The 57,671-nt window shown below is 48.7% G+C and carries 52 protein-coding genes (2 of these 52 only partly in view); 27 read left to right on the forward strand and 25 right to left on the reverse strand.

Features of this window, described 5'->3' with window-relative positions; translation table 11 throughout:
- A protein-coding gene (gene recD, locus CWO84_RS08055) for an exodeoxyribonuclease V subunit alpha (RefSeq protein ID WP_033156325.1) crosses the window boundary here: on the forward strand, positions 1-363 show its end. The gene continues 1,611 nt to the left of window position 1, outside the view; 363 of the gene's 1,974 nt are visible here — the last part of the coding sequence; its start codon lies beyond the left edge, outside the window; it ends in the stop codon at positions 361-363.
- A 181-nt stretch (positions 364-544) separates the two neighbouring features.
- Here recD and CWO84_RS08060 read toward each other — a convergent pair whose 3' ends face one another.
- A complete protein-coding gene (locus CWO84_RS08060; protein WP_033156324.1) occupies positions 545-1,918 on the reverse strand; it encodes an AAA family ATPase in 1,374 nt (457 codons plus the stop codon).
- A gap of 2 nt (positions 1,919-1,920) precedes the next feature.
- Positions 1,921-2,868, reverse strand: coding sequence for a reverse transcriptase domain-containing protein (locus CWO84_RS08065; protein WP_033156455.1), 948 nt, complete (start codon positions 2,866-2,868; stop codon positions 1,921-1,923).
- A 458-nt stretch (positions 2,869-3,326) separates the two neighbouring features.
- On the opposite strand from CWO84_RS08065, the gene CWO84_RS24340 reads away from it, so the two are divergent.
- Positions 3,327-3,494, forward strand: a complete 168-nt coding sequence (locus tag CWO84_RS24340) for a hypothetical protein (protein ID WP_205800357.1) — start codon at positions 3,327-3,329, stop codon at positions 3,492-3,494.
- 473 nt (positions 3,495-3,967) lie between these two features.
- Here CWO84_RS24340 and CWO84_RS08075 read toward each other — a convergent pair whose 3' ends face one another.
- Together CWO84_RS08075 and CWO84_RS08080 are read right to left on the reverse strand one after the other, a co-directional pair.
- Complete coding sequence (locus tag CWO84_RS08075) at positions 3,968-5,287, reverse strand: TolC family outer membrane protein (protein WP_033156323.1); 1,320 nt, start codon at positions 5,285-5,287, stop codon at positions 3,968-3,970.
- A 333-nt stretch (positions 5,288-5,620) separates the two neighbouring features.
- Positions 5,621-7,144, reverse strand: a complete 1,524-nt coding sequence (locus CWO84_RS08080; RefSeq protein WP_101052280.1) for a DUF4301 family protein — start codon at positions 7,142-7,144, stop codon at positions 5,621-5,623.
- A gap of 358 nt (positions 7,145-7,502) precedes the next feature.
- Between CWO84_RS08080 and CWO84_RS24890 the strand changes: the two genes are divergently transcribed.
- A complete protein-coding gene (locus CWO84_RS24890; protein WP_033156322.1) occupies positions 7,503-7,790 on the forward strand; it encodes a hypothetical protein in 288 nt (95 codons plus the stop codon).
- Positions 7,791-7,815: 25 nt separating this feature from the next.
- Here the strand turns inward: CWO84_RS24890 and CWO84_RS08090 are convergent, their stop codons facing one another.
- The 4 genes from CWO84_RS08090 to dksA are packed head-to-tail and all read right to left on the reverse strand — an operon-like array spanning position 7,816 to position 12,002.
- Complete coding sequence (locus CWO84_RS08090) at positions 7,816-8,706, reverse strand: DMT family transporter (protein ID WP_201799034.1); 891 nt, start codon at positions 8,704-8,706, stop codon at positions 7,816-7,818.
- Position 8,707: 1 nt separating this feature from the next.
- Complete coding sequence (acs, locus tag CWO84_RS08095; protein ID WP_033156321.1) at positions 8,708-10,648, reverse strand: acetate--CoA ligase; 1,941 nt, start codon at positions 10,646-10,648, stop codon at positions 8,708-8,710.
- A 26-nt stretch (positions 10,649-10,674) separates the two neighbouring features.
- Complete coding sequence (gluQRS, locus tag CWO84_RS08100) at positions 10,675-11,580, reverse strand: tRNA glutamyl-Q(34) synthetase GluQRS (protein ID WP_174843471.1); 906 nt, start codon at positions 11,578-11,580, stop codon at positions 10,675-10,677.
- Complete coding sequence (gene dksA / locus CWO84_RS08105) at positions 11,571-12,002, reverse strand: RNA polymerase-binding protein DksA (RefSeq protein ID WP_033156319.1); 432 nt, start codon at positions 12,000-12,002, stop codon at positions 11,571-11,573. The genes gluQRS and dksA overlap by 10 nt, the downstream gene beginning before the upstream one ends.
- A 110-nt stretch (positions 12,003-12,112) precedes the next feature.
- On the opposite strand from dksA, the gene CWO84_RS08110 reads away from it, so the two are divergent.
- The 3 genes from CWO84_RS08110 to CWO84_RS08120 are packed head-to-tail and all read left to right on the forward strand — an operon-like array spanning position 12,113 to position 14,334.
- Positions 12,113-13,276, forward strand: a complete 1,164-nt coding sequence (locus tag CWO84_RS08110) for a pyridoxal phosphate-dependent aminotransferase (protein WP_033156318.1) — start codon at positions 12,113-12,115, stop codon at positions 13,274-13,276.
- Positions 13,267-13,590: a rhodanese-like domain-containing protein gene (locus tag CWO84_RS08115; protein ID WP_033156317.1), complete on the forward strand. Its 324-nt coding sequence runs from the start codon at positions 13,267-13,269 to the stop codon at positions 13,588-13,590. Before CWO84_RS08110 ends, CWO84_RS08115 begins: the two co-directional genes overlap by 10 nt.
- A 15-nt stretch (positions 13,591-13,605) precedes the next feature.
- Positions 13,606-14,334, forward strand: coding sequence for a DUF3581 domain-containing protein (locus tag CWO84_RS08120; protein WP_033156316.1), 729 nt, complete (start codon positions 13,606-13,608; stop codon positions 14,332-14,334).
- 113 nt (positions 14,335-14,447) lie between these two features.
- Here the strand turns inward: CWO84_RS08120 and glp are convergent, their stop codons facing one another.
- Positions 14,448-15,692 (reverse strand): gephyrin-like molybdotransferase Glp, encoded by a 1,245-nt coding sequence (gene glp / locus CWO84_RS08125; protein ID WP_033156315.1) that lies wholly within the window; start codon positions 15,690-15,692, stop codon positions 14,448-14,450.
- Positions 15,685-16,209, reverse strand: coding sequence for a molybdopterin-guanine dinucleotide biosynthesis protein B (mobB, locus tag CWO84_RS08130; RefSeq protein ID WP_033156314.1), 525 nt, complete (start codon positions 16,207-16,209; stop codon positions 15,685-15,687). The genes glp and mobB overlap by 8 nt, the downstream gene beginning before the upstream one ends.
- An 89-nt stretch (positions 16,210-16,298) precedes the next feature.
- Between mobB and CWO84_RS08135 the strand changes: the two genes are divergently transcribed.
- Positions 16,299-16,778 carry a DnaJ domain-containing protein gene (locus CWO84_RS08135; RefSeq protein ID WP_225893096.1) on the forward strand — a complete coding sequence of 160 codons (480 nt, stop codon included), beginning with the start codon at positions 16,299-16,301 and terminating at the stop codon, positions 16,776-16,778.
- 486 nt (positions 16,779-17,264) lie between these two features.
- On the forward strand, positions 17,265-18,245 hold the full coding sequence (gene rpoS / locus CWO84_RS08140) for an RNA polymerase sigma factor RpoS (protein WP_033156312.1): 981 nt from the start codon (positions 17,265-17,267) through the stop codon (positions 18,243-18,245).
- A gap of 75 nt (positions 18,246-18,320) precedes the next feature.
- On the opposite strand, the gene CWO84_RS08145 is transcribed toward rpoS, so the two are convergent.
- Both CWO84_RS08145 and ppx read right to left on the reverse strand, forming a co-directional pair.
- Entirely contained in the window at positions 18,321-19,556 is a 1,236-nt protein-coding gene (locus CWO84_RS08145) for a hypothetical protein (RefSeq protein ID WP_033156311.1), read from the reverse strand.
- A 135-nt stretch (positions 19,557-19,691) separates the two neighbouring features.
- A complete protein-coding gene (gene ppx, locus CWO84_RS08150; protein WP_346426965.1) occupies positions 19,692-21,053 on the reverse strand; it encodes an exopolyphosphatase in 1,362 nt (453 codons plus the stop codon).
- A 118-nt stretch (positions 21,054-21,171) separates the two neighbouring features.
- Between ppx and CWO84_RS08155 the strand changes: the two genes are divergently transcribed.
- Both CWO84_RS08155 and CWO84_RS08160 read left to right on the forward strand, forming a co-directional pair.
- On the forward strand, positions 21,172-22,077 hold the full coding sequence (locus CWO84_RS08155) for an ABC transporter ATP-binding protein (protein WP_033156309.1): 906 nt from the start codon (positions 21,172-21,174) through the stop codon (positions 22,075-22,077).
- The gene (locus CWO84_RS08160; RefSeq protein ID WP_101052281.1) at positions 22,074-22,838 is read left to right on the forward strand and encodes an ABC transporter permease; all 765 of its coding nucleotides are present in this window, start codon (positions 22,074-22,076) and stop codon (positions 22,836-22,838) included. The genes CWO84_RS08155 and CWO84_RS08160 overlap by 4 nt, the downstream gene beginning before the upstream one ends.
- A gap of 4 nt (positions 22,839-22,842) precedes the next feature.
- Here CWO84_RS08160 and CWO84_RS08165 read toward each other — a convergent pair whose 3' ends face one another.
- The 3 genes from CWO84_RS08165 to CWO84_RS08175 all read right to left on the reverse strand — a co-directional run bounded on the left by CWO84_RS08165 (position 22,843) and on the right by CWO84_RS08175 (position 26,289).
- Positions 22,843-23,577, reverse strand: coding sequence for a helix-turn-helix domain-containing protein (locus CWO84_RS08165; RefSeq protein WP_051669878.1), 735 nt, complete (start codon positions 23,575-23,577; stop codon positions 22,843-22,845).
- A 62-nt stretch (positions 23,578-23,639) separates the two neighbouring features.
- Positions 23,640-24,644 carry a class 1 fructose-bisphosphatase gene (locus CWO84_RS08170; protein ID WP_101052282.1) on the reverse strand — a complete coding sequence of 335 codons (1,005 nt, stop codon included), beginning with the start codon at positions 24,642-24,644 and terminating at the stop codon, positions 23,640-23,642.
- Between the two features lie 139 nt (positions 24,645-24,783).
- Complete coding sequence (locus CWO84_RS08175) at positions 24,784-26,289, reverse strand: flagellar hook-length control protein FliK (RefSeq protein ID WP_033156306.1); 1,506 nt, start codon at positions 26,287-26,289, stop codon at positions 24,784-24,786.
- A 293-nt stretch (positions 26,290-26,582) separates the two neighbouring features.
- Here CWO84_RS08175 and CWO84_RS08180 point away from each other — a divergent pair, with 293 nt between their 5' ends.
- Positions 26,583-28,517: a hypothetical protein gene (locus CWO84_RS08180; RefSeq protein WP_033156305.1), complete on the forward strand. Its 1,935-nt coding sequence runs from the start codon at positions 26,583-26,585 to the stop codon at positions 28,515-28,517.
- A gap of 279 nt (positions 28,518-28,796) precedes the next feature.
- On the opposite strand, the gene CWO84_RS08185 is transcribed toward CWO84_RS08180, so the two are convergent.
- Positions 28,797-29,378, reverse strand: a complete 582-nt coding sequence (locus tag CWO84_RS08185) for an ANTAR domain-containing protein (protein WP_033156304.1) — start codon at positions 29,376-29,378, stop codon at positions 28,797-28,799.
- 2 nt (positions 29,379-29,380) lie between these two features.
- The gene (locus CWO84_RS08190; protein ID WP_033156303.1) at positions 29,381-30,859 is read right to left on the reverse strand and encodes an MFS transporter; all 1,479 of its coding nucleotides are present in this window, start codon (positions 30,857-30,859) and stop codon (positions 29,381-29,383) included.
- A gap of 431 nt (positions 30,860-31,290) precedes the next feature.
- Between CWO84_RS08190 and nirB the strand changes: the two genes are divergently transcribed.
- From nirB to CWO84_RS08205, 3 genes are read left to right on the forward strand one after another with little or no spacing between them, the layout of a single operon-like run.
- Positions 31,291-33,831 (forward strand): nitrite reductase large subunit NirB, encoded by a 2,541-nt coding sequence (nirB, locus tag CWO84_RS08195; RefSeq protein WP_101052283.1) that lies wholly within the window; start codon positions 31,291-31,293, stop codon positions 33,829-33,831.
- Positions 33,831-34,211 carry a nitrite reductase small subunit NirD gene (nirD, locus tag CWO84_RS08200; protein ID WP_101052284.1) on the forward strand — a complete coding sequence of 127 codons (381 nt, stop codon included), beginning with the start codon at positions 33,831-33,833 and terminating at the stop codon, positions 34,209-34,211. Before nirB ends, nirD begins: the two co-directional genes overlap by 1 nt.
- Positions 34,212-34,214: 3 nt before the next feature.
- Entirely contained in the window at positions 34,215-35,132 is a 918-nt protein-coding gene (locus tag CWO84_RS08205) for a PhzF family phenazine biosynthesis protein (RefSeq protein ID WP_101052285.1), read from the forward strand.
- Between the two features lie 3 nt (positions 35,133-35,135).
- On the opposite strand, the gene CWO84_RS08210 is transcribed toward CWO84_RS08205, so the two are convergent.
- The 5 genes from CWO84_RS08210 to CWO84_RS08230 all read right to left on the reverse strand — a co-directional run bounded on the left by CWO84_RS08210 (position 35,136) and on the right by CWO84_RS08230 (position 40,038).
- Positions 35,136-35,651, reverse strand: a complete 516-nt coding sequence (locus CWO84_RS08210) for a metal-dependent hydrolase (protein WP_033156299.1) — start codon at positions 35,649-35,651, stop codon at positions 35,136-35,138.
- A 61-nt stretch (positions 35,652-35,712) separates the two neighbouring features.
- Positions 35,713-37,077: a cell envelope integrity protein CreD gene (gene creD / locus CWO84_RS08215; RefSeq protein WP_033156298.1), complete on the reverse strand. Its 1,365-nt coding sequence runs from the start codon at positions 37,075-37,077 to the stop codon at positions 35,713-35,715.
- A 161-nt stretch (positions 37,078-37,238) separates the two neighbouring features.
- Positions 37,239-38,486, reverse strand: a complete 1,248-nt coding sequence (locus CWO84_RS08220; protein ID WP_033156297.1) for a hypothetical protein — start codon at positions 38,484-38,486, stop codon at positions 37,239-37,241.
- A 198-nt stretch (positions 38,487-38,684) separates the two neighbouring features.
- Positions 38,685-39,032, reverse strand: a complete 348-nt coding sequence (locus CWO84_RS08225; protein WP_033156296.1) for a hypothetical protein — start codon at positions 39,030-39,032, stop codon at positions 38,685-38,687.
- 127 nt (positions 39,033-39,159) lie between these two features.
- Positions 39,160-40,038: an HDOD domain-containing protein gene (locus CWO84_RS08230; protein ID WP_033156295.1), complete on the reverse strand. Its 879-nt coding sequence runs from the start codon at positions 40,036-40,038 to the stop codon at positions 39,160-39,162.
- A gap of 88 nt (positions 40,039-40,126) precedes the next feature.
- Between CWO84_RS08230 and prmB the strand changes: the two genes are divergently transcribed.
- From prmB to CWO84_RS08290, 10 genes are all read left to right on the forward strand, one after another.
- Positions 40,127-41,056, forward strand: coding sequence for a 50S ribosomal protein L3 N(5)-glutamine methyltransferase (gene prmB, locus CWO84_RS08235; RefSeq protein WP_101052286.1), 930 nt, complete (start codon positions 40,127-40,129; stop codon positions 41,054-41,056).
- A gap of 2 nt (positions 41,057-41,058) precedes the next feature.
- Complete coding sequence (aroC, locus tag CWO84_RS08240) at positions 41,059-42,147, forward strand: chorismate synthase (RefSeq protein WP_033156293.1); 1,089 nt, start codon at positions 41,059-41,061, stop codon at positions 42,145-42,147.
- Positions 42,148-43,302 (forward strand): MFS transporter, encoded by a 1,155-nt coding sequence (locus CWO84_RS08245; protein WP_101052287.1) that lies wholly within the window; start codon positions 42,148-42,150, stop codon positions 43,300-43,302.
- A gap of 34 nt (positions 43,303-43,336) precedes the next feature.
- Positions 43,337-43,951, forward strand: coding sequence for a MotA/TolQ/ExbB proton channel family protein (locus CWO84_RS08250; RefSeq protein WP_020481246.1), 615 nt, complete (start codon positions 43,337-43,339; stop codon positions 43,949-43,951).
- Entirely contained in the window at positions 43,951-44,382 is a 432-nt protein-coding gene (locus CWO84_RS08255) for a biopolymer transporter ExbD (protein ID WP_033156291.1), read from the forward strand. The genes CWO84_RS08250 and CWO84_RS08255 overlap by 1 nt, the downstream gene beginning before the upstream one ends.
- A complete protein-coding gene (lpxK, locus tag CWO84_RS08260) occupies positions 44,382-45,383 on the forward strand; it encodes a tetraacyldisaccharide 4'-kinase (protein ID WP_033156290.1) in 1,002 nt (333 codons plus the stop codon). The genes CWO84_RS08255 and lpxK overlap by 1 nt, the downstream gene beginning before the upstream one ends.
- Positions 45,376-45,567, forward strand: a complete 192-nt coding sequence (locus CWO84_RS08265; protein ID WP_033156289.1) for a Trm112 family protein — start codon at positions 45,376-45,378, stop codon at positions 45,565-45,567. The genes lpxK and CWO84_RS08265 overlap by 8 nt, the downstream gene beginning before the upstream one ends.
- On the forward strand, positions 45,564-46,346 hold the full coding sequence (gene kdsB / locus CWO84_RS08270) for a 3-deoxy-manno-octulosonate cytidylyltransferase (RefSeq protein ID WP_033156288.1): 783 nt from the start codon (positions 45,564-45,566) through the stop codon (positions 46,344-46,346). Before CWO84_RS08265 ends, kdsB begins: the two co-directional genes overlap by 4 nt.
- An 8-nt stretch (positions 46,347-46,354) precedes the next feature.
- Positions 46,355-47,155, forward strand: a complete 801-nt coding sequence (locus CWO84_RS08275; protein ID WP_101052288.1) for an NERD domain-containing protein — start codon at positions 46,355-46,357, stop codon at positions 47,153-47,155.
- A 761-nt stretch (positions 47,156-47,916) separates the two neighbouring features.
- Positions 47,917-48,390 (forward strand): GNAT family N-acetyltransferase, encoded by a 474-nt coding sequence (locus CWO84_RS08290; RefSeq protein ID WP_101052290.1) that lies wholly within the window; start codon positions 47,917-47,919, stop codon positions 48,388-48,390.
- A 2-nt stretch (positions 48,391-48,392) separates the two neighbouring features.
- Here CWO84_RS08290 and CWO84_RS08295 read toward each other — a convergent pair whose 3' ends face one another.
- Positions 48,393-48,851, reverse strand: coding sequence for an EVE domain-containing protein (locus CWO84_RS08295; protein ID WP_033156283.1), 459 nt, complete (start codon positions 48,849-48,851; stop codon positions 48,393-48,395).
- Positions 48,852-49,267: 416 nt separating this feature from the next.
- On the opposite strand from CWO84_RS08295, the gene CWO84_RS08300 reads away from it, so the two are divergent.
- Complete coding sequence (locus tag CWO84_RS08300) at positions 49,268-53,083, forward strand: DUF1631 family protein (RefSeq protein ID WP_101052291.1); 3,816 nt, start codon at positions 49,268-49,270, stop codon at positions 53,081-53,083.
- Positions 53,084-53,110: 27 nt separating this feature from the next.
- Here the strand turns inward: CWO84_RS08300 and dnaQ are convergent, their stop codons facing one another.
- Entirely contained in the window at positions 53,111-53,830 is a 720-nt protein-coding gene (gene dnaQ, locus CWO84_RS08305) for a DNA polymerase III subunit epsilon (protein WP_174843454.1), read from the reverse strand.
- 8 nt (positions 53,831-53,838) lie between these two features.
- Positions 53,839-55,908 (reverse strand): polyphosphate kinase 1, encoded by a 2,070-nt coding sequence (gene ppk1 / locus CWO84_RS08310; protein WP_033156281.1) that lies wholly within the window; start codon positions 55,906-55,908, stop codon positions 53,839-53,841.
- A 126-nt stretch (positions 55,909-56,034) separates the two neighbouring features.
- Between ppk1 and cysM the strand changes: the two genes are divergently transcribed.
- Both cysM and rlmD read left to right on the forward strand, forming a co-directional pair.
- Positions 56,035-56,925: a cysteine synthase CysM gene (gene cysM, locus CWO84_RS08315; RefSeq protein ID WP_033156280.1), complete on the forward strand. Its 891-nt coding sequence runs from the start codon at positions 56,035-56,037 to the stop codon at positions 56,923-56,925.
- Between the two features lie 58 nt (positions 56,926-56,983).
- A protein-coding gene (gene rlmD / locus CWO84_RS08320; protein ID WP_033156279.1) for a 23S rRNA (uracil(1939)-C(5))-methyltransferase RlmD crosses the window boundary here: on the forward strand, positions 56,984-57,671 show its 5' portion. 635 nt of this gene lie beyond the right edge of the window; 688 of the gene's 1,323 nt are visible here — the first part of the coding sequence; its start codon is at positions 56,984-56,986; the stop codon falls past the right edge of the window.

Consider the following 57,671-nt stretch of genomic DNA (forward strand, 5'->3'; position numbering starts at 1 on the left):
CGCAATGACTACAACCTGGGCTTAATGAACGGCGATATTGGCATTGCGCTGCGAGACAGTAACGGCAAACTTAAAGTGGCATTTCCCAGTGCCGACAACAGTAACGAGCCGTCGGCCAATCTGAAAATACGCTGGATCTCGCCAATGCGCCTGCCGGACGTGGAAACCGCTTTCGCCATCACCGTGCATAAGTCGCAAGGCTCTGAGTTTAATCACGTGGCCTTGGTCATGCCGGAAAACATCAGTCCGGTGCTCACCCGCGAATTAATTTACACCGGCATCACCCGCGCCAAGGAGCATTTTAGCTTGCTGGAAAGCAGTGACGGGGTGTTTGCTAAAGCTATATTGACTTGCCGTAAATAGCGGTAAAGCAACAACCTATGTTGGTGGTTTTTTTGGGGTAATAGTTTGGGCCATGGATTCAGAGAGACTTATGCCACTGCCGAATGATGGTTTTTGGAAATGGGGAATTGTTGAAACCGACCCAAAACAGACCTTAAATGTGTTCGATTCTACGACCGCTTTACTGATAGCAATACGGTGTCTAAGTGGGATTTCGTTGTAAAAAACCAATCAATTCTTTTTTAAATTGTTCAAACTCATTTTGTTTTCTTTCATTTATAAAATCAAAAATTTGAGTATTTGTCATAATTGCCGAACGTTGATAACTTTGATGTGTAAAATCTTCGTATAGCCTTTTTATTCTTTCTTTCTCTTTTGTGCCTTGATATGTTTCGGTAATTTTTGGCAAGCCATCTCTTTCAGTTTGTCTATAATGCTTTGAGAATTGTTTTTCAACACTATCAAATGGAATAAAAAAAACATTTTTATTGTTTTTACATTCTTCCTTTTTATCACCATCAAGGATGGTAATTACATTTTCTGGGGATGAAAAAAAGCTAGCCGTTTCATTGCGCTTCATTAAATCAATAACATTGCTAGCGCCGCCAATATAAATTATTTTATAGGTAAAAAATGGTGCTACTTCTAGCTGGCTAATTAAGTGAGAAAGATACTGCTCTAACACCTTATCCTCCACTAGAATATATTTATCCCATCGTCCATGGAAACAAAAAAGCTCACTTCTTATATAATTGTAAGGCACTTCTTTTAGGGAAACCTCGGCATTATTGTTTTCCATATAAAAAAGCTCAGAGTCTTTCAATGTTTTCATCAATGCTAGCGAGTGCGTAGTAAAAACAATATTAACTTTATCTTGCTCACAAAAGCATCTTAATTCAGAAATTAGATTAACTTGTGCCGAAGCATCTAATGATATATCAATTTCATCAATGACAATCAACTTGCAATTTCGCTTGATAATTCTATACAAGTTGATAATGAAGTGCTCACCAGAGCTTAGATAATCCTCTCTAATGTAAAAGCCGTCTGCCTTTAGAAAAAAATAGTATAATCTTCCCTTTATTTTTATCTCTTTTAAGTTTTTGAATCTATCAGAGTTATATATTTTTGAAAGAAATTCAATTAATTCACCAGGTGTGGAGTATTCTTTTAATGATATGCCTTTTCTCAGTTCTCCATCTATTTCAGATAATTTTTGAAAATGATTAAACCTTTCTCCGTGAGGAATAGGTAGTTCTGCGTAAATATTCCGTTTTATTTTTTCGCTTATAATTGCCTTAGTATCAATAACCTGAAGCTTTGGGTTGTACTGAAAATCATATGATTCGCCATCAATTACATAACGAATGCTGCTGGTATCTTTAAAGATATAGGGAGATGCTGTCTTTGCAAACGTATTTGTAGAAGTTAGATTTTTTATGGCACGAATTAATGTTGTTTTTCCTGTGCTATTTTTTCCAACAATGCACATTAATTTGTTTGATAATTCAATGCGAAAAAACAATTCCTTTATGTGTTGAACATCAAACAGTATACAAATGAACTCATTTCCCATTGTTAATCAATAGATTGATGATGAAAACTATCAACAATGAAATTACCGTATTTCTTTCTCAGTTTATCTAAATACGACTTGTCAATTGTATTGATATGATTTAGTTGGCCAGAAATCTTGCTAAAGTCGCCTTGGTAATGATTTTTTAAATAATCGGCAAACTTGTTTTTATCGTTGATATAAAAATGAAATAATATCTCAAGATGCTGCTTAAACTTAATATCAACTGAAATTTTTCCGGATGGCAAAACAACCATCCCGAGTATTTTAATTTTACTTCCTTTGTGAGTGTGCTTGGTTTTATATGTGTTTATTTCTATTCTTCCATCATAAATTTCTTTAAGATAATTAGAGATTACATCTTGAATATTAATTAAAGAATTCTTGTATTCTGATGATAAAATAACATCATCGGAATATCTGGTATAAATTATATTGTTTTTTATGCAATACCCTTCAAGAGTATCATCAAAAGATGATAAAAAACTATTGCTAATATTTGGAGAGGTTGGAAAGCCAACAGGCAAAACATCGTCGATCGTTGTTATATTTAATAACTCGGACTTATATCGATTAATGTCGTATATTGGAGCTTTATCTAAAGCAGTGTCTACTATTTTTTCGACATCTTGCTTTGAAATTTTATGAAAAAAATCTTTTATATCTGTTTGAAAAAAAAACTTGCTATGGCAGTGCGGAACTACAGCCGTGTAAGTGCTTTTTTCGTGTCTGTAAGAATGAACGACGTTTTCATTTATTTTGGCATAGTCAAAGACAAAACTATTCAAAAAACGCAGATATTTTTTTAATTTTAGAGACGGATTGACTTTTTCGTTTGAAAGTTGCTTGTATTCTTGAGAAATATTCAAACTTAAGAAGTCATCAAAATTAAATTTCTGATGAAAGGTAGAATCGAAAGCTTCTCGGAGGGAAATAGATGTTTTTTTCATTTGAACTATACCAAAAGGCATTGTTCCTCAAATTTCAACTTGCCCGTCTCTGAAAGAGTTCGGGCAAGATAAATTAGGCTAAACGCAGGTAGAGGCTAGTATTTATGACTGGAGATACTCCTAGTCACTAGCATGGTTCTGAGTATATCGTTTTTAAATTTAAAAGACAAAACAATTTAAATTTTTGCTTTCAGTGCCTTAGGGTGTGCTTCACGGTGTGAAGCGCATCGTTCGCGATTGGTGCGGTTCGTAAACTCACCACACCCTACGGCTGCTTTGGGCTGGACATTTGTCATTGGCACTTCTATTCCGTCAGACGGCTTTTGGCCGATGGCCGTCAAACCCCACCACAAATAATGTGATCGACTGTATCCAATTCCCGAACGGATGCCATAGTTTCCGCAGGGCGGTTAGCTGTTCCCCGTTAGTAAGCCTTGGAGCCAAACGAGAATCGCATTTTGCTAGTCGCGAAAGCCAAATTCTCTTGCATGCAAACCAAACTGCCTTGCGCGCAAGGCATTTTGCCGGGCGAGCAAATCAATTTGCTTTGCCTGCAAGGCTTGGTGGGTTGCGGGCAAACCCAAAAGCGTTGCGAGGATAGCAAAATAGCTTGTGCGCAAGCTTAATAGCCTTGCACGCTAGGCGTTGTGCCCGGCGAACAAATGATTTTGTGTTGCCCGCAAAGCTTTTAAGTGAGTCCGCAAGGCTTTTAGAATTGCGCGCAACCCAAAAAGCCTTGCGACGATAGCGAAAAGTCTCGTGCGAGAGCTTAAAAGGCTTGCGCGCAAGGCTAAAAGCGATGACGGGATGATTCCGAGGCTTGCATGAATCGATTAAGGCTCCGGCGGGCTGCTTGCCGCCGGATCTTGGCTGCATGCGGCCTTAGCCGTTGAGGATGCGCTAAACGTTAAAGCCGATTTATTTCCCGCAATAGCAAAGGTTTGGAAACTCAATAATCCTAAGCCTGCTTTCGGCTGGACATTTACCGCTTATAGCCGAAACCTGCATGGTAAGCACATGGTTGTGCCAATAACGGCCAGCATTGGGGGGGGCGAAACCGGTAATGTTAATGAGCGGCCTTGAGCACTCAACTGGTAGGCTAGTTCTTACTCAGCGTTCCCTGCAAAAATTGATTGATTTGCTCCAGGTCCTGTTCATTCAGGCTGCCGGCCGCTTCCTTGAGTTTGATGCCGTTAATCAGATAGTCGTAGCGGCTTCTGGCGTAATCGCTCTTGGCTTTGTATAAATTGCGCTGTTCGGTGAGCACGTCCACCATGGTGCGGGTGCCCACTTCAAAACCGGCTTCGGCAGCTTCCATGGCCATTTCGGCGGATTTGCTGGTCGCATCGAGTGCTTTGACTCTGCTGATGCTGGACACCACGCCGCGAAATGCGTCTTTGACGCCGCGATTGATGCTGCGTTTTACTTTAGTCAAATCTTCCTTGGCGGCTTCGTACTCGTAGGCCGCTTGGCGGCTGCGGGAAGAGGTGCCACCGCCTTCGTACAAAGGCAGGTTGAGTTGCAATCCGAAACTTTCATTGTCGCCGCGTAAACCGTAGCGGTTGCCGGTGTCCATTTCGCTGTATTGGGCGACGATGTCGAGGGTGGGCAGATGTTTGGATTGTTGTAATTCGATGTTTTTGCGGACGTATTCGGCTTGATTAATTTGGGCGACGATAGAGAAATTATTGTTTTCCGCCGTATTCGACCAGGACGCCAAGTCCTCGGGTGCTGGGGGGCTAAGCGGAATTTGCGGCTGTAAGCTGTTCAGATCGGCGGCGTTCTCGCCTATGATTTCCCGCAAGGCTTCCTTGCTGTTATCCAAAAGGTTTTGTGCTTCGATCTCGCTGGCCAGGGCTCTGTCATAACCGGCTTGGGCTTCGTAAACATCAGTGATGGCGATGATGCCGACATCGAACCGCTGTTTGGCCTGTTCCAATTGTTTTTCGATGGCTTTTTTTTCCGAGTTGGCGAATTCCAGATTATCTTGCGCGGCCAATATATTGAAGTACGCTTCGGCGGTTCTGCGGATCAGGCTTTGTTGTTTGGCCTGGAATTGCGCTTCCGCCTGAGCAATTTTGTTATCGGCTTGATCGAGCTGCACCCAATGGTCCCAATGAAACACCGGTTGTTTCAAATTAATACCCAATTTGCTGTCCCAGTAATGCTGCAATGTGGTTCCCAAAAAGCTGGTACTTTCCAGGCGATTGCGGCTGCTGTTGGCGCTGAAGGAAAGATTCGGCAACATCTGCGCGATGCTTTGCGACTTGATCTCGGCGGTAGCAAGCTTATTGATATCCGAGCTTTTAAACTCCGGGTCATTGGCTTTCGCTAGCTGATAGGTTTCCAGCAAATCCTGACTAAAAGCCAGTTTTACCGGTATCAATGCTACCAAAAAGGTGCATAACAGTCTTATCATTGCTATATCTCGTGCTGAGAGTTGGGAATAAACTTACATTATCGCCTAAAATAAAGACCTTACAGTGCTTATTTAATTTTGCCATAAGGTTAGGCACACATCACCCGTTCGTCAAAGTAAAACCTTAAGGAACTGATCATCCTAACCTATACGGAGTAGAAAATAGCAACTGCAGGTTAAAGAAAGATCGCGCACATCACTTTTAAATTCGCCATGTTTCCAAAGAAACTGCATCGAGAAAATAAGTATGCAGATAACAAAGCTCATTACAAAAAATGTGATAAACCTTTTGAATAAATATGATTCAATAATTTTAATTTAAAACAAATTATCTTATTTTTGATGTTCAGGACGAAGCAAATCGTTCACTGTTTTTACCGGATTAAATGTTTCGATAGGAACTTCAACAAAAATTGTATTCCAATCGCTCATGGCTCCATTCCAAAGTCCGGGCAACTCTAAAGCTTTCAATTCTTTACCACCCTTCGATTTCGATGAAATAAATCCGGTTTGGTTATCAACGTATTGTAAAAGATTGAATTTTTCGCCTTTATAGTTTTTCACTCCACATACTAAATCAACAGGATTAAAATGCGTTGAATTCATCATTTTAGCTTTTTCAGCAGGATTTGATAAATCAATTTGCGAACTTTCGAGAATTTGAGTGGACACTGTTCCATCTGCATTTACAGTAAGAAAAGGACCGCCACCAGGCTCTCCGGTATTTTTAACCATGCCACAAACCCTGATCGGACGATTTAGTTTTGACTTTAGATACTGTTTTAATTCACTTTCATTCAATTTGTTAATTTCAGGGTGAATATTATTAAGTTCCTTTTCGCAAAACAGAGCAATTTCATGTAAGCTTGAAATAGAAATATTCTCTTTATCCAATAATTGAAGATTTTCAAACGCTTTTTGTTGAAGTTTAATCAATAAACCTGCAATAGCTTTCTTATATTTAACTGTTTGGCTTTTGAGCGAATCAGGAACCACATTATCAATATTCTTAATAAAAATCACATCTGCATTCAAATCGTTCAGATTTTCAATAAGAGCGCCATGTCCTCCGGGACGAAAAACTAATTTTCCATTTTCGCGAAATGGTTGATTTTGTTCGTCGACAGCTATAGTGTCAGTCGATGGCTTTTGTTCTGAGAAACTGATGTTGAGTTTTTTACCCAGTACATTTTCGTATTCAGGAAGCGTATCATTTACATGTTTTTCAAACAGTTTCCGGTGTTCAGCTGAAACTGTGAAATGAATATTTACTTCATTCGATGCATTAGAAGCATACAATGCACCTTCCACCAAATGCTCCTGTAGCGAAGTACGTTTTTCGTTGTTATATGAGTGAAATAAAAGTAAGCCTTTAGGCAATGCACCATAATTCAAGCCATTACTGGTTAATAAATTAGACACAATGGCTTTCGTCTCTCCATTTTCGATCAAATCATCAATACTTTTATTATTATTTTTCAAACAACATTCGTTCAAAGCATCGTAAAAAGCGAAGTTTTTAATTTCGGTAATAAATTTAATTTCAGCAGGTTTTGTTGGTTCGGCATAATCGGCATCCAAAAACTCATATAAATCTTTAAACATACGACTGGCCGCACCCGATGCAGGAACAAATTTGAGTATTGAAGCATCGGTTTTTAAATAAGCATCCCATATTTCCAACAACTCATTAATTTGTGCATCCGAAGCAATGGTAATACCCTGCTCTGGTGATGCAGCATTAATAATTTTCAAAAACGGGAAACCCGTTTCAAAACTTTTAAGCTGATAAACAATTTGTGATTCTGAAATACATTTTTCGCTAATTTGCTGTAAATCGTTATTTGATAGCATCATATTGTAATTTTGATGTTGAAAGTTTTGTAATATTTATCTGCGCAGTTAATTATAGGACAAAAGTACAGCTACATTTGGGTGCCTCGAACAAATCATCAGATGAGAAAATAGCGGCAAGCCAATGCTGCAGATAACCGCCATGATCAAAGAAATCCTCTTTTCCGCTGAAGCAGGGCATTGATCTGTCCATAGTGGGGATTGTGGTTGTGGTATCCGACTCCGTAGCCTTTACCAAAATCGTCCCCAGGTTAGAAAACACTGATACCCGATTGATTCCCGTATGAGTTACCGTTCGGCATAACTCTTTATTATAATCATATGGTAACAATGCATCAGCTTTGGAGCTAAACAAAATGAAGTGGCGCCGTCTAACATCACTGTTGTTGGTCGTTATATTCTGACCCCGGCGATTTTTGAAAAAATCGAAAATACCGGCCGTTGCACAGGCGGCGAAATTCAATTGACCGATGCGATTGCCGAGTTGATGAAAGACGAGCAAGTGCTGTCTTACGAATTTGCAGGTAATCGCTACGATTACGGATCAAAATTCGGTTTCTTGTTGGCTAATGTTGAATACGGTTTGCTGCACCCGGAAATTAAATCAAAATTTGCCGCGTACATGCAGCAGCGCGTTAGCAAAATTTAGTTCGCCGACAACAACAGAATGGCGATTACCCGCCATTCCGTTGTTGTCGGCGATTGACGATTTCGTAAATCAATAGTGCGCACATAATCAGTGCGGTGCCGGCCATGGTTTTTATCGTCAACGGTTCCTGGTTGACGCTATAACCCAGCACCAGGGACATTACCGGGGTCATCAGATTCATCATCGCCACATTGGTGGCTTGCATGTTGGCCAACACAAAATAATACAAAGCAAAACCCAGGGTGGTGGCAATCACGCCAAGATAAGCAATGGAATACAGGGTTTGCTGTGGAATATTTTCCGGCAATAAGCCGCCATCCAACCAATACCAGGTGCCGAAATACAAGGGCACCGCGATTAACAATCCGCCCGTAACCAATTGTAAAGCCGGTAGACGTGCGTCAATCTGCTTGACCCACACCGCGCTAGCCGCGTGGATGAAGGTAGCCACCAGCACGCCGATCAGGCCTTGCAGAGCGAGTTCATCCAATTCCAGTGCCGAGCTGAACATGACCACCAGCCCACCCATACCCAAACAATAAGCGAATAACTTGCCCCAACCCAGGCTGCGTTCCTGCAAATATGTCGCCGCCATGAAAGCGGTCATGAACGGGCTTAATCCGAAAATTACCGAGATCCAGCCGGATGGCACGAATTGAGCGGACCAATAGGTAATCAGCATGCTGCCGTAAAGCTGTATCGCCACTGCCAGATAAGTGATCAAAGCAGGGCGGTTGAGCGGCAAACGCCGGCGCAAAAGCAACAATAACAGCAGCAGGCAAGCCAGTCCGGTGCTCATTCTTGCCATCGCCCCGAAGACGAAGCTGACGCCGATGCTGCTCCATTTGATTGCCAGCGGTGTGGTAGTCCAGACCAGAATGACACCGAAATAGGCTAAAGCCAGCCGTGTTTTCACCTTAAGGCAATTTCAGACGGTTGGCGATCAATTGCTCAACGACCGAAGGATCGGCCAAGGTTGAGGTATCACCAAGATCGTGAAATTCATTGGCGGCGATTTTGCGCAAGATGCGGCGCATGATTTTGCCGGAACGGGTCTTGGGTAGGCCGGGTGCCCATTGAATCAGATCGGGTAGGGCGATAGCGCTGATTTCCTCGCGTACCAAGTCTTTCAACTCGCCTTTCAGGCTGCTGTTGCCCTCGATACCCACGTTTAAAGTCACATACGCATAAATGCCCTGGCCTTTGATCGGATGCGGGAAGCCGACCACCGCAGCCTCGGCTACCAAGTCGTGTAATACTAACGCGCTTTCGATCTCTGCTGTGCCCAAGCGGTGGCCGCAGACGTTCAGCACGTCATCGATGCGGCCGGTAATCCAGTAATAGCCGTCTTTGTCGCGGCGGGCACCGTCACCGGCGAAATAATAGCCGGGGAACTTGGCGAAATAAGTGTCGATGAAGCGCGCATGGTCACCATAAACAGTGCGCGCTTGTCCTGGCCAGGGATAGGTCAACACCAGCACGCCTTCCGCTTCGCCTTCCAGGATATTGCCATCCGGATCGAGTATCGCCGGCTTTACGCCGAAAAACGGCAATGTGGCTGAGCCGGGTTTTAACGGTATCGCGCCCGGTAAGGGGGTGATGAGAATGCCGCCGGTTTCGGTTTGCCACCAGGTATCCACCAATGGGCAGCGTTTATTGCCGACTACTTGGTAATACCATTCCCAGGCTTCCGGATTGATCGGTTCGCCAACACTGCCGAGGATGCGGAGCGAACTGCGGTTGGTGCGGGTGACAAAATCGTCGCCCTGGGCCATCAGCGCTCTAATGGCCGTTGGCGCAGTGTAAAAAATATTGACCTGATGTTTGTCGATGACTTGCCAGAAGCGGTCGGGATGCGGGTAAGTCGGCACCCCCTCAAACATCAAGCTGGTGGCGCCATTGCATAATGGGCCGTAAAGCACGTAGGAATGGCCGGTGATCCAACCAATGTCGGCCGTGCACCAGTAAACATCGCCTTCCTGGTAATCGAACACGTATTTATGGGTCATGGCCGCATACAGCAAATAACCGCCGGTGGTGTGCAGCACACCCTTCGGTTGGCCGGTGGAACCAGAGGTATACAGGATAAATAACGGATCTTCGGCGTCCATCATCACCGGTTCGCAATCGGTCGATGCGGATTGCATCGCTTCGCGATAATCAATGTCGCGGCCTGTGGTCCAGGGGATGTCATGGCCGGTATGCTTGATCACTATCACTGTATTCAAGTTGGGGCATTGCTTGGCGGCTTTATCGACATTCAATTTAGAATGCACAATTTTGCCGCCGCGAAAGCTCTCGTCGGCGCAGATCAAGACCCGGCAATCGGCGTCGATGACGCGATCACGTAAGGCATCGGCCGAAAAACCGCCGAAGACGATGGAATGCACCGCGCCGATGCGCGCGCAGGCCAAAATCACCACGGCAGCTTCCGCGATCATTGGCAGATAGATACAGACTCTGTCGCCCTTTTGTACGCCATGGGCTTTCAGGACGTTGGCGAATTGGCAAACTTGGGTGTGTAATTCGCGGTAGGTCAGTTGACGATCATGCGCCGGATCGTCGCCTTCCCAAATGATCGCTACTTGGTCGCCGCGTTTTTCCAGGTGTCTGTCCAGGCAGTTGACGGTGACATTGAGCTCGCCACCCAGAAACCACTGTATTTCGCCCTTGGGGTAGTCGTATTGCAGTACCTGCTGCCAAGGCTGATGCCAGTCCAAAAATTCGGCGGCCTGTTCAGCCCAAAAAGTTTCCGGTTCGTTTATCGACTGCTGATATAGACGCTGGTACTCGGCACAGTCGATATGCGCGTTGGCGGCAATCTGCGGATTAACCGGATAAATTTTTTGGTCTGACATAACGTAACCTCCTTCTTTGAACGTTATTAACTGTGTTGTAAGGCAGAAACGGCTTGGGTGCTCGTCAAACGCTCGGCTTGCCAGTGTTCGATGGCCCATTCCAGGATACTGTCGATTGCGGCCAGCCGCAAATCGGGTGGTGGATTTTGCTTGAGTAAGGTTAGCAGCAGAAACAAGGTTGGTCCGGCTTGATTGGGATTGACGGCTTGCGCTCGGGTTTGCTTACTCAGCTTATGGCCTTCTTGGTCGACAATCAGCGGAATATGCATGTATTGCGGCGTCGGGTAACCTAGAAAATGCTGTAAATACAGCTGTTTAGGGGTAGAATCCAATAAATCGTAACCTCTCACCACCCGATTGACCTTTTGCCGGTGGTCGTCAACAACACAAGCTAATTGGTAAGCAATGATGCCGTCCTTACGCTTGACGATAAAATCGCCGTGCTCGCCTGCCAGGTTTTGGCTGATTTCCCCCTGTAAGTCATCAACAAAGCGCATTGAAATTTCGGCCGTTTTTACCCGTAGCGCATGGGGTGCATTAGTCGATTGCGGGTTTTTGCGGCAATAGCCCGGATAAATCAAAGTCGAATTCGCCAATAAGCTGCGACTACATGTGCAAGGATAAAGCACGTGCCGGTTTTGCAATTCAGCAATGGCTTGTTCGTATTGGTCGAGATGCTGGCTTTGGTAATCCACATCGCCGTCCCAATGCAATCCAAAACTTTGCAGGCAATTTAGGATCTCTTCGCTGGCGCCTGGCATATTGCGCGGCGTATCGAGATCGTCGATGCGTAACAGCCATAGCCCTTTATGCTGACGGGCATCCAGATAGCTGGCAAGTGCGGTGTATAGAGAACCGAGGTGAAGTGGGCCGGTAGGCGAGGGCGCAAACCGGCCGATATAAGATGTTGCCGTGGGCAGAGTTAACCCAATTGTTTTTCCCTGATTTCATCGAGTGTCTTGCAATCGATGCACAGGGTAGCAGTTGGACGGGCTTCCAGACGGCGAATACCAATCTCGATACCGCAGGTTTCGCAATAGCCGTAGTTTCCAGACTCAATTTCCTTCAATGATTCGTCGATCTTCTTGATCAGCTTACGTTCGCGGTCGCGGGTGCGCAGCTCCAGGCTGAATTCTGATTCCTGCGTGGCCCGGTCGTTGGGATCCGGGAAGTTGGCCGCTTCGTCCTGCATGTGGTGGACGGTGCGATCCACTTCCATCATTAACTCGGATTTCCATTTGTTTAAAATGGCGGAAAAATGGCTCAACTGCGCCTCGTTCATGTACTCTTCGCCTTCTTTTTCCTCATAAGGCTTAAAAGTAAATTCCGATGCGGCAGGGTTAGTATTGTTCATCCAATGACTCCTGGCGGTCTATAAAAAAATCGGGGCTTTTTAACAGAATAGCCGGGGCCAAGCAAGAAGTTTGTTATTATGAAGGTGCTTTCTACTAACGGAATTTGGACATGAAACACCACGTCGCCGAGCGAATGCGCGGCATCAGCTCATTTTATGTGATGGAATTATTACAGCGCGCCAAGCAACTGGAACAAGAAGGCCGGGATATTATTCACATGGAAATCGGCGAGCCGGATTTCGAAACACCACCGGCAATATTAGCCGCTGGAAATGCGTTTATGCAGGGTAGGGAAGTCAAGTACACCGCTGCAGCCGGATTGCCGGAATTGCGTCAAAGCATCGCCGATTATTACCAAGCGCAATATGGAGTAAATCTGGATCCGAAACGGGTTTTCATTACCCCCGGCGCGTCCGGCGCGTTTTTGCTGGCGTTTGGGATTAGTTTAAATCCGGGCGAACAAATCTTGATGGCCGATCCGTGTTATCCCTGTAACGATAATTTCGTGCAATTGTTCGACGGTAAGACTCAGTTCGTGAATGTTGGCGCCGAAACAGCTTATCAACTCAACGCCGAATTGATTCGACAGCACTGGCAGCCAGCCAGCAAAGGCGTATTAGTCGCTTCGCCTTCCAATCCTACCGGCACCGTCATCGGTAACGATGCGCTGCGCGCTGCGATTCAGCAGACGCATGCTTTAGGGGGCTGTTTTTACTCGGACGAGATTTACCACGGCTTGGTTTACGGCGAAACCGTCAGCAGCGCTTTGGCGTTCAGCGATGACGTATTTATCATCAACAGCTTTTCCAAGTTCTTTGGCATGACCGGCTGGCGTATCGGTTGGTTGATTGTGCCGGAAGATTTTATCGATGCGGTGGAAAAACTGGCGCAAAACATTTTTATCTCCACACCTACCCATTCACAATACGCGGCTTTGGCCTGTTTCAGCGCTGAAAATATGGCGGAATTGCATCGCCGTCGTGACGAGTTTGAGAAACGCCGGGATTTTCTTTACGACAACCTGTTACGGCTGGGTTTTAAAATTGCCTGCAAACCACAAGGGGCCTTTTATATTTACGCGGATTGCAGTGCGTTTACCGACGATAGTTTTGAGTTTGCCAAGCAGCTGCTCGAACAGGAAGGAGTGGCGGTAACGCCAGGCAAAGACTTTGGTCAGTATCTGGCTAACCAACACATTCGATTTGCATATACCGCCTCAATCGATAGAATGGCCGCCGCGCTTCTAAGACTGGAAAGATTCATATGCCCATAAACCAATACACGCCAGAGCAGCTAAAACAACATTTGCAAGACGATCCGTCGGTATTTTTACTGGACGTCAGGGAGCCCCACGAATTTGCCTATGCCAAGATAGCCGGTAGCGTGTTAATACCTCTGCAACAAATACCCGCGCGCTTCGACGAAGTGCCGGCTGACCGAGACGTGGTGGTGATTTGTCATCACGGTATGCGCAGCCAGCAAGCCTGCCATTTTTTGCAGCATTCCGGGCTACAAAGATTGTTCAACTTGAAGGGCGGCATCGACGCCTGGTCCGTGATTTGCGATCCGTCTGTTCCACGTTACTAAACAATAAATAAAGCTATGTTCCTAAAAGAATACTATGCCATTCAGGATGGCAGTGTGGCTATTAGCGCCGCGCAGGCCAGCATGTTTGCCAAGGAAGTCGCCCATGACTTCAACCCCTTGCACGACGAAGACGCAAAACGTTTTTGCGTGCCGGGCGATTTATTATTCTCGCTGGTTTTGGACAAATACGGCCTTAGCCAAAACATGCACTTCATTTTTTCCGGAATGGTCGGTCATGGTGTGTTGTTGAATTTTCCAGATGACGACGCCGAAAAAATCGATGTTACGGACAACCAAGGCAAGACTTATTTGCAGATCGAGCGCTCCGGCGATGTGATCCGCGATCCGGCTTTAATCGAAGCGTTAATTCGTGACTACGTGGCGTTTTCCGGGCAGAACTTTCCTTATGTGCTGGTACCTTTATTGGCCAAAGAGCAAGTCATGTTCAATATAGACCGGCCTTTGGTGATCTATGAAAGCATGACCTTGAGCTTAAACCGGATGGACTTTCACGAACCGCGTCTGGAAATGCTGGAACCGAAAATGGAAGTCAACGGCAAGCGCGCCACTGCGTATCTTTATTTCCAAATTAAATGCGGTGACGAAGTGGTTGGTTCCGGATTCAAGAAGCTAGCGGTCAGCGGTTTACGCGAATATGAAGCCGAACCGATGCAAGCCTTTGTAGACGAGTATCTGGCTAGAAAACATGGCTATTTAGGTAATCTTGCGGAAGCCACCGCGTAATCAGATATTCTGCCGTTCGCATGCATGGGCTGGCAATTTGTTTGAGTTTCGAGTTTTCCAACCGGAGCGCGCAGAACACTCCGGCTGTTACTTGGGTGGAGGGATTCAGCTGTTTATAACACCGCAGAAAATGGCTCTACTGTCACCATTTCTCCAGCATCTATACCCGTACTATCGGCATTCAGCACAATAAAACAGTTGGACTGACTGGCTACTTTTAGTTGATGAGAATCTTGTTGACCGGCAAGACGGACGGCTAATTCGCCTCCAGCCTGCTGGTAAAGGATGCCGCGTTGATATTCCTGCCGCCCTGGCGATTTTTTTAACCGGCTGTCGCATCGGACTCGCAAGCGCAATGCTTGTCTAGCTGGTAAGCCGGCAAGCTGTTCCAAACCCGGCTTTACGAATTTCTCGTAAGTGACCAATACGGCAACCGGATTGCCGGGCAAGCCGAAAAACCAGCAGCGGCCGATTTTGCCAAAAGCCAGCGGTTTGCCGGGTTTGATTGCCAGTTTCCAGAAGTTCACCTGCCCGCATTTTTCCAGCGTTTGTTTAACAAAATCCGCGTCGCCAACCGATGCGCCGCCGGTGGAAATGATGACGTCATAGTGCTGGGCTGCGTCCTTGAAAGTTTGTTCGAGTTTCAAAGGATCGTCTGCGACGATGCCCAAGTCCGAGACTGTGTGGTTTGGTTCGGATAGCAGTCCGGTTAATAAATAGCGGTTGCTGTCATAGATTTGGCCAACAGCTAGCGGTTCTCCGAGTGCGACCAATTCGTCACCAGTCGAAAAAAAGCCAATGTTGAGTTTGCGTTTGACGCTGATTTTTTCGATGCCGGCGGCGGCTAATAGACTTAGATCGCGAGCTGTCAGCTTTTTCGGTGCGGCAATTAATTCTTCATGTTGTTTAACGTCACTGCCGGCTGCACGAATATTTTTATACGGCTGCCAGTCGAGGGGAAGTGATACAGTGTCACCATCGATTTCAATTTGTTCTTGGGCAATAACGCTGTCCGCAAATTCCGGGACTACCGCTCCGGTGAATATTCTGACGCATTGGCCCGGCCTCTGCTGCGCCAAGAACGGCCGTCCGGCCCATGCGATGCCGATTACTTGCAATTTAGCCGCTTGCCCGGCAGCTACATCGCCAGCAGCAAATGCGTAACCGTCCATGGCCGCCGTGCGTTTAGGTGGAATGTCTATAGGAGACGCCACGCTGTCGGAAAGTACCCGGCCCAGTGCCTGCGGCAAATCGATATGCTCGCGGTCGTTGACGGTCTCGATAGTTTTGCGGATTTCCAATAGCGCCTGTTCGACGCTCAATAACTCGTGTTTGTTGGGGTAGCAGATATTAGTCACGTGGGCGCTTCAAAAAGATTTCGATAATGAATTTGGCTACGGCCTCTGCATCGTTTAGATCAAGGCACGGTAAGCCGGGTGGTGTTAATAGGGGGTGATCGCTTGCTATTGCGATAATCGAGGAGTCTCCAGGGTAAAGCAGCGGCTTGCCTAGGCTTGGTCTGCACAGCTCAATTTTGGGGTAGCTCTCGTGCCTGAATCCTTCCACTAAAATCAAATCCAGGCCTGCGTTGGGAAACAAGGCGAGCTGTTCAGTCAGCGAAATATCGCCGTTTGCCGACAATTCGCTAATTAACGCACGCCGATGTCGGGAAACCAGCATAACCGGACTGGCACCGGCTTCGCGCAGCCGAAAACTATCTTTACCGGGTTGATCGATCTCGAAGTCGTGATGACTGTGTTTGATTACACCGATTTGCAGATTATGTGCTTTCAGTATCGGGATAAGTTTTGTCAATAAACTGGTTTTGCCGGTGCCGCTGGCGGCCGCGAAGCCGAGGACTGAAGGGGTGGACATGGACTTCTCTACATTTGTCGAACTGGCCGTATTCTAAGTTATTATGGCGCTCGTCGGTTAAAGCGTTTGGAGTACGGGTGATACGAATAGTGATATTGTTGGCATTGGTACTGGCAGTTTTAATGCTGCCGGGATTTATGAAGCTACCAGCCGAATTGCGCAGCAAACGACTTAAACAACTGGCCTGGGTTGCGATTGCGCTGATTTTGCTTGTACTGATGCTGAGTGGAAAACTTAGCGGTCTGCTGGCGATATTTGGCGTAATATTCGCGTTTTTAGTGCGCTCGATGCCGCTAATATTGAGGTACGCGCCGCAGCTTCATAGCATTTGGTGGCGGTTCAAAGCCGGCAATCCGCAATATGGTAAGCCTGGTCCTGGGCCATCTCGACAAGCGGGTATGACAACAACGGAAGCTTTTGAGGTTTTGGGGCTTAATCCCGGCGCCACGGAAGAAGAAATTATTCAGGCCCACCGTAAACTCATTTCGCGCTTTCATCCTGATCGAGGCGGTTCAGATTATTTGGCGGCCCAAATTAATCAAGCCAAAAAAACATTGTTAGGTCGTTGAGAAGCACGATCAGAAAAAGCTCCTTTCAGAATTGTATGTTCTTGCAGTTCTTTTAAATATATGTGATGCGCATCACTTTCTTATTTTCATAATTTAGAAGTGGTTCGGATTTTAGTTTGATCTTGCTGATTTTAGTCGCAAAAATGACCTGAGAGGTCGCTGTGAATAAAAATCAAAAAAGAGATGTGGACCACAAAAATATCAGTAAATTCAATTTATAAGATAAATCTTTTAAAGTTATACTGGCACTCGCCGTTAAGGTTAGTGCCCTCGATTAGATCGGATCGGAAATACACGAAGAGGCATGATGTTGTTAAGAATGACCTATTGACTTAATTGGTTTTGGCAGTGAGCAATATCGGTTTCGTTGTTGGGTTTCAATCTTATCTGCATTTAAATAGTTTTAAGGGATTAATAGTTATCTGGCGAGACACGTACCAATAAAAATAAACGATTCCGCAAGCCAAAATACCTGGGAGATTAATCATGATGGAAGAAACGATAGATGTAATTAAAGATATGGATATTCCAGATTTCATTTCTTTTGATGATGTCGATGAAGAAGTTGTCGAAATCGATCCGAACGAAACCTTTAAGCTGGCCGAAATAGAAAGTAACGAATCGCAAAATGAGAGTACTTTCGATGCCACCCGAGCGTATCTGAATGAACTCAGTAAATCCCAACTGTTAACTGCGGATGAAGAAAAAATCTACGGCAGACGAACTCAACAGGGCGATCCACAAGCCCGAAAAATTATGATCGAAAGCAATTTACGCCTGGTTGTGAAAATTTCCAGGCGTTATTTAAATCGCGGGCTCCCTTTACTCGATTTAATCGAAGAAGGTAATTTGGGGCTGATCCGCGCAGTGGAAAAGTTTGATCCTGATCGTGGCTTCAGATTTTCTACCTATGCAACCTGGTGGATCAGGCAGACCATAGAGCGTGCAATCATGAATCAGACTAGAACTATTCGCCTGCCGATTCATATTGTTAAAGAAATGAACATTTATTTGAAAGCGCAGCGGAATTTAGCGCAACAGCTTGATCACGAGCCGACTGTCGACGAGATTGCGCGGCATCTTGATAAACCGGCTAAAACCGTCAGTAAAATGCTGAAACTCAACGAGCGTGTCACATCTGTTGATGTGTCATTCGGTAAGGACTTTGACAAACCCCTACTTGAGACAATTTCCGAAGAAGAAAGCCGTAATCCTGCTGAAATCTTGCAAGACGACTTTATCCAAAATAACGTCACCTACTGGGTCTATCAGCTTGCCGAAAAACAGCGCGAAGTCATATGCCGCAGATATGGTCTTTGCGGCTTCGAAAACGCAACTCTGGAACAGGTGGCGCTAGAATTGGGTGTCACTCGGGAAAGAGTTAGGCAGATACAAATGGACGGTTTGAAGCGTCTCAAAGAAATTCTTGAAAGTAGTGGCTATTCGTTCGAATCGATTTTTAGCTAATACTAAAATTTAACAGGCGGCAAACCAGAGTAGTGCGACTTTGTCAGATCTGGTTTGGGTGCCTTCTGTAGGTACTTATAATCGATACACCGGCAAGCCGTTAATCCTGTCGTCGATTAGTTGGATCAGTTCGTTGTATGCAGAACTTCCTACCGAATGAAACTTGCTAACAAATGTCGCTTCGTCCATATGTTCCGGTAAATCCTGTAATTCCGGGATAATAGACGAATAATCTTTAGTGCTAGACATTATTCTTTGTAATTCCCTCGCTTTCTCGGTTGATGCTACTGCTATTTGACCAAATCGAGTCCCGGCTCGATCAGCTGTCAAATCAATGAAACTGAAGCCGCTACCTTTTTGCGCATCTCCCAGTTCTTTATCTATGCCTATTTGCTCGCCGAGTAATGAGGAATCAAGAATTGCCAATAATGCCGAAGCAATAAAATGCTGCGGTATATCCACTCGCTTATAAGCAAATACAGGATATTCCTTGCTGTAAACCAAGCCAAGCGGCAGATAGCGGCGTAAGTCCTGTTTATAGATATAGCTGCCGACAGCAATGATGATCGCGCGATTTTCCTGAACGGCGTCCTCCGTCGGTGTTTGTTGATACGCCGTCAAAAATAAAGGTTGCAACAAATCAGTAATAGATAAGCGCCAGCTAGGATCATGTTGGCTGACGATTTCGTTGATTTGCTGTTGATAACGATGCAGGTTTGGGTAATCCCGATGCTTTTGGATAGCCAATTGCTTTGCCGCGTCGACGATGGATCCTAGATAACTGATTTCCAAAGCTTGCGGGCTAATGCGGACTTTCTTGACGTATAGGCTCAACAATTGCCAATGCTGCTCTAGCGGCGTGTTATGCACGATAGCGGGAATCAGGAGATTTGCGGCGGGATCGGGAATGGAAATTTCACCAATTTTCAAAGACTTGATAAAAATGGCGTCATCTACCTGTCGTAGATTAAAACTAAAGTCCAAATATCTGCCCCAGGGGCTTTTAGGGACAAATATCGCTATCTGAATCATCAATCTGTCATCTACAATCTGAATTTGCGTCGTATTTTCCGCAAAATGGTTTAATAGATAACTCACCGCAATATTCAAGTCCTTCTGGTCCAAACTAACGGTTTTAATTTGGCCTCTTTCCTCCGGTGCCACATGCAATAACTGCTTCGCGCGCTGTATGTCTTCGCGGTTCAAACCCTGATGGATTTTTAGCAACGGCGTATCGTCGATTGCGAAAAACAGTAAGCCTACGAACAATATTGCCAGCGAAAGGAGGATGTAAAGTAGAAATTTCAGCATTGATCGAAGATCAAATTAAAACGAGCCTCCTTGAGGTAATACATTTCTTGTTTGAGATCAGCATGCGTCAGGGGCGCTTGTTCCAGCCAATTTTCCGGAAAATCGATTTTTATATCGTGGCGATTAATCGTGATGCTAAAGTCCGGGCGGTTTACTATTACGATTGCGGTGCAGCAAAGCGGCCAGCCGAAATACTACTGCCATGATCGGCGCATGTTGGCGCCAAGGAAACGGCAAATCCTCAAAACGGCTTAAATTAAGCTTCTTGCGGTGGCTGCGCACCAACTTAGACAGCAACAGTTGATCTTGTTTGGAAAACCCCGCCAAATCGCCATTTTCGATAATATAGGCGCTGTGCTTGTGATACTGGCTATGGGCAATCTCAAAGCCGATTTCATGGAGTTCCGCCGCCCATTCCAAAAACTGTAAACTGGCAGGATTGTCGTTAAAGCAAGGGTGGTCGTCTAATTGCTGAGCGATGTAACGTAAGGTTTCTTTGAGCTGTTGGCTGTGTGATGTGTCGGTGTGGTAACGTGCGGCAATGGTCTGGCTAGTCTGCGAACGAACGTCATCGTTGTAAATTCTACCGAGTAAATCCTGCACCAGACCTTCGCGCAATGCGCCATCCGAAACCGTCATTTGCTGAATATTCAAGGTCTTGAACGTGGCATAAACAATAGCGACCGCGCCGATAAACACCGGCCGCCGCTCGATACTCAAGGCTGGAAAGCTGATTTCGTCGATCCGATTCAGTTTTAAGAGGTGGGCGACCAACTGTTCCAAGCCTTCATTGGTGATGTCGTTATTGCTCCAGCCCATGGTTTGTAACACATTGCTGACCGCCTTCAGGCTGCCGGAAGCGCCAATGGCTTCCTCCCAGTTTTTGGCATTGAACATATTCTGAAAGGGTTCGAGATGTTGCTCGGCAAACAGCACTGCCTTACGAAAGGCCTTTTTGGTCAGTTCGCCGTTTTTGAAAAAGTTCTGGCTAACAGTGACGCAGCCCATGTTCAGGCTTTCTTTAGTGTGGGCAATATCATCCCGGCCGATAATGTACTCTGTGCTACTGCCGCCGATATCCATCACAAAGCGGTTGTTGGCATTGCTGCCCAGGCTGTGGGCCACGCCTTGGTAAATTAAGCGCGCTTCCTCAATGCCGGAAATGATATGAATCGGATGCCCCAGAGCTTTTTCGGCCTTGTTGATGAATTGTTGCGAGTTTCTGGCGATGCGTAGCGTATTGGTGCCGACTATGGAGACGCTGTTGGGTGCAAAATCCCGGATGCGGTGACCGAAGCGTTCCAGGCAGGCTAAGGCGCGTTCTTGCGTGATCTGGTCGAGATTTTTATGTTGATCCAATCCCGCAGCCAGACGCACCATTTCTTTCAAGCGGTCGATGGTTTGCAATTTGCCGTTGTGCAAGCTGCATATAATCATGTGAAAACTGTTGGAACCCAGATCGACGGCAGCAACACTGGTCGGTATTTGATGTGGCAAGAGTCTAATCCTGTTCAGGCTGCTGAGGAGCGGTGAATTCTGATAAAATCCGAAAGCTTTATTGGCGCATATTTAAATAGCGCGTCAATTTCTTTGCCCCGGATTATAACATCAGAGCATGACGGCTTTATCCATCCAAAACCTAAAAAAGACTTACAACAACGGCTTTGCAGCCTTGAAAGGCGTGGATCTCGAGGTCCAGCGCGGCGATTTTTTCGCGTTGTTGGGTCCTAATGGCGCCGGCAAATCGACCTTGATCGGCATCATCAGTTCGCTGGTCAACAAAACCAGCGGATCGGTCAGCATCTTCGGTCACGACTTGGATAAAGACAATGTCGCCGCCAAAACCTGCATTGGTGTGGTACCGCAGGAAGTTAACTTCAATCAATTTGAAACCAGCATGAGCGTGGTGATGAACCAGGCCGGCTATTACGGCATTCCACGTAAGCAAGCCTTACAGCGCACCGAACAATGCTTACGGCAAATGGAACTATGGGATAAACGCGACGTAGTTTCCCGACGTTTGTCCGGCGGCATGAAGCGGCGCTTGATGATAGCCAGAGCCATGGTGCATTCGCCGCGCTTGTTAATATTGGACGAACCCACCGCCGGCGTGGATATTGAAATCCGCCGCTCGATGTGGGAAATGATGCAAGACGTGAACAAACAAGGTACCACCATCATTTTAACTACCCATTATCTGGAAGAAGCCGAAAGCCTGTGCCGGAATATCGCCATCATCAATAACGGACAAATCATCGAGAAATCGGCGATGAGCAGTTTGTTGAGCCGCTTGCACACCGATCATTTTGTATTGGATATATCTCGCCCATTAACTCAAGCACCGACAATCGATGGCTGTGAAATTGTGCTGAGTGCCGATACTGTGTTAGACGTCGCTGTGCCGAAAAGTCTCGGTCTAAACCGTTTATTCCAGGCGCTATCTGAGCAACATATCGAAGTCCTCAGCCTGCGCAACAAGTCCAATCGACTGGAACAATTATTTTTGGATCTGGTGCAATGAACTACTCAGTCGCTTTTTTGACGATTTTGCTCAAAGAAATCCGCCGTTTCACTCGGATTTGGCCGCAAACGCTGCTGCCGCCGGCCATTACCACGGCACTGTATTTCCTCATCTTCGGCAAATTGATTGGCGACCGCATAGGCCTGGTGCATGGCGTCAGCTACATGGACTACATCGTGCCCGGCATTATTCTGATGTCGGTGATCAGCCATTCGTATTCCAATGTGGTGTCTTCGTTTTATTCCACTAAATTCCAGCGCCATATCGAAGAACTCTTGGTGGCACCGGTACCGAATTATGTGATTTTGGCCGGTTATGTCTGCGGCGGCATCGCGCGCGGGGCGTTGGTTGGCGTGGTGGTGGCGGGGATTTCGATGATGTTTACCCATACTACGATTTTGCATTGGGACATCGCCGCTGCGGTGTTTGTGCTGACTGCAACCTTGTTCGCACTGGCCGGCTTCATCAACGCGGTGTTTGCCGATAGTTTTGATGATATTTCCATCATTCCCAACTTTGTACTGACGCCGTTGAGTTACTTGGGCGGTGTATTTTATTCGGTAGCGATGTTGCCGGGAATATGGCAAAAAATCGCGCAAGCCAATCCGATTTTATACATGATCAATGCCTTTCGTTACGGCATGATCGGGGTCAGTGATGTCGAGATCGAACTGGCTTTTGCGATGACGGGTGGCTTTATCGTGTTTTTAACTGCCCTGAGCTTGCTGTTGTTGCACAAAGGTATCGGTATAAAAAATTAGTAGCTTATTCCAATGGCACCAACATATTGCGCAAGGCGGTAATATCTTTGATTGCGATAAAGCGGTTCTGCACCACGATCAAATTATCGTCCTGGAATTTTTTCAGCAGGCGGCTCACCGTTTCCAAGGCTAAGCCTAAGTGATTGCCGATTTCTTGGCGGGTGAGTGACAATTTAAATTCAGATGATGAAAATCCGCGCCGTTTCAACCTTTCAGATAAGCTGATCAGAAAATAAGCCAAACGCTCTTCCGCCGGTCGTTTGCTCAATACCAGCTGGTTTTTGTCCTCCAGCATTTTCTCGCCGGTATGCCGAAACAATTCGCGCGTCAGGCTGGGCATGTTCTTGAACAAATCTTCCATATTGTCGGCCGGTAGGATGCAAAAACTCATGGTTTCCAACGCAATCGCCGCGCAGCCGTGCTTTTCGGCGGAGAGACCGTCGAAGCCCAGTAGTTCGCCGGGCAACAGAATATTCAATATATGCTCGTTGCCATGGCTATCGTTAGCCACCAACTTGGCGCTACCGGACTTTATTGCCAGAATACCGCGGAAATTGTCGCCTTCGCGGTAGATAAAGTCGCCGCGTTGCAAGGTTTTACGGGCCTTGACGACTTGGCTGATGTTATTAATTTCGGCTTGCGATAAACCGCGCGGTAAACAAATATTATCCAGACTGCAATTAACGCAACTGACTTGATTTTTAATCGGCTCAGGGGCTTGAGTTTTCAATGAAAGCATAGTGTTGGGTTTGATAATTTGCCGCTTCTCAAGGAAGCGGCGACATAGCAACGGATTACCGGTTAATCTTGTTGGTGATAGGCAACTATCCGTTCTACTTCGGATTTAGAACCTAAAATCAACGGCACTCGTTGGTGAATACTGCTGGGTTTGAGATCTAAAATTCGTTCGCGACCGGTGGAACACAGCCCGCCGGCTTGTTCGATGATAAATGCCATAGGGTTGGCCTCATACATCAGTCGTAGTTTGCCGGGCTTGGAAGGATCGCGTAAATCGTGCGGATACAGGAATACCCCGCCGCGCGTGAGGATGCGATAGACTTCAGCGACCAGCGAAGCGACCCAACGCATATTGAAATCTTTGCCGCGCGGCCCGTCGACGCCGGCGACACATTCGTCAATATAACGCTTCACCGGCGGCTCCCAGAAACGTTGGTTGGACATGTTGATGGCAAACTCGCTGCTGTCCTCGGGAATTTTCATATTGCAATGGGTCAGAATGAACTCGCCGATATCCTGATCCAGCGTAAAAGCGTTCACACCATTGCCCGTAGTTAGGACCAACATGGTGGAAGGACCGTACAACACAAAACCGGCGCACACTTGTTCGGTGCCTTTGCGTAAAAAATCCTCGGTTTCCGGCTCAACGCCTTCGCGGCAGCGCAGAATCGAAAAAATGGTGCCCACAGTCAGGTTAATATCGATATTCGACGAACCGTCCAAGGGATCGAACAACACCAGGTATTTGCCCTTTGGATATTGTTTGGGGATTTTGATCGGATCGTTGATTTCCTCCGATGCCATGCCGCCCAGTGAACCGCTCCAGTCCAAAGCCTTGACCATGATGTCGTTGGTAATAATATCCAGCTTTTTTTGCACTTCGCCCTGCACGTTTTCGGATTCAGCACTGCCCAATACGCCAATTAAAGCGCCGCAATTGACCCGGTGGGAGATCTGTTTGCACGCAGTCACAATGTTATTTAGCAGCAGCGTGAACGTACCGGATGCTTCCGGTAGCCCGCGCTGCTGCTCGATGATGAACTGGGTCAGGGTAACTTGGTGGGACATGCGTTAATTCTCCATAGCGTTGGCTAAAGTAAGAAGTTGTTTCGGCAGCCACGGCAGTCTAGTGCCTGGCTTGGTGAGTAAGTTGTTTGCCGGTTCGCGGCAGATTTGTTTATCCAATTGCTGTATTCCGGTCCCGGTATCAGACTTTTTCGCTCAACAGACTTTGCGGCGGGAGCGTTTGTGGATGGGTTTGCGAGGGTTTCCCTTGTTGAACATCCATAAATCCGGGTATTAATCCTTTTTGTTCGAACTGTTGTCTTAAATAGTCCAGACGCGCATTGATTTTGTCCACGGTGCTGGTGGACTCGCTCCAGAAACGGGTGTTAATACTGCCGTCGTAACAGGAGACCTTGCAGTGTATTGTAGCAAGTTCGGGAGGGGTAATGGTAATGCTCACTACCCAGTTCTTTTGGCCGTTCTCACTGTTGGCTTGTTTGTCTTGTTCCACTATCAGCTGCAATGTTTCCGGCTCGGCTTTGTTGAAGAACGGTAATTCCAGCATCCAAACCTGTTTTGGCGAATCGTCCCTGGGCAGCGAATTGAGTTGATCCAAGGTCAATTTGGCCAGATTGCCCTGGGCCTTTTGCAAGGTTTCTTTCAGTAGTTCGCTTGCTGTCTGCTGAGCCGCATTTTCATCCTTAGGCACAGCCAGCTCCAAGCCCAACTGCGCAATCAGCTTGCTCAGTTTTAATTTAAAATCGTCTGGCAACACGAATGACGCGGGTTTTGCCTCTGCCTCGACCAAATTGCGTTCCATAAACAAGCCGGATTGTGCGATGGCTTGCTTGAGAGTGGCCGGTTCGAACAGCTTGGTTTTGTCCGGAATATGCTGCAATATTTCGTGGGCCAGTTGCTTGAGTAATTGGCCTACGGCTTTATCGCTTTCGGCAGGCTTTATCAGAGGCGCCAGTTGCGCCAGAAATTGTTGCGGCGGCACTTGAACGGGCAATAACTGCTTGAACACCGTCGCTATCTGTTCGTCAATAGAGGGTGCCGGTAACGATGCGCTCAGCACTGGGCGCTCACCGCTCTTGAGAATTTGTAAATCTATGCGGCTACCGACGGTTAGCGTGGACTTAGCCGCCGGATCGCTCCATTGCAGTTGTTTGCTATCCAATACTGCTCGGCTTTCGCCGCCAGGCAACGCTGTGCTTTGGGTTTGCTTGGCATCACTCGGCTCCGGCGTCAGTTGCACCGTTAGCGTATGTTTGCCGATATTCAAAATTTGCGCCTGTACATGGTCACCGGGGTTTAATGTGGCTAGCGGGTTGCTGGCTAGAGGTGCTGTTGCAGGCGCTGGAGTGGTCGGGGAGGGCAGTAATTTGAGTAGTTGTGCTTCGGGCGGCGCTGAGTTTGAGGTATTGGGCGTTTGCGATGGTGGCGGGGCGATAATTTTTAGCTCCGGGGTCGGCAAAAGTTTCACCACTTGCAACTGCAAGGTCTGGCCGGGTGGCAAAGCCAATGCTTGTTGGCTCTGCAAAGTCATGGTTTTATCGGCGACGCTGACAGTCAGCGTGTTCAGCATGACTTGATTGGTAATGATTTTGGCGTCTAACACTTGATTCAATTTAAGCTCGGCAAGCGGCGCGCTCGACTTGTTCAAAGCCATCACAAGTTTCGCATCTAAAGGCAGCTTTATATCCATGACATCCTCACCTCGCCGCAACCGGGATTTACGCTTGTTCCGCGCAATGTTCGCGGTGTGGCTAGAGTACTATAAAAAACTCACCCTTACGATTCGCTGTGGTAAGCGTTTTGGCAAACTTTTTCGGTGTTCGCCCATAAAAACCTGATGCCACCGCTCAGGTAAGCATACATGTATCAGAAAATAAGCCATGTGTTAGGCCAGAGTCTGTAAATACTTTTATTTTTAAAGAACTTGACAAGCCACTTGCGCGCACTCTAGGCTCAGTTGACATTCAACTGGGGGAGTGAGCCATGAAAACGCTGCAATTGGGTTTTATCTTTACGGTTTTTTGGGTTAATGCCGCGCTGGCGGTTAGCGTGACGCAACGCGCCGGCAATAATTTTCGTACCGCGGCCAATAATCAAGAGTTCACGCTGAATAAAACTAACGTGAATACCGAGCAATTCGGGCTGCTGCGCACTTACGATTTCAACGCCAAAGTCGAAACCCAGCCCTTGGTGATTGAAAAGGGCGCCGGCGCCGATGATTTAGTGATCATCACCACCATGAAGAATGACGTCATCGGCATTAACGCCCGTACCAACGAAACCGTCTATAAAGTTAAACTCGGCCCGGAAATCAGCTCGCAAGACATGGATATGTGGAAACACACGCCCACCTGGGGTATTTCCGCCACGCCGATAATTGACCCTGCCACCAACACACTGTTTGTCGCTTCCTGGCAAAAGAAGAACAACGACAGCCGGTTCCGCGATTACTGGGTGTATGCCTTAAATCCGCTGAACGGCAGCCAAAAAAGTAAACCGGTGCGTATCTTCGGCAAGTCGCAGGAAGGCAACGGCTGCTGGTTTAACGACGCCGGCGCGACATATAAGCAAAATAATCAAACCAAGCAATATGTCTATCCCAAACTACGGGCCGGACTGGCGTTGACAGAGAACAACGGTTTGGTCATGGCATTCGCCGCCAATGGTGAATCGCTGATGGGCGGCCGGAAAAATCCGCATGGTTTCGTAGTGGCTTACGACACTAGGGCCTTGCTCGGCCAAGCCGGTTTTTCCAAACAAGCGGCGATATTTTGCGCCACCTCATTCAATTCCTGGGGCGCCGGCATCTGGCATGCCGGCGGTGCGCCGGTCACCGAAGACGACATGATTTATGTCGCCACCTCCAACGGCACTTCAAATAACGGCGATGTCGATCTGGCCGAAAGCATGATCAAACTCCGTTTCAAACCCAGCGTCGGTGGTGCGCGGCCCGAACTGGAAAAGGTGGATTTTTACAAAGCGTTTTTGGATGAGCGCGTTGCCGGCGACAAGTGTTTATGGAGCGACAATAACTCCGAAGTGTCCTGCGGCAGGGCACAAGCGCATGCCGCCGGCGCAGACTGGGATTTCGGTGCGGCCGGGCCGATGCTGGTGCCGGGTTCCCGGCTGCTGTTGCAAGGCACCAAAGACGGCATCATTTATTCCTTGGATAAACTGAATTTGGGCCGGAACGACCGCTTTAATCAATTGATGTCCAAACCGCCGTTGGTGGCCACCTACTTTGCGGGCGGTGTTCAGGAAAACTGGGACCGGGCTCAGCATCTGAATCGTAGCCTACCGTGCCCGGCATCCGGACATAGCGATCACGGCTGGTTCGTGCCATGCGGCGACCCGGAAAACAACAAAATGCACCACATCCATTCACTGGCCTTGGCGCAACGCGATCAGAGCGGCGGCATCGTCTATGTTTGGGGCGAAAACTCGCGTTTAAAAACCTATAACTTTTCCACCGTAGACGGTAATTTGCCGACCTTCCGCGCCGAAGCTGATGACCTGGCCTCGGTGGGTGTCGAATCGCCTGGCGGTATGCCCGGCGGCTTGTTGATGGTATCAGGCAAACCGTCCACAACTAATAATTTTGCGCACGCCATCGATTTCGATTCGGCCGTCGTTTGGGCGGTATTTTCCAAATTCGGCGATGCCAATAAGGAGTTCGCCGAAGGTCAGCTGATTGCTTACGATGCGACCACGATAGAGCCGGGCAACAAGTTGAAACGCTTATTTCGCACCGGCGACGACAATAACGGCGGCTTAGGCAAGATGTCGCGGATGATTCCGCCGGTGGTGGCGAATGGCCGGGTGTATGTGATGATTTATCGGGTCGGTACCTCAGACTGCACCGTGCCGGACAATCAATTACCGGTTTGCAGTCAGTTGAAGGTGTACGGCTTGAAGTAATAATGGGGACGATTTTTTCAGCGACTCAAGCACATTTCGGCATCATCTTCACCGAAATAGGGTGTTTGCAGACGCAGCGGTAAAATTTGGTATTGACGGCATCGTAGATCAAGCTGCGATGCCGGACTATTAACCCGCAGTTATCTGTCGCGGGTATTCCTTTCGGGCTGAGCGCTTCGAAGCCGAGGCTTGTGTATCATTCGACAGGCCCAGTACTCTCGAGGGCCGGGTAATAAATAATGACCTGATGTATAGCTGCCGCGACCGCTCTGCAAGTCGTCATTTGTTGAACAACTCCGCCATTGATATGACGTTCTTGGCCATTTCACCGATGGCGATGTTGCGGTCCATCGCCAGTTTGCGCAAGGCGTGATAGGCCTGGTCTTCCGTGTAACCTTGCGACTTGATTAAAATCGCTTTGGCACGATCTACTAGCTTGCGATCTTCCAATTGAGTCTTGGTCTTTTTTAATTCTTCTTTTAAAGCATGTTGTTCTTTGAAACGCGCTATGGCGATGTCGATGATGGCCTTGATGCGTTTCGGATCCAAGCCGTCGACTATATAAGCACTGACCCCGGCTTTGATGACCTTGTTGATGGTCTCGGTTTGCTGATCTTCGGCGAAAATGACGACCGGCAGCGAACAGTTATGATTGATGTCAACGATGGTGCGCAAGACGGCCTCGTTAGGGGCGTACAAATTCAAAACCACCACGTCGGGGTTCAGGGTCTGGACAATTTGCATCATGTCCAGTTCTTTAAGTTTCAAGGTTACCACCTCACAGCCGTGCTGGCGCAAGCTGGTTTCCAGCAAGGGTTCGCTGTCGAATTCATCGACGACCAAGACATTAAGCGCTGCCATGTTCAATCCAGGGCGATTTTCAGCAAAGAGCCGTCAGGCATGATTTCGGTGATGTAGTTTTTAGGTTCTTCCAGGTAGTAAATCAAACCCAACAACAGAAAACAGGACAGGCCCAGAATCAAGAAAAATTGCCCGGTGGAGACGAAGGTCAGCAAAATCAAATAAACGATGGCGCCTGCGTTACCGTAAGCGCCGACGATGCCGGCCACTTCGCCGGTGATGGCGCGTTTGATCAAGGGGACGAACGCGAATATCGCGCCTTCCGCCGCTTGCATGAATATAGAGCAAAGCAAGGTAACCGCCACCGTTGCCAGGATAGTCCATTGCGCAGAAATCATCGCCATCAAACAATATCCGCCGGCCAGGCCGGCCACGAATAAATACAGGGACAGTTTGCGGCCAATCTTGTCGCTAAGCCAGCCGCCGGCTGGCCGGGCGATGACGTTGGTTACCACGAAACTGGAGGCCAGAAACCCGGCATCCAACATACTGGTGCCTTGGGTTTCGTTGAATGTCTTAAAGAAAAACATCGGCAGCATCGATAAAACGGCCAGTTTGGAGCCGAAGGTAACCAGATAGGCTATCGCCAGAATGAATACCTGTCGGTATTGATAATGATGGATGCTGGCAATCGGTTGGCTGAGGCGGTCGGCGTTGTTGTTGACCAATTGAAACACGTGGATCAGGAACAGTAGCCAGACGACTGCATGAATAGTCAGATTCCAGCCGTCGGTTAGGACCGGCGTGGCCGGCGTGGACAGTTTCCAGGCTAATAAGGAGATGGTCGCGTACAGGGGCACCAGACTCAGCATGTATAAAAATAAGTCGCGGATGCTGGTGACTTCCATCGCCATGGGTCGGCGGGTTTTCAGGGCGGCAATTTCCGGCGGCAGGTTTTCCACGCTGAAATAATAAATCACCGAATAGATCAAAGCGATGACGCCGGTCAAGGCAATCGCCGAACGCCAGCCGTGTTCCGCGCCGAAATAAAATGCCAGTCCCGGCAGGAAAATCGCCGCAACCGCCGACCCGAAATTGCCCCAGCCGGCATAAATACCTTCTGCGGTGCCGACTTGGCTGGCCGGAAACCAGTCGCCGATGATGCGCACGCCCACCACGAAGCCGGCGCCGATAAAGCCCAGTAAAAACCGCGACCAGGCCAGTTCGGTGAAGTTTTCGGCCATCGCGAACATGAAGCAGGGAATGCTGCAAACGGCCAATAACACGCTGTAACTGATTTTCGCGCCAAATCTATCCACCAGCATACCGGTAATCACCCGAGCAGGAATGGTCAGCGCCACGTTCAGCAATAACAGGATTTCGATTTGGGTTTCGCTGATCCCCAGATCTTGCTGGATCAGTACTAACAAAGACGCATGATTGAACCAAATAACAAAGCTGATGAAAAACGCGATCCAGCTCATGTGCAGCACTTTGGTCTTGCCGCGCATGGATAGTAATTTAAAAGGCGTAAAAGACATGAATGATCCGTGGTTGTCGTTCCTTGGTCTTTTTTAGCAGTTTATATGCCAATGATTCAATAGCGACAAACCCGGCAATTCGCGATCAGATAGCCCCATAGTGGTGCAAGTAACCGGTTTTTTTGCCTTATTTGAGTGCGAATTTTGCGAAAAAAATAATGTCTGGCGGCGGGAAGCGGCGTTTTTAAAGGGTTTTTAATGTTGGCATAAATTTTGTTAAAGATTTAGCAAGTCTCGTCGTTAGACTTTACCCCCGTATTAAACCTGGACAAAGGCGTCCTGCTTGAATGAGTCAATCATTCGAACAGGATGCCTTTTTTTTTGGCTGCGAAAAAGGGCGGTAGCGACCAGACAGTAGCTCCTTGAATCGCCTTACCGCCACTAGGCCGTGTAGCGCGTTTGCATAAATTCTGAGTAAACAGAGGCCCCTGATGAATATGAAACAAACCCTGGTTGTTATCGGCAACGGTATGGTAGGCCAGAATTTTCTGGCTGGATTGGTCGCTAGCAATGCGAGAGATCGCTATCGGATTGTCACATTCTGCGAAGAGCCAAGAGCGGCTTACGACAGGGTGCATTTGTCCGAGTATTTTTCCGGGAAAACCGCGGCCGATTTGTCTTTGGTGGAAGACGGCTTCTTTGCCGAGCACGGTATCGAGATTTATTTAGGCGACAAGGCGGCCAGTATCGACCGGGAGCGTAAGCAAGTCACCTCTGCCAAAGGTGTAATAGTCGATTATGACAAACTGGTATTGGCAACCGGCTCTTATCCTTTCGTACCGCCGGTGCCGGGGCATGAAAGACCGCAGTGCCTGGTGTATCGGACCATTGAAGATTTGGAAGCGATGAAAACCGCGGCAGCCAAATCCAAAGTTGGTGTAGTCATCGGCGGCGGTTTGTTGGGTTTGGAAGCGGCCAAGGCTTTGAAAGACTTAGGGCTGGATACGCACGTGGTCGAATTTGCGCCGCGCTTGATGGCGGTACAGCTCGACGAAGGCGGCGGGGCGATGTTGAAGCGCAAGATCGAAGCGCTGGATGTGAAAGTACATTTAAACAAAAACACCACACTGATCGACGACGGCACCGAATGCCTGCATAAAATGAATTTTGCCGATGGCGAAACGCTGGAAACCGACATCGTATTGTTCTCCGCCGGCATCAGACCGCGCGACGACATAGCCCGTGGCTGCGGCTTGGAAGTGGGGCCGCGCGGCGGCATAGTGATCGACAATCAGTGCCGTACCTCCGATGCAGATATTTATGCGATTGGCGAATGCGCACTGTGGAACGGGCAGATTTTCGGTTTGGTCGCACCGGGTTACGCGATGGCGCGTACCGTGGTTGCTGATTTGGCAGGCGAAGCAGGCAGTTTTACCGGTGCCGATATGAGCACAAAACTAAAGCTGATGGGCGTCGATGTGGCTAGCATCGGTGATGCGCACGCCAGGACCCAAGGCGCGATGGTGTATACCTATCAAAACGGTGCCAGTGAAATCTATAAACGCTTGGTGGTTAGTCAGGATCAGAAACGGCTGTTGGGCGCGGTTTTGGTCGGCGATGCGTCCGCTTACAGCACTTTGTTGCAATATTGCTTGAACGGCATCGAGCTGCCTGAGCATCCGGATTCTTTGATTTTGCCGCAACTTGCCGGTGAATCGGCCGGTCTCGGGCCGGATGCCTTACCCGCATCGGCGCAGATTTGCTCCTGTTACGATGTCAGCAAAGGCCAGATTTGCGGCGCAATCGAAGCCGGTTGCACCACGCTCGGCGGCCTGAAAGCCGAGACCAAGGCCGGCACCGGTTGCGGCGGGTGCTCCGCGCTGCTGAAGTCGGTATTGGATTGCGAATTGACCAAGCTGGGCGTGGAAGTCAGTACTGATATTTGCGAGCATTTTCCGCACACTCGCCAGGATTTGTATAACCTGGTGATGGTGGAAGAAATCAAAACCTTCGACGAATTGCTGGACAAACACGGCAAGGGTTTGGGCTGCGAAGTCTGCAAGCAAGCGGTCGGTTCCATCCTGGCTTCACACTGGAACGACTATATTCTGAAAAAAGAACATATCGGTTTGCAGGATACCAACGATATTTTCCTGGCCAATATGCAAAAAGACGGCACTTATTCGGTGGTGCCGCGCGTTGCCGGCGGGGAGATTACCCCGGATATGTTGATCGCAATAGGCCAAGTCGGCAAAAAATATCAGCTTTACACCAAAATCACCGGTGGCCAGCGTGTGGATTTGTTTGGCGCCCGCGTGGAGCAATTACCGGCGATTTGGCAAGAACTGATCGATGCAGGGTTTGAATCCGGCCATGCTTACGGTAAATCCTTGCGTACCGTCAAATCCTGTGTCGGCAGCACCTGGTGCCGGTTCGGTGTCGATGACAGCGTCGGCTTGGCGATAGAGTTGGAAAATCGCTATAAAGGCTTGCGCGCGCCGCATAAAATCAAGTTCGGCGTCTCGGGCTGTACCCGCGAATGCGCGGAAGCGCAAGGCAAGGACATCGGCGTGATTGCTACCGAGAACGGCTGGAATTTATATGTCTGCGGCAACGGTGGCATGAAACCGCGTCATGCCGATTTGTTTGCCACCAATCTGGATAAAGAAACGCTAATCAAATACATCGACCGGGTGTTGATTTTTTATGTCCGCACCGCCAACCGGATGCAAAGGACTTCGGTATGGATGGAAAATATGGAAGGCGGTTTGGACTATTTGAAATCGGTGGTTATCGAGGATCGGCTGGGTATAGGCGCACAATTGGAAGGGCAGATGCAGCACGTTATCGATACCTATCAGTGTGAATGGAAAACCACGCTGGCGGACGAGCAACGCCTGAAGCGCTTCCGGCATTTCGTCAACAGCGATCAAGCCGACGACAACGTGGTGTTTGTCGAGGAACGCGGCCAAGTGCGGCCAGCCAACGCGCAAGAACGTAAACATTTCAAATTGATCGAGGAGGCGGCATAATGAGTACGTGGATAGATGTGTGCGGCATCGACGATTTGCAAGCCGATTCTGGGGTGTGTGCCTTAGTAAAAGGCAAACAAGTCGCGATTTTTTACCTGCAACGCCGGGAGGAAGTCTATGCCATCGGTAACTTCGATCCGTTTAGCCACGCCAACGTTCTGTCGCGCGGTATGATAGGCGACATAAGCGGCGAACCGATGGTCGCGTCGCCGATGTATAAACAGCATTTCCATCTACGTACAGGTGTGTGCTTTGAAGATGCCGGCGTCAGTGTGCCGGCCTATCAAGTACGCCTGGAAAACGGCAGAGTCGCCGTGATGCCGGCGTCGTCGCCTGCGCAACAAAAATCGCCGTCTTTGGCTGTCTGTGAAATGGAGTAAGGTGTGAACTACCAATATTATATCGCTGATGTCTTTACCGACCAGATTTTCAACGGTGCGCAGATAGCGGTATTACCGAAGGCCGACGGCTTGAATGCCGAGCAAATGGCCAAGATTGCCAAAGAATTGAATCTGTCGGAAACGGTATTTCTTTTTCACAAAGCCGATGGCAATAAGCACCGGCGGATGCGCATATTTTCCCCTTTAGGCGAAATCAATTTTGCCGGGCATCCGATTATTGCCGCAGCCTACGTGTTGGCTATGTCCGGCGGTGTAGCGTTAACCGAACCGCTGACTAAACTCGAGTTCGAACAAAATATCGGCGTTATTCAAGTTAATCTGTCCAGTCAGGATGGCCAACCAAGCTTGGTGCAATTTAGCCGTAGCGTCGATTCGATAGTCGACCGCTTTGCGCCCAGCGACGATGAAATTTGCAGTTTCTTAGGCTTGCAGCTTGCGGAGCTGGATCATAAAAAATACTCGCCACGCCTGGTGTCTTGCGGGTTTCCTTATTTAGTAGTGCCGGTTTGGAATGTCGAATCGGTGCGCAAAGCCCGCTTTAATTACGCGGCTTGGGCGCAATCCACGGCACCGCAAACCGCGGCGCAGGAAATCTTGCTGTTTTGCCCGAAATCATCGAGCCCGGAAGCGGACTTCAAGGCCCGCTTGCTGGGACCCAATATCGGCATCCATGCCGATCCGCCGGTCGGCAGCGCGATACCGGCGTTTTGTTGTTACCTGTGCTCGTTTGAACACACTCAGAAAGGCACCCACACTTTTGCGGTGGAACGCGGTGATCTAAGCACTCGCCGCAGCTTGATCCACTTGGAAATGGATAACAAAGGCCTGGAGAACTTGACCATCAGGGTCGGTGGTCAAGCCGTGTTGTTTGCCGAGGGAACGATCCATCTTCCGGATTAAGGTTTATTCGACCAATTCGAGCCTATTTAACCGACGCCTAAACCATAAACCGGTAGCCCAAATTACCAGCAAAATTTCCAGCACAAAGGATCTGTGCAGCAGAAAATTCAGCCACCAATCCTGGTAGACACTGGGCACCGTAATCAAGGCAAAAGGCTTGTTTACGAAGGGGGCCAGCCAGTAGATATTGGTTGAAATATAATCCAGCACCATATGCAACATACCGTTGCCGGTAAAAATCAGCGCCAACACCGGCAGCTTCTTGTGCCGGCAATGCTGAAAACACAGGATCGCCAGCGTTAATAACAGCAGCCAGACGCTGGGAAAGTGACTGAAATAACTGTGATGTGGGTGAGCGCGGTGGTCGAAACCATAAAAATAAATCATATCCAGATCGGGCGCGATGCTGCCGAGCATGCCGGCGCGCAGAAAATTTATCCCGGTGACCCCATATTTTGCAAATCGCCTAAACAGCAGCGTCGATACGATATAGCCGGCCGGAAGATGAGCAACAATCATAACTACCTCGATTTTGTTGCTCGGAACGCTGCTTAGAGCCAACGCCCCGAGCCGGTGGGATTTAAATGATTGCCGAGTTATCGGCAGCGGATTGACTCAGTCCATACCAATCCAGGCGCCGCGTGGTAACCATCGCCAGGGCCAACAAGACAAACATCAGTAAAGATCCGAGCATCAGCGCGTTATCCTCTGACTCCAACAAGCCATACAAACTTCCGAACAAGCCGCTCAGTAAGGCGCCGGCGCTAATACCGCGTTTGGCGCTGCGCAACACTGCACTGAGATAGAAGCCGATCAGTATTACGCAGGCAGCACTGGCGATTAAATACGCCAGCACAAAGTCCAAATGCTCCGACAAACTCAACAGCAGCAGAAAAAACATCGCCAACGCCAAACCCACCAAGGCGTATTGCGCCGGATGAATCGCCAGATTTTTCAGAATTTCGAACAGAAAGATGGCTGCAAAAGTCAGACAGACGAACAGGAAGCCGTATTTACTGGCTCTATCAGACAAGGAATAGACATTAATGGGTTCCATCAAACGTATACCAAAGCTGTCGTAACAACTGATAGCCTGGCACTTACCAAGACTTTCGGCGACGTTCGACGCCAGCGCATCAACCGACCATAACGCATGAAAACCGGCCTCGCCGACTTGCTGGGTTTGCGGATCAGGCAGAAATCGGCCGTAAAAGCTGGGGTGCTGCCAGGCTGAGGATAATTCCACGCGGGTTTGCTTGCCGGCCGGAATAAAATCCAGCGATTCGATGCCGCGTATTTTTAGCGTGAAAGCAAACGGTATGTTGATGGCGCCGAACTCGACCGGCGGTGCATCCAATGACACGTGCATGCCGTTGGCTTGGTGCATGGGTAACTCCGCGCCTTGTTCGAAGGCATATTGCTTGCCGCCCCATTCCATGCCCGGCGCTTCCAGTACCCCGCGCATATCTGCCAGCACGACGCTGGCGTAAGGGGTGCCGAAACTGATCTGGCCGTTATGTAGCGGCTTGGGATTGCCGTAAGCACCGGGCAGTTTCATATCGCCTTTGATGCTGACATTCAGTACATAAGAGCGCACTTTGAACAGGCCGCGCTGCTTGGTTTCCGTAGCAAGCTCGCCGGCTATATTCAGGTGCTCGGGAAGAAAATACAGCAGCCGATTATCGACACGTTCGATTTGTTCACGCTTGGGCAGTCCGTCCTGTTTGGTTTCGATAATCTCGGTCCAGCGCTCGGTGTAAGGTACAGTCAACAACGGGCCGAACAATTGCTGGGGACCGGCAGAACTGGCGGCAATGTCGCTCACCGCCTGTTGTTGGCGTTCGGCGCGTTCGCCCACCAGATTTTTTATCATGCCTATCGGTATCAGCAGCACCAAAGTCAGACCGAACATTATGCAGATCTTTTGCCAGAGTTTTTTTTGCATCGCGTTTATTCCGTGGAGTTAAAAGACGATGAACAGCATGCACCGGCAAGGTGAGCGGATGATGGTGGGAATGTGAAGCGAGGGTGAAGTGGGCAGGACTGCTGTGAGGGGTAATGCGAGGGGAAGGGCATGGCTAAGCCTTCAGCCATACCCTAAAAAGCTTAATCAATGGTTTCCACCCAGTGACAGCGCTCTTTGACGATAGGTGCGGTGTGTTCGTTAGCGATGCCTTTGGCGATCAAGGCAATCACCCGGTCGTCCGTATCGTAGCCGATATGGGCATCCATCGGATTCGCCAGTTTACCCAAGCCAAACGCATCATAAACCCTGGCGACGTTAATATTGATATTGGTGACATTCACGCATAATCGCGAATCCAGATATTTATTCACGAAATCGTGCGGAATGGCATAGCTGAGTAAATCGTTGGGGTCGCTAAACGCGATCACCGAAGTTTTCGCCATGATCCGTTCATTGTATTTGGCGCCGTCGGCTTGGCAATAAGTGTCGGCATGATTCGCCACTTCCGGTAGTGCCCGTCCCAATTGCAGCATGGGCAATTGGTTGGACATCATGTAAATAGGTATCTCTTTATTCTTTAAAACATTGGTTAATGCGGTGTAGTAGCTGGCCGTTTCGCCGTTGCCCAGCTTCGAGGCAATTTGTTGCAAGCCGTCGATAGTAATGCGGCTACCCAAACTGTGGGAGATGAAGGCGTAGCTGTCGTTGTAAAACGGTGTGACGTTCTTGGTGGAGCAGGTTTGCTTGACGTCGTCCGGCAGGTTGTTCCAGTCGCCGTGGATCATCCAGCAGAAGGATTGCGCGAATGCCGACAAAATATCCTCGCGTTTCTCTCCCAGATAAATGATAGGGTCCGGTCCGGTATCGTTAGAGAATTTTTTTAACAAATCGTTGACTTCGGCGCGGCGAAACGACTGCTCTCCGGAGTTATCGTAGGACAATACTTCTTTTTCCTTGGCACTAATCTCCGACCAGGTTAGCTCGTAAAACAGCATTTCCTGCGACTTATTAGCATCCAGATAACGGTGGATACGCAAATTGCCCAGTGGTCGCTCAAGGCCTTTTGCATCGGCCAAGCGGATATTTTTGACATTTTTGCTGGTGACGGTCAGATCAAGTTCCTTGGCCAGCTTTTCCATGAACTGGGTGGAGTAACCCGGCAAGTGGTTGCCGACTCCGTGCACCATCAGCAGCTTCATTTTCCGGTCATGCACTTCCAGCTGCGGTTTGATGCCTTCGAATTTATCGCCTTTGATTTCGCAAATGCGGGTGTCTTCCGCTTCCTGCTTTTCCAGAATGGCTTCGGTAATCCCTTTGCCGAGACTGGCGCAACCGTTTAACAGCACGCTGATCGCCAGTATCAGCAGCTTGATGTCGATTTTTTTCATGGCTTGGGTAGTGTTTATTGCTAGAGAGTGGTGGTATAGGAGCGCAGCCCCCGCGTTACGCGAATGGCTGCTGCATGTCATGCGGAGATTTTATGATAAATCCCAGTTGCTCGGGAGGCTTAATCGGGGCGCGAATTGTAAACGCTGGTAAAAATAACGTGTCGGCCGCAGCAACTGCAGCTTGCAGTGCGCGCCAGCTTATTCTTTATCGAGTTTTTTCTTGGCTGCCTCGGCTTGTGCGCCGATTTTTTCGACTGTTTCCCGATATTTGGCCTGAGCCTGATTGGCGTGGTCAGCAATGATGCCGTTATCGGTGTTGGCTTCTTTGATCAAGCATTCGAAATAATCGCGGGATTTTTGTTGCCAGGCGTTGATCGCCGCAATGCTTTTATTGTAGGCATCGATATTGCCGGCATCGATAGTAGGTGACTCGGGCACGGCGCCGCAACCGCTGGGTTGCCAACTGCCGTTGGCCAGGCTACCGGCTTGCGCGGGGTTTGCAAATAGGGTGGGCAGCAAGGCGGCGATTAATAATGTATGTTTCATCTAGCTAACTCCTTTGGTAAGAAAAAATCCAAGAATACTCAGGGTTACGAATTACAATTTGCGCAATTCAATCAGGGCCGAATTATTCCGCAACTCGAGTAGATTGCCAACGCTGGCGCTGAGCGGTTTAACTCAACATCTGCCGGATATGCTCGATCTCATCTTTAGCCTGGTCGAGAATATTGATACTTAAATCCGCATCCAGATTGCCTTTTGCCAATTTTTTATAAGCAGGCAATTCGTCCAGCTTGGGCATTTGTTTGATGTCTATCTTGCCGATGAAGCTATGCAATTGCGAAATCATGACTATGTCGCTGTAACTGGCGGTTTCGCCGCTGTCGCGGTGCCAGTTTTCAGCGTGGATGATCACGTCTTCAAAGTCGCTGGGAAAATCCCATTTGCGGATAATTTGCACGCCAATCGGGCTGCGCAATTCGCGCACCGCTTCAGCCAAGTCGCCCGGATTAGCCACAATCTCCGGTTGCCGGTCGGCGTAAGCCAGAATCGGCACCACGCCAATATCGTGAATCAAGCCGGCCAACATGGCCCGGTCCGGATCGAAGCCGGGCGTTTTATGGGCAAATACCGCACTGATCGCCGCCACGTAACTGCTATGCACCCAAAGCTCTTGCATCTTACGGCGAATCACCGGTGATTTGGCGTTGAACACCGCTTTTAACGCGAAGGCGGTAATAATGTCCTGCGCGGCTTTCAAGCCCAAACGGGTCAAGGCTTCCGGACAGCTTTCGATCTTGCGCCGGCCCCGGTATAGCGGGCTATTGGAGATTTTGACCAAGCGCGCAGTAATACTGGGGTCGATTTGCACGACTCGGGCGATTTTATTGCTGTTGGCGTTGGGTTCGTTAATTGCCCGGCGGATTTTTACCGAGACATCCGGGATGGTCGGTAACGCCAAGGAATCGGATTGCATATATTTAAAACAATCCTGATACAGACGATTTTTTGCCAGTTTGGCGGATAGCGCTTGAGAATGGGCCTCGGTCATTTACTGTGCTTTATTCGGGCAAGCGGCGGGGGATTGGTTTAAAATCCGCTGCTGCATTTTTAAACGTATTTTTAAGTATAGACACGCTATGAATATAACAGGCCCGGATGTTATCACAACCCTCAGCAGCATCAGAGACTATATTCGCTGGGCTGCCAGCCGGTTTGCCGATCATCAGGTTTTTCTGGGTCACGGCACGGTCACGCCTTTGGATGAAGCCGCGGCGATTGTGTTGCATACCTTACATCAGCCTTACGATTTGGATCACGGCTATCTGGATTCGGTGTTGACCATGGCCGAACGCCAGGCGGTGGTGGCGTTGATCGAACGCCGTATCGTCGAGCGTAAGCCGTCTGCGTATTTAACCCACGAAGCGATTTTTGCCGGCCTTTCGTTTTATGTCGATGAACGGGTCTTGGTGCCGCGCTCGCCCATCGCCGAACTCATCGCCGAACGCTTCGAGCCTTGGGTGGAAGAAACCCAAGTGTTCAACATCCTGGATTTATGTACCGGTAGCGCCTGCATCGCTATCGCCTGCGCTTATGCCTTCCCGGATGCGCAAGTGGATGCAGTGGAATTGTCGGACGATGCGTTAGCGGTAGCCCAGATCAACATTGAAAAACATGAACTGGAAGAGCAAGTCCAACTCTATCAATCCGATTTATTCAACGACTTGCCGGCCAAGCCTTACGACATCATCGTCAGCAATCCGCCCTATGTTGCTATCGCCGAATGGGAAAGCTTGCCTGCGGAATTTCATGCTGAGCCCGAGATGGGCTTTACCGGCGGCGAGCACGGCCTCGATCTGGTGTTGCGGATTCTGGTTGACGCCAAACGCTACCTGGCGGAGCAGGGCATCCTGATCATTGAGGTCGGTAGCAGCGCCGAAACCTTGCAGGAAATGTTCCCGGACGTGCCGTTCCAATGGTTGGAATTCGAGCGTGGCGGCGACGGCGTATTTCTGCTCACCGCAGCACAAGTCTCTCTTTATCACTCACACTTTGTTAGCGCTTTATAACCATGTCCGGAAACAGCATAGGAAAATTATTTACCGTCACCACCTCCGGCGAAAGCCACGGCCCGGCCTTGTTGGCTATCGTCGATGGCTGCCCTCCCGGTTTGGAACTGTCGGAAGCGGATTTGCAGATCGATTTGGATAGGCGCAAACCTGGCACGTCTAGGCATACCACGCAGCGCCGCGAAGCCGATGAAGTAAAAATCCTGTCCGGCGTATTCGAAGGCAAAACCACAGGTTGCCCGATTGGGCTGATGATCGAAAACACCGATCAACGCTCCAAGGATTATTCGAAAATTGCCGAGAGCTTCCGACCCGGCCACGCCGATTACACCTACCAGCACAAATACGGGTTTAGAGATTATCGCGGCGGCGGCCGCTCCTCGGCCCGCGAGACCGCAATGCGCGTTGCCGCCGGCGCGATTGCCAAGAAATATCTGTTCCAAGAACATTGCGTCTTGGTGCGCGGCTACTTGTCGCAACTGGGTCCGATCAAAATTGACGCATTCGACTGGAACGAAATTCCTAACAATCCGTTCTTCTGCCCCGATGCCGGCAAAGTTGAAGAAATGGAAAAATACATGGATGCACTGCGCAAGGAAGGCGAGTCGATAGGCGCGAAGATCGAAGTAATCGCCAGCAACGTGCCGCCCGGCCTAGGCGAACCGATTTTCGACCGCCTGGATGCCGAACTGGCTTATGCTTTGATGAGTATCAACGCCGTTAAAGGCGTGGAGATTGGTGACGGTTTTGAGTGCATCGATACCAAAGGCACGAAATTTCGTGACGAAATCACCCCGGAAGGCTTTTTAAGCAACCATGCCGGCGGCATTTTAGGTGGGATTTCCAGTGGCCAGGACATCATCGCCCGGATTGCCTTAAAACCCACCTCCAGCCTACGTTTGCCGGGCCGTAGCATCAACAGCAAAGGTGAAGTGATTGAAGTGGTCACCGAAGGCCGCCACGATCCTTGCGTCGGCATCCGCGCCACGCCTATCGCCGAAGCGATGGTCGCCATCGTCTTGATGGATCATTTGCTCCGGCATCGCGCGCAAAACCTGCATGTAAATTCAGGATTGCCGATTCTGCGCTGAATGAGCGTACCTTACTGGCGCTTATCCGGCTTTTACTTTTGCTATTTCGCCACGCTGGGCGCATTCCTGCCGTTTTGGAGTTTATACCTTAAACAAGTCGGTTTCGCCGCCACCGAAATCGGCGAGCTGACGGCTTTTTTGGTGGCTACCAAGATTATTGCGCCGAATTACTGGGGTTGGCTGGCCGACAAAACCGGACGTAGTTTACGTCTGATTCGCATCACCTCGCTGCTGTCGGTGCTGTGCTTTGCCGGTTTTTTGTACCGCAGCGATTATCTATGGTTTGCCGCGGTGACTGTGCTTTTCAGCTTTTTCTGGAATGCCACCTTGCCGCAGTTTGAAGCCGCGACCCTGTTTCATCTGCAAGTCGAACCGCAGCGCTACAGCCAAATCCGGCTATGGGGATCTATCGGCTTTATTGCCGCAGTTCTGGGCATAGGCCGGTTTCTGGATCAATTTAGCATTGCCTATTTGCCCTGGATTATCGGCAGCTTGATGCTGATGAATTGGCTGATGGCTTTAATCACGCCGGAAGCAAAGCCGCGCCTGACCCACAGCAATACTGGTGGCATCCGGCAAATTCTAATGAAACCTGAGCTGCTGGCATTTTTGCTGGTTTACATGTTGTTGCAAGTCGCGCATGGCCCTTACTATGTGTTTTATTCGGTTTACTTAAAGCAGCACGGCTATTCCGCGACCGAAACCGGTTTGTTGTGGGCCAGCGGTGTCGCGGCCGAGGTGTTGTTGTTCATGGCGATGCGGCAATTGTTGAAATGGCTCTCGCCGCGCACGCTATTGCTTTTTGCGGTATCACTCAGCGTAGTGCGTTGGCTGTTAATCGCTGATGGGGTGGATTCGCTGGCATTGACGATCATCGCGCAAATTCTGCACGCAGCCACGTTTGGGGTCGCGCATGTCGTGGCTATGCAATTGCTGTTTCAGTATTTCGGCGAACGCCATCAAAGCAAAGGGCAGGCGCTTTACAGCAGTATCAGTTTTGGCTTGGGCGGCATGATAGGCAGTCTTTACAGCGGTTATTTCTGGGACATGCTAGGTGGCCGCCTGGTGTATATCATCGCCGCCCTGGTGTGTTGCGTGGCTTTGCTGATTACCTATATCGGTGTGGCTCGGCAATCTCGCCTCGGATTGGGTTAAAATTGACAGGTTTCAGGAAAGAGGGATAGACAACGTGTTTGAAGTAATCAAAAACGGCGGCTGGATGATGGCGCCGATCATCTTGTGTTCCATCGTGGCGATGGCGATCATCGGCGAACGCTTTTGGTCCTTGCAACGCAAACGCATCATTCCCGTCGATTTGGTGCCGTACATTTGGCAATTGCATAGAGACAAGAAACTCGACGAACCGACCATCAGGCGCATTAAACTGAGTTCGCCGCTCGGGCGGATTCTGGCAGCCGGCTTATTGAATCGCAAACATGGCCGGGAAATCATGAAATCCAGTATCGAGGAAGTGGGCCGGCAGGTGACGCACGAGCTGGAGCGTTATTTAAATGCACTGGGCAGCATCGCTTCGATCACGCCTTTGTTAGGATTATTGGGCACAGTGGACGGCATTATCCGGGTGTTTTCCGACATCGCGATAGGCGGCATGGGCGATCCTGCGGTGTTGAGCGGCGGCATTTCCGAAGCCTTGATTTGTACCGCTTCGGGTTTGACCGTGGCGATTCCCAGCCTGTTTTTTCACCGTTATTTCGAACGTCTGGTTGATGATCACGTGGTGCGGATGGAAGAAGAGTCGCTGCGCCTGATCGACATCATGCAAGGCGCGCGCGAGGATATTTAATGCAATTCCGCCGCAAACGCCGTACGCAGGTCGATATCGGCTTAATCCCAATGATAGACGTGTTGCTGGTTTTACTATTTTTCTTCATGGTCGCTACCACGTTTCGTCATCACTCCGAATTGAAGATCAACCTGCCTGAAGCCCAAGGCAGCGACGCCACGGAGCAGGCTAAGACCATTAATTTATACGTCGATGCCAAAGGCACTTATGCCTTGGCCGGTGACGACAACCAGTTTCATGAGCTGGTGAATCAAAACCTGGATGGTTTGAAAGCCGCCCTGGCGCAAACCGCCGGCGAGTCCAGATTGTTACCGTTCATCATCAGCGCCGACGGCAAAGCCCCGCATCAAGCCGTAGTCAGCGCCTTGGATGTCGCCAATCAATTAGGCTTTCACCACATCACTTTTGCTATCAACCGCCCGGAAAAATAATGAACCCGAAATTAGTGAAATGGTTTGAGGACGCCTGGTACAAGGAGATGTACATCTCGGCTTGGCTGATGCCCTGGTCGATGTTGTATGTCGATGCCATCCGCTTGCGGCGCTTTTTGTACCGCATCGGCGTATTGAAAAAAACCAGGCTACCGGTGCCGGTAATCATCGTCGGTAACATTACCGTGGGCGGTACCGGCAAGACGCCCTTGGTGATCTGGATGGTCGAATTTCTGAAACAACACGGCTACAAACCGGGCGTGATCAGTCGCGGTTATGCCGGCGCGGCCAGCACCAGTCCGCAAGCAGTCACCGCCGACAGCGACCCGGCGCAAGTCGGTGACGAAGCGGTGTTGTTAGCCAAACGTTGCGATTGCCCGATTGTGGTAGGGGCGGAGCGAGTAGCGGCGGGTCGGCAATTGTTGTCTATTAACGCCTGTGATGTCTTAATCTCTGATGACGGTTTGCAGCATTACGCATTGGAGCGCGACATCGAAATCGTCGTGGTAGACGGTCAGCGCCGCTTCGGTAACGGTTATTGTCTGCCGGTTGGCCCGCTGCGCGAGCCGCAGGAACGAGTCAAACAAGTGGATTTGGTGGTGGTCAACGGCCCGGATGAACTGCTGGAAGGCGAACTGCCGATGCACTGCAAGGGCCAGCAACTGATCAACATGAAAACCGGCGAACGAAAACCGCTGGTCGAATTCAAAGGCATGGCTTGCCACGCCGTCGCTGCGATAGGCAATCCGGCACGCTTCTTTGCGCAATTGGCGGCTGCCGGACTGGATTGTCAAACCCACGCCTTGCCCGACCACCATCCGTTTACTGCCGAAGACTTGCAATTTAAAGAGCCTCGCCCGGTGCTTATGACCGAAAAGGACTCGGTGAAATGCGCCCGCTTCGCGACCGACCAGCACTGGTATTTACCTATCGATGCCGAATTGCCCGAGGCATTTTCTCAACAACTGTTAAAACTACTAAAAGACAAAGCTCATGGATAAAAAACTACTCGAGATTCTGGCCTGCCCGCTGTGTAAAAGCTCCCTGATTTACGACAAAGACAAGCAGGAATTGATTTGCAAAGCCGACAATTTAGCCTTCCCGATCCGCGATGATATTCCGGTAATGCTGGAAGACGAAGCCCGCGAACTGAGCTTCGAAGAAGCGGACGCTCTGCGTAAATGAGCGGCGGTTTCAAAGTCGTCATTCCGGCCCGCTACGGCTCCACCCGCTTGCCGGGTAAGCCCTTGTTGGACATCGCGGGCAAACCGATGATCGTGCATGTATGCGAACGCGCGCTGGAAGCCGACGCCGAGCAAGTGGTAGTGGCGACCGACGACCAACGCATCTTCGATGCGGTCAGCGACTTAGGTTTGCAAGCGGTAATGACCGATCCAAACCACCAGTCCGGCACCGAACGTATCGCCGAGGTAGCGCGGATCATGGGCTGGGCCGACGAACAGATCGTCGTGAATCTGCAAGGCGATGAACCGTTGATTCCACCGGCTTATATTCGCGATGCGGCCTTGGCGCTGGCTGGACAGGAACAGGCTGGGATTGCCACCTTGGCGGCTAAGATTTTGGACGTGGAGGAAATTTTCAATCCGAATGCGGTGAAGGTGGTGTTGGATAAAAATGGTTATGCCTTGTATTTTAGCCGGGCGGCGATTCCGTGGAACCGTTCGACTTTTCCTGACAAGCACGATATTGCGTCTGCTGCTTTGCCGCATTTGAGGCATATTGGTATGTATGCTTATACGGTGGGTTTTTTGCAGCGGTATTGCGGTTGGGCTGCGTCGCCGTTAGAGAGTGTTGAGTCGTTGGAGCAGCTTCGGATTCTTTGGCATGGGGAGCGGGTATTGGTTCGCGTAGTTGATAAGACGCCGGAGGCGGGGGTGGATACGGAGGAGGATTTGGTGAGGGTTTCAAAACAGATCATGTACTCAGCTAGTCAACCAAACTAAGCTCACAAATGAACACCTCAGCGGTTTTAGTACAAATTTTTGGGCCATTGATAAGCAATTTTTGGTGGTTGATACTACTCGCTATTGTTGTAAGTGTTCTTAAATCTCCAGTTATCAAAGGGGCGTTTGGCGAAGGACAAGTCAATTTGGCAGCGAAATTCTTGCTGGACAAAGACATATACAAACTGATTAAAAACGTAACCTTGGTTACGGAAAGTGGCAGTACACAAATAGACCATGTAATAGTGTCCCGTTATGGTGTATTTGTTATCGAAACCAAGAATATGAAGGGCTGGATATTCGGGGACGCTAATCAGAAAATTTGGACGCAAAAGATTTACCGTCACACAACTAAATTTCAAAATCCGTTACATCAGAATTACAAGCATACTCAGGCATTGCAACGATTTTTAGCGCTTGATCCAGAAAAGATATTTTCGCTCGTTGTATTTGTTGGAGATAGCTCTTTCAAAACGCCAATGCCAGCCAATGTTGTCTACGCCGGAGAATTTATTCGCTTCATAGAAAGTAAAACTCAGTTACTTTTTAGTGATAGTCAGGTTCACGAGATTTTTGCCAGATTACAATTTGGACGATTGGAACCAACTAACAGAACACATAGGCGCCACGTAGAGCACGTTAAAAATATTGTTCAGGCCAAACAGACTCGGCATCATGAAAACTCGTGTCCGAACTGTGGTAAATCTATGGTCATAAGAACAGCAGGAAACGGTGCCAATAAGGGCAAACAATTTTGGGGTTGTACTGGCTTCCCAAAATGTAGGGCGATCAAGCAAATCAATACCTAATTTTGGAAATGATCTCTAAGGTAAGGGTGTCGCTATCGCGAAGCTTGATTTAATCGGGTTCTCGCACCCGAAGGCGAGATACTTTCTTTTGCTCCGCCAAAAGAAAGTATCCAAAGAAAAGGCGGCCCGGATGCCGCTTTCATCCTGCGCGCCGAAGCTTTTATCGAGGGTCGGCAGAAGGGGCTTCCCAGCCCCTCCGCCGACGCACCGCATCCATGCGGTGCCCCTTCGGGCTGTTCTCGATAAAAGCTCCGGTGCTCGGCGCGGCATACGGGGAAACACCGTTGCTGTGTAGCAGGGGGATTAATGTATTCTCGTGGTCTTAACGCTCCCTATCCTTGCGGGAGAGGGTTGGGGTGAGGGGGAAAATTCTTGCAGCATTTGTTTGGACTCCCTCATCCTAACCTTCTCCCTGGGGGAGAAGGGATGGTTTTAATTATTACGACAGCTTTCCCGTAGGAGTGGGTTTTGGTCCCGTATTTCGAACCCGAGCATCGCAGTTTTTTGCAGGAACAGCCCGGAGGGGAGCGGCAGGGATGCCGCTCGTTGGCGAAGGGGCAGGAAGCCCCTTTTGCCAACCCCTGCAAAAAACGAGAAGCGCAGGATCAGGGCGAAATCCGGGTGTCTTTTCTTTTGGATACTTTTCTTTGGACAAGCAAAGAAAAGTATCTCGGCTGTCGGGCNTAAAGCCGTCGCGATAGCGACGCCTTGTAATTGTTATTCAAATTGGTTGAAAAACGTTCGTTCCGTAGACACAAACAATGACCATCATCAACCTCTCCCAAGAACCCCACCAAATCCCAACCCTAGCCCAATGGCACCACGCCGAATGGGCCGATCTGAATCCGGGCCAAACCTTGGAACACCGCATCCAAAAAATGCAGGCTTATTTAAGCAACAAATTAATCCCGAGCACTTACATTTACAAACATGAAGACCAGTTGGCCGGCTCGGCAGCCATCATAGAAAGCGATATGGATACCCGCCCGGAACTGACGCCATGGTTAGCCAGTGTTTACGTGGCCCCCGAATTCCGCCGGCAGGGCATCGGCTCAGAGTTGGTAAAACATGTCATGTTGCAAGCTAAGACAGCCGGCGTTGCCAAGCTCTATCTGTTCACGCCGGATCAGGCCAATTTCTATGCAAAACTTGGCTGTACTGCAATGGCGGAGGAATATTATCGCGACCACTGCGTGACGGTTATGAGCGTGACTCTAAAAGATCCGAATGTTTAGACTTACTCCAAACCGAGAATAAATGCCCATTGCTCGGCATTCACCGGCATGATCGACAGACGGTTGCCGCGGCGCAGCAAGGCCAGATCGGTTAGTTCGGTTTTCAGTTTCAGTTCGCGCAGACTGATGTTACGCGATAGCTTTCTGACAAACTTTACATCGACCATGTACCAGGTAGGCTTGTCCGGATTACTTTTCGGGTCAAAATGCTTATCGTCCGGGTCGAACGCGGTAAAGTCTGGATAGGCTTCGCGCACCACTTGCATGATGCCGACGATACCCGGTTCGTCGCAGTTGGAATGGTAAAAAAACACCTGATCGCCGATTTTCATGTCGTCACGCATCATGTTTCGGGCTTGGTAGTTGCGGACACCGTCCCAATGCTCGGTTTGGCCGGGTCGATTAAACAAGTCGTCAATGCCGAAGGTGTCGGGTTCTGATTTCATCAGCCAGTAATTCATAGATGTCCACTTTGGGGGTTGTTGTCAGGTTTTTTTATTTATCCCAAACTCAGACGCAATCGGCAAGCAAAATCGCGCAAAACATTGGCCGAAACTTGGGTTATGTCGTGAGTGCTTGAAGCTGTTGAACTATAGACCCCGGCGAGACTCAAGTAACCATTGAAACCGCGCTTTTTGTGCGCTAAATATTCGCCTGAACTGGTCTACACTTGACAACCAGCCGGGACCGCACTCAAGCCTATCGTGGTATAGTATCCGCACCAGTATTGTCGTTAGATAGATAGTGCTTAAATAAATACATTTCCGCTTCGTTAAATAATGTCAATTAGTCTATTTACGGAGTTTACACTGGCTTGGTTTAAACAACACGGTCGGCGTCTATTATTACGGTAGTTTTTTCCTATTTCATCTGATTTATGTCTGTTAGTATTAAAAAAAGCAAAAGACGTCGCTATATTAGATATGCGATTGATCTAAACGCTTTATTGATAATCGACCAAACTGATACACTGGAATGCCGTATTCTGGATTTTTGTAGCGGTGGATTTTATCTGGTTTTTGATAAAAGTCATCCGCAGATTGCATTGCATAAAAATATAAAAATTCGCTTTTCTATTCAATTGGAGTTCGAGCTAAAAACTTTTGAAGTAGATGCGCAAATAACGCATATTGGTTCGACGGGAGTAGGCCTTGTCACTGAACAGATGCCCGCCACCACGTTTAATGCGTTAAGAAAAATAGCAAATGTTGGATCGCTTTCCTCAACGAATGACAATTTAGATACTTCACCAGACAATTTAAATCAAGAAAATTATAAAAACACATTTAAACAATTTCTAATAGAAAGCTTGCCTTTATTAATCGATAGGTTTTTTGACTCGCTGAGCGATTGCATGGAAGCTGCGAACACGCATGCTGAGTTTTTTTCCAATCCATCGGCTTTTGACGACTTAATTACCACGCTAAAGCTGAATAGAGAGATTATTAGTAGCGAATTTTGTTGTTCTGTTATATATCAGGTTGATTATATTTCCAGTGACAACGAAAAAAACTCAGATGCTTTATATCATGATTCGCTTTCATTAATCGAAAAAGACGACTTTGAAGACTGGTTGAATATGTCGGCTACTTTCAGAAAGCTTAAAAACTATTTTGACGACGAGCTTAATCTGTTAGTTAGAGAATTATGCAGGGTGTTTGGTATATTTGATAATACGGTCAATAATCCGATTGGTCCGGGGGTTTTATGTGACAGCTTTAGGGAAATATTCTTACAGCTAGAGCTGGGGAGTAATATAAAAAAGGCAATTTATAATTGCTTCGAAAAAATATTAATTATCGAGTTGCCGGGTTTTTATAAGCAAGCAGCTGCGACTTTAGCTAAGTTTGAATCCGCGCGATTGCAAATGCCCGTTCATAGTAAGCAGAGCGGCTCCGCTTTTCATACAAAAAATAGCGATAAACAGCAAGTTTATTTCAATGACTATTTGGATGCCGAACCGCTGGTCGTTCACAAAGCTATTCAACCTTTAAGCCAGGTTACAGGCAAATTACTGAACCTGTTAACTGAAACAATGGCCGTATCTACCGATACCCAGCGCAAGGAAAATACCCTGCCTCTCAATAATGTCCAGCAAGTATTTGACCCAGCGGAAGTTTTATCGGCGATTGCGAAAATCCAAAAGGATATTACCGCTAAATCTGGCCTGCATTTAGATACCACAACACTGCAAAAAAGCCTTGCCGATAAATTACAAGCTGATAATCCGGAGGCAAAATCGTTGGCCGCAAACGATGTTCAGCGCCTTGAACTGTATGGCAGGTTTTTTGATGCCTTGTTCGGTGAGCTTGAGTTTTCTAAAGATATTAAAGATTATTTGGAAAGTATTCATTTACCTCTATTGTCATTGCCCATGCAAGGTAATGATTTTCTGGATTCCGAGTCGCACCCTGCCCGAAAAATACTGAATCAACTAGCTGTTCTGGAACCTGCGATTAAAAGTAATCGGGTAATCAAAAATACGAATATAAAAAATACTGTAGAAAAAGCAATAGCTCGGATTTCCGCTGAGTCCATTAGCAATCCTAATGTTTTCACTGAAGTCGAGCATGAATTGGATAGCGTCACTAAGCAGTGGACAAAATCCAATGAAACCAACGTCAAACGTATAATAGAGCCTTACGAAGGCCAACAAAAATTGGAGGCGGCAAGGCTAACTATTCAGCAGGAAGTTGATAAGCGTATAGCCGGCCGTTCTGTACCATCGATTATTCCCACGCTACTTGGCGCTGGATGGCAAGACCTGTTAGTGATTGCCGAATTAAATAAGGAAGCTAAGCCTGAGGAAAAAGCCTCTTATCTGAAAGTAATTGACGATTTACTATTTTGGCTTTACGAACAGGATTCGTTTCTGAATATGCAATCGGTCAGCATTCATACCACACTCAAATTTATCGAAGAGAATCTAGGCACGGTTTGTCCTAACTTATTCAAACGCGATAATGTTATTGAAGAATTGTTTGCTTTACTGGTGGGTAGCGGTGTGCCAAAAGTTAGGAAGCCGATGGATACCGTCAGAATTCCCGCGCCTAGATCCATGCAGGACATTATAGAATCTGAATGGGCAGCGCAAGTTTCACAATTACAGGTGGGCGAATGGCTGATAATCTATAGAGGCTCCGAAGGTTTTGAACCGATGAAACTGGTGTGGATAGGCGATATTTTACCAATTTGCGTTTTTGTTAATCGCGATGGACTGACTAAGTTAGAGCTTAATAAAACCGAATTGGCATTACTTTTGGAAAATGGCGGAGCGAATAGAATAGAAAGCCTGGATGTGCCTTTAATGGATCGCGCGACTAACCAAATGTTGCAAAACATGCATAGCAAATTGATTTATAACGCTACGCATGACGCGGAAACCGATTTACTCACCAAAGACGAGTTTGTTAAACAGCTAAAAATCGAGCTCGTTAAACTCGATAGTACCGGCCATATCTTGGGTCATATAGAGGTTTTGGATTTTCGCGTCATTACTAATGTTTGCGGAGTCACTGGCGGCAAACAATTCTTAAAAACGCTCACGCATTTAATCAGCGAGCAGTTGCGTGATGGCGACTTATTCGCGCGAATCGGTGATAAATCGTTCGCAGTGCTGCTAAAAGATTGCGGAGCGCAAACTGCTTATGAATTATCCAAAAAGCTGTTAAAAGTCATTAGTGAATCGCGGTTTCAATGGCAAGATAAAAGCTATACCATCGGTGTGAGTATCGGTTTGGTGCCGTTCGAACAGAACAATTTTGACGTTAACGAGTTGTTGCAAAATGCCGATACCGCCAGCATGTCGGCAGAGCGTTCCGGTCCGAATAATGTTTTACTTTTTACGCATGATGACGAGAATTTAAAACGTCAAAATAAAATATACGAATGGATAGGCAATATTGACAAGGTGTTTTCCGAGAATAGATTGTTTTTACGTTGCCAAATGATTGCCGCTGTCGATGAAGCCAGTGCCAGTCATCAACATTACGAAATTTTGCTGGGTATTAAAGACGAAAACGATAATATTATTCCGCCCGATCATTTCATACCTGCCGTGGAACGCTGTAAGCGTATGCCGGAAATTGATCAATGGGTGATTACCAACGTGCTTATGTGGATTGAAAATAATAGACATTATTTCGATCATATTGATGGGTTTGCGATCAATTTGTCCGGACAATCTATTAACAGCGAAGAATTTTTAGGCTTTCTTAAAGGGATATTGGAATCAACCAGCGTGCCCACAAATAAACTGACGTTCGAAGTCACGGAAACGGTTGCAGCGGAAAGTTTTTATTTAACAAATAGTTTCATCAAGGCCATCAAACAGTTTAATTGCAAATTTTCTTTGGATGATTTCGGGTCAGGCTATTCGTCGTATTCCTACCTGAAGAACTTGAATATCGATTATCTGAAAATAGACGGGGCCTTTGTCAAAGACATATTAAATGACAAAGCCGATGTTGCCATCGTTAAATCCATGAATGAAATCGCTCATTCCCTGGGCTTGACGACCATCGCTGAATACGTCGAAAGCAATGAGATTAGAGAGGTTTTAAAAACCATAGGCGTCGACTATGCCCAAGGCTATGGCGTGCATAAACCAATGCCGCTCAGCGAGTTGGTCATCGAACCACCGCCGAGCGCACCGCTTTTTTCATTTGAAGACACTGAGTTCTGGGGCTTTTGAAAGCGGGGCGTTTAAAAGACGGCCACACTACTGTTGCCACAAACAATTGCCGCTGACTTTGGCGATTTTCGCCAAGCGCTGTTGGTGCGCCAGTTCTTCCTCGCTACTGCAAGCAATGATTTTTAATGGCGCTCTGTCGGCCGATAGTCTAACGATAGCCTGTTCGCCGCCATTGCCGGTGTGATCGCCTTCATCCAACAGGGAAGCCTGGCCTCCGGTCATCAATAAATAGACGTCCGCCAGGATTTCCGCGTCGAGTAAAGCGCCATGCAATTCGCGGTGACTGTTGTCTATGCCGTAGCGTTTACATAAGGCATCCAAACTGTTTCGTGCGCCGGGGTGTTTTTTTCGGGCGTAAGCCAGGGTATCGAACACGGTGCTATTGGTTTCGATACGGCGTTCTTCCCCGGCTAATAGCGCCAATTCGTGATTCAAAAAGCCGACGTCAAACGGTGCGTTGTGGATGATCAGCTCCGCACCCTGAGTAAAGCGCATAAAGTCTTCGACCACGTTGGCGAAGCGCGGCTTATCCTTTAAAAACTCATTCGTTATGCCATGGACTTCGATGGCGCCGGCATCAATTTCCCGGTCCGGATTCAGATAGACGTGAAAATGATTACGGGTCAAACGGCGGTTAATCAGTTCCACGCAGCCGATTTCGATAATCTTATGGCCTTCCTTGGGGTTGATGCCGGTGGTTTCGGTATCCAGCACCACTTGCCGGATTTGGCGGGGTTTTTGACTCATGGCTTATCCTATCCGCAAAACGCTTTGAGCAGTTCGCTCTGCACTTGATAAATGGCTTGATCGTCGGCGCGCAAATGCCGGTACTGGCCGTCGCTTTGCAATTGCCAGGCTTGGGCGTTATCTCTGAGATACGCATCCAGGTCGTTAAGAATTCGTTCGGCAATTCGCTTGTCGGCGATAGGGAAACAGACCTCCACGCGGCGGAACATGTTGCGGTTCATCAAGTCGGCGCTGGATGCGTAAACCGCCCAATCGCCGCCGTTGCAAAACGCATAGATGCGGGTATGTTCCAGAAAGCGGCCGACAATAGAGCGTACTTCGATATTCTCGGAAACCCCCGGCACGCCCGGCCGCAAGCAACAGACGCCACGCACGATCATTTTGATTTCCACGCCGGCTTGCGAGGCGCGGTACAGGGCTTGAATCGCCTGTTCCTCAACTACGGCATTGACCTTGATAATAATTCTGGCCGGCTTGCCTTTTTTGGCATGCTCGATTTCTCTATCAATCATCTTCAGGATGCCGTGGTGCAAAGTAAACGGAGATTGCAGCAGCTTATTCAGTTTGCTGACCTTGCCTAAACTGGTCAGTTGCATGAATACCCGGCGTACGTCTTCACCCAATTCTTTTTCGCAAGTAAACAAGCCGTAGTCGGTATAAAGCCGAGCAGTTTTAGGATGATAGTTGCCGGTGCCCAGATGTACGTAATTGCGCAAAGTGCTGCCTTCCTTGCGCAAAACCATGCACATTTTAGCGTGGGTTTTATATCCCACCACCCCGTACACCACGTGAGCCGCGGCTTCTTGCAGTTTTGCGGCCAGACCAATGTTGTCCTTTTCATCGAAACGCGCCCGCAGCTCGATGACGACCGTGACTTCCTTGCCGGCGCGTGCGGCTTTAATCAAGGCCGCGACGATAGGCGAGTCCACGCCGGTGCGGTACAAGGTTTGTTTGATGGCTAGTACATCCGGATCGGCAGCGGCCTGGCGAATGAAATCCACCACCGGCGAGAATGATTCGTACGGATGATGTAGCAAAATATCCTGCTTACGGATACTGGCAAAAATATCCTTGTTGCGCCCTAGCGCTGGCGGCACGCTGGATTTGAAGGGCGTAAATTTCAGGTCGGGGCGTTCGACCATGCTCAAGATGGTTTGCATCCGGCTTAAATTGACCGGACCGTTGGCTAAAAATAAGCGGTCCGGTTTTAAATCAAAGCGCGCCAACAAGAAATTCACGGTCTCTTCGGGACAATTACCGTCGATTTCCAGGCGTACTTCATCGCCGTAATTGCGCATCGCCAGTTCGCCTTCCACGGCCAGCATTAAGTCGTCGATCGCGTCGTCGTCGACGAAAAAATCGCTGTTGCGGGTGACCCGGAATTGATAACAGCCCTTGACCATCATGCCGTTGAACAACTCGTTGACGAACGCATGAATGATGGAGGACAGAAACACAAAATCGTAAGGCCCGCTATCGGTCTCGGTAACAGGTAATTGCACGATGCGGGGTAGGGCGCGCGGTGCCTGCAAAACCGCCCGGCCGCTGTTGCGGCCGAACGCATCTTTGCCGGTCAGAGAGATGATGAAATTTAAGCTTTTATTGAGAATGCGCGGAAACGGATGTGCCGAATCCAGCCCGACCGGGGTCAGAATCGGCAACAGCTCTTCGTTGAAATATTTTTCCAGCCAGGCTTTTTGTGCCGGGCTCCAGCGGTCGCGCCTTAAGAAACGAATATTTTCGGTTTCCAGGCAGGGGATCAGTACTTCGTTAAGTACCCGATATTGCTCTGCGACCAGTTCGTGGGCTTTGATCGAGATTTTGTCGAATTGCTCGTTAATGGTTAAGCCGTCGGAACTGACCAGATTGGGGTCCATTTCCGCCATTTGTATCAAGCTGGCGACACGTACTTCGTAAAACTCATCCAGATTGGAACAAGAAATGCATAAGTAATTCAGTCGTTCCAGTAGCGGCAGCGTTTCGTCCAGGGCTTGCGCGAGCACCCGAAAGTTGAACTCCAATAAGCTGTGTTCGCGGTTGATGTAAAGCTCGGGACTATTTAAATCGATGGATTCCATGTCGGCTGCTGGTTTGATTGGGGTCAGTCGATTATAAATGAAATTTTTTCGCCTTGGGTTACAGCGGCGCTTGAGGTCTGGAACTTGCTATAATCGCCGCCGTAAACTTAACCGGACGTTAAAGTCATGAACTTTCCAACCATAGAATCTTTTGTCGGAAATACGCCATTAGTGCGTTTGCAACGCCTGCCGGTCGCTGGCGGCAATACTATTTTGGTGAAGCTGGAAGGTAACAATCCGGCTGGTTCGGTTAAAGACCGGCCTGCCTTAAGCATGATTCAACACGCCGAAGCGCGTGGCGAGATCAAACCCGGCGACCGTTTAATCGAAGCCACTAGCGGCAATACCGGGATTGCTTTGGCGATGGCGGCGGCGATCAAGGGTTATAAGATGACCTTGATCATGCCGGACAATATGAGCGCCGAACGCATTGCGTCGATGAAAGCCTACGGCGCGGAGATTATCCTGACGCCGGCCAAAGGCAGCATGGAAGCAGCGATTGATCTGGCACGGGCCATGGAAGCGCGCGGCGAGGGACGGATTCTGGATCAATTCGCTAATCCCGATAATCCGTTGGCGCATTACGAAGGCACCGGTCCGGAAATCTGGCGCGACACACAGGGTAAGATTACGCATTTCGTCAGCTCCATGGGCACCACCGGCACCATCATGGGTACGTCAAGGTATTTGAAAGAGCAGAATCCCGAGATTCAAATCATCGGCGTGCAGCCGGAAGGCGAATCGAAAATCCCGGGTATTCGCCGCTGGCCTAAGGAATATTTACCTAAAATATACGACGCGGTGCGGGTGGATAGCATCATCGAAGTCAATCAGCTGAACGCGGAAAACACCACGCGCGCCTTGGCAGCACAAGAGGGTATTTTTGCCGGCGTATCCTCCGGCGGTGCGGTTTACGCGGCCTTGCAATTATCCCAACAAATTGAAAATGCCTTGATCGTGGCGATAGTCTGCGACCGGGGCGACCGCTATTTATCCACCGGCATTTTTCCAACCTAAACAACGCAGCGGCATATTGGGTTACACCACGCTAACCCAACCCACCCAATCGAGCACAATGGCCCACAAGAAAAAACTCCCGTTAGACCCCGTCACCGTTACCATAGAATCTTTGTCCCACGATGGCCGCGGCGTCAGCCACGTCAATGGCAAAGTCGTGTTTATCGACGAAGCCTTGCCCGGCGAAACGCTGGAATTTGTCTACACCGACAGTCGTAAAGACTATGCAGAAGGCAAAGTGGTCAATCTGATAAGCCGATCTGAGCATCGGGTCGAACCGGCTTGTCCGCATTTCGGCAGTTGCGGCGGTTGCAGTTTTCAACATGTCGATGACGCCGAACAGATCAATTTCAAAGAGGACTTGCTGCACGATCAGTTCCGCCGCATCGGTAAAGTCGAGATTCCGCAAATCTGGGAAGCTTTGACCGGCCCGCACTGGGGGTATCGCAGCAAGGCGCGGATGGGCGTGAAATGGGTGGCGAAAAAGAATAGGGTGTTAGTGGGTTTTCGCGAGCGGCGCAATCCGTTTTTAGCGGAAATCGATAGCTGTAAAGTGATGAACCCCATCGTCGGCGAGAAGCTGATCGCTTTGGGTGAGATGATCGCCGGGTTGACGGTGAAAGACAAAATTCCGCAAATCGAAGTGGCGATTGGCGATAAGGAATGCGTACTGGCGTTTCGAGTGCTGGAGCCACCGACCGATGCCGATAAACGACGGCTGCGCGAGTTTGCCCATCAACATCAGC

Origin of the sequence: Methylomonas sp. Kb3, assembly GCF_002834115.1 — a bacterium.
Taxonomy (GTDB): Bacteria; Pseudomonadota; Gammaproteobacteria; order Methylococcales; family Methylomonadaceae; genus Methylomonas; species Methylomonas defluvii.

Coding starts and splice junctions, on each gene's coding strand:
- CWO84_RS08060 (WP_033156324.1), bottom strand. CDS start 1,918: ATGGGAAATGAGTTCATTTGTATACTGTTTGATGTTCAACACATAAAG.
- CWO84_RS08065 (WP_033156455.1), bottom strand. CDS start 2,868: ATGAAAAAAACATCTATTTCCCTCCGAGAAGCTTTCGATTCTACCTTT.
- CWO84_RS08075 (WP_033156323.1), bottom strand. CDS start 5,287: ATGATAAGACTGTTATGCACCTTTTTGGTAGCATTGATACCGGTAAAA.
- CWO84_RS08080 (WP_101052280.1), bottom strand. CDS start 7,144: ATGATGCTATCAAATAACGATTTACAGCAAATTAGCGAAAAATGTATT.
- acs (WP_033156321.1), bottom strand. CDS start 10,648: ATGTCAGACCAAAAAATTTATCCGGTTAATCCGCAGATTGCCGCCAAC.
- dksA (WP_033156319.1), bottom strand. CDS start 12,002: ATGAACAATACTAACCCTGCCGCATCGGAATTTACTTTTAAGCCTTAT.
- CWO84_RS08110 (WP_033156318.1), top strand. CDS start 12,113: ATGAAACACCACGTCGCCGAGCGAATGCGCGGCATCAGCTCATTTTAT.
- CWO84_RS08115 (WP_033156317.1), top strand. CDS start 13,267: ATGCCCATAAACCAATACACGCCAGAGCAGCTAAAACAACATTTGCAA.
- CWO84_RS08120 (WP_033156316.1), top strand. CDS start 13,606: ATGTTCCTAAAAGAATACTATGCCATTCAGGATGGCAGTGTGGCTATT.
- mobB (WP_033156314.1), bottom strand. CDS start 16,209: ATGTCCACCCCTTCAGTCCTCGGCTTCGCGGCCGCCAGCGGCACCGGC.
- rpoS (WP_033156312.1), top strand. CDS start 17,265: ATGATGGAAGAAACGATAGATGTAATTAAAGATATGGATATTCCAGAT.
- CWO84_RS08145 (WP_033156311.1), bottom strand. CDS start 19,556: ATGCTGAAATTTCTACTTTACATCCTCCTTTCGCTGGCAATATTGTTC.
- CWO84_RS08155 (WP_033156309.1), top strand. CDS start 21,172: ATGACGGCTTTATCCATCCAAAACCTAAAAAAGACTTACAACAACGGC.
- CWO84_RS08160 (WP_101052281.1), top strand. CDS start 22,074: ATGAACTACTCAGTCGCTTTTTTGACGATTTTGCTCAAAGAAATCCGC.
- CWO84_RS08165 (WP_051669878.1), bottom strand. CDS start 23,577: ATGCTTTCATTGAAAACTCAAGCCCCTGAGCCGATTAAAAATCAAGTC.
- CWO84_RS08170 (WP_101052282.1), bottom strand. CDS start 24,644: ATGTCCCACCAAGTTACCCTGACCCAGTTCATCATCGAGCAGCAGCGC.
- CWO84_RS08175 (WP_033156306.1), bottom strand. CDS start 26,289: ATGGATATAAAGCTGCCTTTAGATGCGAAACTTGTGATGGCTTTGAAC.
- CWO84_RS08180 (WP_033156305.1), top strand. CDS start 26,583: ATGAAAACGCTGCAATTGGGTTTTATCTTTACGGTTTTTTGGGTTAAT.
- CWO84_RS08185 (WP_033156304.1), bottom strand. CDS start 29,378: ATGGCAGCGCTTAATGTCTTGGTCGTCGATGAATTCGACAGCGAACCC.
- CWO84_RS08190 (WP_033156303.1), bottom strand. CDS start 30,859: ATGTCTTTTACGCCTTTTAAATTACTATCCATGCGCGGCAAGACCAAA.
- nirB (WP_101052283.1), top strand. CDS start 31,291: ATGAATATGAAACAAACCCTGGTTGTTATCGGCAACGGTATGGTAGGC.
- nirD (WP_101052284.1), top strand. CDS start 33,831: ATGAGTACGTGGATAGATGTGTGCGGCATCGACGATTTGCAAGCCGAT.
- CWO84_RS08210 (WP_033156299.1), bottom strand. CDS start 35,651: ATGATTGTTGCTCATCTTCCGGCCGGCTATATCGTATCGACGCTGCTG.
- creD (WP_033156298.1), bottom strand. CDS start 37,077: ATGCAAAAAAAACTCTGGCAAAAGATCTGCATAATGTTCGGTCTGACT.
- CWO84_RS08220 (WP_033156297.1), bottom strand. CDS start 38,486: ATGAAAAAAATCGACATCAAGCTGCTGATACTGGCGATCAGCGTGCTG.
- CWO84_RS08225 (WP_033156296.1), bottom strand. CDS start 39,032: ATGAAACATACATTATTAATCGCCGCCTTGCTGCCCACCCTATTTGCA.
- CWO84_RS08230 (WP_033156295.1), bottom strand. CDS start 40,038: ATGACCGAGGCCCATTCTCAAGCGCTATCCGCCAAACTGGCAAAAAAT.
- prmB (WP_101052286.1), top strand. CDS start 40,127: ATGAATATAACAGGCCCGGATGTTATCACAACCCTCAGCAGCATCAGA.
- aroC (WP_033156293.1), top strand. CDS start 41,059: ATGTCCGGAAACAGCATAGGAAAATTATTTACCGTCACCACCTCCGGC.
- CWO84_RS08245 (WP_101052287.1), top strand. CDS start 42,148: ATGAGCGTACCTTACTGGCGCTTATCCGGCTTTTACTTTTGCTATTTC.
- CWO84_RS08255 (WP_033156291.1), top strand. CDS start 43,951: ATGCAATTCCGCCGCAAACGCCGTACGCAGGTCGATATCGGCTTAATC.
- lpxK (WP_033156290.1), top strand. CDS start 44,382: ATGAACCCGAAATTAGTGAAATGGTTTGAGGACGCCTGGTACAAGGAG.
- CWO84_RS08265 (WP_033156289.1), top strand. CDS start 45,376: ATGGATAAAAAACTACTCGAGATTCTGGCCTGCCCGCTGTGTAAAAGC.
- kdsB (WP_033156288.1), top strand. CDS start 45,564: ATGAGCGGCGGTTTCAAAGTCGTCATTCCGGCCCGCTACGGCTCCACC.
- CWO84_RS08275 (WP_101052288.1), top strand. CDS start 46,355: ATGAACACCTCAGCGGTTTTAGTACAAATTTTTGGGCCATTGATAAGC.
- CWO84_RS08290 (WP_101052290.1), top strand. CDS start 47,917: ATGACCATCATCAACCTCTCCCAAGAACCCCACCAAATCCCAACCCTA.
- CWO84_RS08295 (WP_033156283.1), bottom strand. CDS start 48,851: ATGAATTACTGGCTGATGAAATCAGAACCCGACACCTTCGGCATTGAC.
- CWO84_RS08300 (WP_101052291.1), top strand. CDS start 49,268: ATGTCTGTTAGTATTAAAAAAAGCAAAAGACGTCGCTATATTAGATAT.
- dnaQ (WP_174843454.1), bottom strand. CDS start 53,830: ATGAGTCAAAAACCCCGCCAAATCCGGCAAGTGGTGCTGGATACCGAA.
- ppk1 (WP_033156281.1), bottom strand. CDS start 55,908: ATGGAATCCATCGATTTAAATAGTCCCGAGCTTTACATCAACCGCGAA.
- cysM (WP_033156280.1), top strand. CDS start 56,035: ATGAACTTTCCAACCATAGAATCTTTTGTCGGAAATACGCCATTAGTG.